At 36.7% G+C, this 57,671-nt stretch carries 54 protein-coding genes (2 of these 54 cut by a window edge); 23 read left to right on the top strand and 31 right to left on the bottom strand.

What is annotated here, in order from left to right; all coding sequences use genetic code 11:
* From spoT to Q0940_RS05255, 4 genes are all read right to left on the bottom strand, one after another.
* Positions 1–1,847, bottom strand: partial view of a bifunctional GTP diphosphokinase/guanosine-3',5'-bis pyrophosphate 3'-pyrophosphohydrolase gene (spoT, locus tag Q0940_RS05270; protein WP_299265116.1) — the 5' portion only. Its footprint begins 244 nt before the window's first position; only the first 1,847 of its 2,091 coding nucleotides appear in the window; it begins with the start codon at positions 1,845–1,847; its stop codon lies off the left edge, out of view.
* Positions 1,848–1,957: 110 nt separating this feature from the next.
* A complete protein-coding gene (gene rpoZ / locus Q0940_RS05265) occupies positions 1,958–2,230 on the bottom strand; it encodes a DNA-directed RNA polymerase subunit omega (RefSeq protein ID WP_299265114.1) in 273 nt (90 codons plus the stop codon).
* Positions 2,231–2,341: 111 nt separating this feature from the next.
* Complete coding sequence (gmk, locus tag Q0940_RS05260; protein WP_299265112.1) at positions 2,342–2,956, bottom strand: guanylate kinase; 615 nt, start codon at positions 2,954–2,956, stop codon at positions 2,342–2,344.
* Between the two features lie 82 nt (positions 2,957–3,038).
* Positions 3,039–3,380: a hypothetical protein gene (locus tag Q0940_RS05255; protein WP_299265109.1), complete on the bottom strand. Its 342-nt coding sequence runs from the start codon at positions 3,378–3,380 to the stop codon at positions 3,039–3,041.
* A 132-nt stretch (positions 3,381–3,512) separates the two neighbouring features.
* Here Q0940_RS05255 and Q0940_RS05250 point away from each other — a divergent pair, with 132 nt between their 5' ends.
* Together Q0940_RS05250 and purD are read left to right on the top strand one after the other, a co-directional pair.
* On the top strand, positions 3,513–5,021 hold the full coding sequence (locus tag Q0940_RS05250; protein WP_299265106.1) for a hypothetical protein: 1,509 nt from the start codon (positions 3,513–3,515) through the stop codon (positions 5,019–5,021).
* Positions 5,022–5,150: 129 nt separating this feature from the next.
* Positions 5,151–6,437, top strand: a complete 1,287-nt coding sequence (gene purD / locus Q0940_RS05245) for a phosphoribosylamine--glycine ligase (protein WP_299265102.1) — start codon at positions 5,151–5,153, stop codon at positions 6,435–6,437.
* 92 nt (positions 6,438–6,529) lie between these two features.
* Here the strand turns inward: purD and Q0940_RS05240 are convergent, their stop codons facing one another.
* The 3 genes from Q0940_RS05240 to Q0940_RS05230 are packed head-to-tail and all read right to left on the bottom strand — an operon-like array spanning position 6,530 to position 8,563.
* Complete coding sequence (locus Q0940_RS05240) at positions 6,530–7,387, bottom strand: carboxylate/amino acid/amine transporter (protein ID WP_299265099.1); 858 nt, start codon at positions 7,385–7,387, stop codon at positions 6,530–6,532.
* A 2-nt stretch (positions 7,388–7,389) separates the two neighbouring features.
* Complete coding sequence (locus Q0940_RS05235) at positions 7,390–8,136, bottom strand: DUF481 domain-containing protein (RefSeq protein WP_299265096.1); 747 nt, start codon at positions 8,134–8,136, stop codon at positions 7,390–7,392.
* A 19-nt stretch (positions 8,137–8,155) separates the two neighbouring features.
* Positions 8,156–8,563: an MAPEG family protein gene (locus tag Q0940_RS05230; RefSeq protein ID WP_299265094.1), complete on the bottom strand. Its 408-nt coding sequence runs from the start codon at positions 8,561–8,563 to the stop codon at positions 8,156–8,158.
* Positions 8,564–8,814: 251 nt separating this feature from the next.
* Between Q0940_RS05230 and Q0940_RS05225 the strand changes: the two genes are divergently transcribed.
* The 4 genes from Q0940_RS05225 to glnG all read left to right on the top strand — a co-directional run bounded on the left by Q0940_RS05225 (position 8,815) and on the right by glnG (position 14,123).
* Positions 8,815–9,717, top strand: a complete 903-nt coding sequence (locus tag Q0940_RS05225) for a phosphoribulokinase (protein ID WP_299265091.1) — start codon at positions 8,815–8,817, stop codon at positions 9,715–9,717.
* 263 nt (positions 9,718–9,980) lie between these two features.
* Positions 9,981–11,387 carry a glutamate--ammonia ligase gene (gene glnA, locus Q0940_RS05220; RefSeq protein WP_299265088.1) on the top strand — a complete coding sequence of 469 codons (1,407 nt, stop codon included), beginning with the start codon at positions 9,981–9,983 and terminating at the stop codon, positions 11,385–11,387.
* Positions 11,388–11,607: 220 nt separating this feature from the next.
* Positions 11,608–12,717, top strand: a complete 1,110-nt coding sequence (glnL, locus tag Q0940_RS05215; protein ID WP_299265085.1) for a nitrogen regulation protein NR(II) — start codon at positions 11,608–11,610, stop codon at positions 12,715–12,717.
* Positions 12,714–14,123: a nitrogen regulation protein NR(I) gene (gene glnG, locus Q0940_RS05210; RefSeq protein ID WP_299265082.1), complete on the top strand. Its 1,410-nt coding sequence runs from the start codon at positions 12,714–12,716 to the stop codon at positions 14,121–14,123. The genes glnL and glnG overlap by 4 nt, the downstream gene beginning before the upstream one ends.
* Before the next feature lie 90 nt (positions 14,124–14,213).
* Here the strand turns inward: glnG and Q0940_RS05205 are convergent, their stop codons facing one another.
* The 8 genes from Q0940_RS05205 to Q0940_RS05170 form a co-directional block, all read right to left on the bottom strand.
* Complete coding sequence (locus Q0940_RS05205) at positions 14,214–16,463, bottom strand: DUF5916 domain-containing protein (RefSeq protein ID WP_299265080.1); 2,250 nt, start codon at positions 16,461–16,463, stop codon at positions 14,214–14,216.
* 159 nt (positions 16,464–16,622) lie between these two features.
* Positions 16,623–17,540, bottom strand: coding sequence for an EamA family transporter (locus tag Q0940_RS05200; RefSeq protein ID WP_299265075.1), 918 nt, complete (start codon positions 17,538–17,540; stop codon positions 16,623–16,625).
* Positions 17,541–17,630: 90 nt separating this feature from the next.
* On the bottom strand, positions 17,631–18,827 hold the full coding sequence (locus Q0940_RS05195) for a glutathionylspermidine synthase family protein (RefSeq protein WP_299265072.1): 1,197 nt from the start codon (positions 18,825–18,827) through the stop codon (positions 17,631–17,633).
* A 3-nt stretch (positions 18,828–18,830) separates the two neighbouring features.
* Positions 18,831–19,448, bottom strand: a complete 618-nt coding sequence (locus tag Q0940_RS05190) for a DUF1190 domain-containing protein (RefSeq protein ID WP_299265069.1) — start codon at positions 19,446–19,448, stop codon at positions 18,831–18,833.
* A gap of 10 nt (positions 19,449–19,458) precedes the next feature.
* The gene (locus tag Q0940_RS05185; RefSeq protein ID WP_299265066.1) at positions 19,459–19,869 is read right to left on the bottom strand and encodes a DUF350 domain-containing protein; all 411 of its coding nucleotides are present in this window, start codon (positions 19,867–19,869) and stop codon (positions 19,459–19,461) included.
* 60 nt (positions 19,870–19,929) lie between these two features.
* Positions 19,930–20,580, bottom strand: coding sequence for a YjfK family protein (locus tag Q0940_RS05180; protein WP_299265063.1), 651 nt, complete (start codon positions 20,578–20,580; stop codon positions 19,930–19,932).
* 80 nt (positions 20,581–20,660) lie between these two features.
* Positions 20,661–21,353, bottom strand: coding sequence for a PspA/IM30 family protein (locus Q0940_RS05175; RefSeq protein ID WP_105051658.1), 693 nt, complete (start codon positions 21,351–21,353; stop codon positions 20,661–20,663).
* The gene (locus tag Q0940_RS05170; protein ID WP_299265056.1) at positions 21,350–21,754 is read right to left on the bottom strand and encodes a DUF2170 family protein; all 405 of its coding nucleotides are present in this window, start codon (positions 21,752–21,754) and stop codon (positions 21,350–21,352) included. Before Q0940_RS05170 ends, Q0940_RS05175 begins: the two co-directional genes overlap by 4 nt.
* Before the next feature lie 233 nt (positions 21,755–21,987).
* Here Q0940_RS05170 and Q0940_RS05165 point away from each other — a divergent pair, with 233 nt between their 5' ends.
* Both Q0940_RS05165 and Q0940_RS05160 read left to right on the top strand, forming a co-directional pair.
* Positions 21,988–22,266 carry a DUF6471 domain-containing protein gene (locus Q0940_RS05165; protein ID WP_299265052.1) on the top strand — a complete coding sequence of 93 codons (279 nt, stop codon included), beginning with the start codon at positions 21,988–21,990 and terminating at the stop codon, positions 22,264–22,266.
* Between the two features lie 4 nt (positions 22,267–22,270).
* Positions 22,271–22,879 (top strand): rhomboid family intramembrane serine protease, encoded by a 609-nt coding sequence (locus Q0940_RS05160; RefSeq protein WP_299265048.1) that lies wholly within the window; start codon positions 22,271–22,273, stop codon positions 22,877–22,879.
* Here the strand turns inward: Q0940_RS05160 and Q0940_RS05155 are convergent.
* The 3 genes from Q0940_RS05155 to Q0940_RS05145 all read right to left on the bottom strand — a co-directional run bounded on the left by Q0940_RS05155 (position 22,876) and on the right by Q0940_RS05145 (position 25,946).
* Positions 22,876–24,228 carry an MATE family efflux transporter gene (locus Q0940_RS05155; RefSeq protein WP_299265044.1) on the bottom strand — a complete coding sequence of 451 codons (1,353 nt, stop codon included), beginning with the start codon at positions 24,226–24,228 and terminating at the stop codon, positions 22,876–22,878. The genes Q0940_RS05160 and Q0940_RS05155 overlap by 4 nt on opposite strands.
* A gap of 92 nt (positions 24,229–24,320) precedes the next feature.
* Complete coding sequence (locus Q0940_RS05150) at positions 24,321–25,580, bottom strand: response regulator (protein WP_299265041.1); 1,260 nt, start codon at positions 25,578–25,580, stop codon at positions 24,321–24,323.
* Between the two features lie 12 nt (positions 25,581–25,592).
* Complete coding sequence (locus Q0940_RS05145; RefSeq protein ID WP_299265038.1) at positions 25,593–25,946, bottom strand: Hpt domain-containing protein; 354 nt, start codon at positions 25,944–25,946, stop codon at positions 25,593–25,595.
* Between the two features lie 242 nt (positions 25,947–26,188).
* Between Q0940_RS05145 and Q0940_RS05140 the strand changes: the two genes are divergently transcribed.
* Positions 26,189–28,987: an ATP-binding protein gene (locus Q0940_RS05140; RefSeq protein ID WP_299265035.1), complete on the top strand. Its 2,799-nt coding sequence runs from the start codon at positions 26,189–26,191 to the stop codon at positions 28,985–28,987.
* 529 nt (positions 28,988–29,516) lie between these two features.
* Complete coding sequence (pckA, locus tag Q0940_RS05135) at positions 29,517–31,124, top strand: phosphoenolpyruvate carboxykinase (ATP) (RefSeq protein WP_299265033.1); 1,608 nt, start codon at positions 29,517–29,519, stop codon at positions 31,122–31,124.
* Between the two features lie 89 nt (positions 31,125–31,213).
* Here the strand turns inward: pckA and Q0940_RS05130 are convergent, their stop codons facing one another.
* Both Q0940_RS05130 and Q0940_RS05125 read right to left on the bottom strand, forming a co-directional pair.
* Positions 31,214–32,515: an inosine/guanosine kinase gene (locus Q0940_RS05130; RefSeq protein WP_299265030.1), complete on the bottom strand. Its 1,302-nt coding sequence runs from the start codon at positions 32,513–32,515 to the stop codon at positions 31,214–31,216.
* Between the two features lie 196 nt (positions 32,516–32,711).
* Entirely contained in the window at positions 32,712–32,972 is a 261-nt protein-coding gene (locus Q0940_RS05125; protein ID WP_299265027.1) for a GrxA family glutaredoxin, read from the bottom strand.
* A gap of 99 nt (positions 32,973–33,071) precedes the next feature.
* On the opposite strand from Q0940_RS05125, the gene Q0940_RS05120 reads away from it, so the two are divergent.
* From Q0940_RS05120 to alr, 7 genes are all read left to right on the top strand, one after another.
* A complete protein-coding gene (locus Q0940_RS05120; RefSeq protein WP_299265024.1) occupies positions 33,072–33,278 on the top strand; it encodes a DUF1289 domain-containing protein in 207 nt (68 codons plus the stop codon).
* 329 nt (positions 33,279–33,607) lie between these two features.
* A complete protein-coding gene (locus Q0940_RS05115; protein ID WP_105051672.1) occupies positions 33,608–33,817 on the top strand; it encodes a cold-shock protein in 210 nt (69 codons plus the stop codon).
* A gap of 232 nt (positions 33,818–34,049) precedes the next feature.
* On the top strand, positions 34,050–34,640 hold the full coding sequence (locus Q0940_RS05110) for an RNA polymerase sigma factor (RefSeq protein WP_299265470.1): 591 nt from the start codon (positions 34,050–34,052) through the stop codon (positions 34,638–34,640).
* Between the two features lie 4 nt (positions 34,641–34,644).
* Positions 34,645–35,154 carry a hypothetical protein gene (locus tag Q0940_RS05105; RefSeq protein ID WP_299265020.1) on the top strand — a complete coding sequence of 170 codons (510 nt, stop codon included), beginning with the start codon at positions 34,645–34,647 and terminating at the stop codon, positions 35,152–35,154.
* 21 nt (positions 35,155–35,175) lie between these two features.
* Entirely contained in the window at positions 35,176–36,156 is a 981-nt protein-coding gene (locus Q0940_RS05100; RefSeq protein ID WP_299265017.1) for a hypothetical protein, read from the top strand.
* 176 nt (positions 36,157–36,332) lie between these two features.
* A complete protein-coding gene (gene dnaB / locus Q0940_RS05095; RefSeq protein ID WP_299265014.1) occupies positions 36,333–37,733 on the top strand; it encodes a replicative DNA helicase in 1,401 nt (466 codons plus the stop codon).
* Positions 37,734–37,759: 26 nt separating this feature from the next.
* The gene (gene alr / locus Q0940_RS05090; RefSeq protein ID WP_299265010.1) at positions 37,760–38,836 is read left to right on the top strand and encodes an alanine racemase; all 1,077 of its coding nucleotides are present in this window, start codon (positions 37,760–37,762) and stop codon (positions 38,834–38,836) included.
* Positions 38,837–38,868: 32 nt separating this feature from the next.
* Here the strand turns inward: alr and Q0940_RS05085 are convergent, their stop codons facing one another.
* The gene (locus tag Q0940_RS05085) at positions 38,869–39,321 is read right to left on the bottom strand and encodes an Lrp/AsnC family transcriptional regulator (protein ID WP_299265006.1); all 453 of its coding nucleotides are present in this window, start codon (positions 39,319–39,321) and stop codon (positions 38,869–38,871) included.
* Positions 39,322–39,437: 116 nt separating this feature from the next.
* Between Q0940_RS05085 and Q0940_RS05080 the strand changes: the two genes are divergently transcribed.
* Positions 39,438–40,064 (top strand): LysE family translocator, encoded by a 627-nt coding sequence (locus Q0940_RS05080; RefSeq protein ID WP_299265004.1) that lies wholly within the window; start codon positions 39,438–39,440, stop codon positions 40,062–40,064.
* 69 nt (positions 40,065–40,133) lie between these two features.
* Here Q0940_RS05080 and queG read toward each other — a convergent pair whose 3' ends face one another.
* Positions 40,134–41,279 carry a tRNA epoxyqueuosine(34) reductase QueG gene (gene queG / locus Q0940_RS05075; protein WP_299265001.1) on the bottom strand — a complete coding sequence of 382 codons (1,146 nt, stop codon included), beginning with the start codon at positions 41,277–41,279 and terminating at the stop codon, positions 40,134–40,136.
* A gap of 396 nt (positions 41,280–41,675) precedes the next feature.
* Between queG and Q0940_RS05070 the strand changes: the two genes are divergently transcribed.
* Genes Q0940_RS05070 through tldD form a run of 3 tightly spaced genes read left to right on the top strand, consistent with a single transcriptional unit; the run spans position 41,676 to position 47,929 of the window.
* Complete coding sequence (locus tag Q0940_RS05070) at positions 41,676–45,599, top strand: YhdP family protein (protein ID WP_299264999.1); 3,924 nt, start codon at positions 41,676–41,678, stop codon at positions 45,597–45,599.
* Positions 45,600–46,451: a carbon-nitrogen hydrolase family protein gene (locus Q0940_RS05065; protein ID WP_299264996.1), complete on the top strand. Its 852-nt coding sequence runs from the start codon at positions 45,600–45,602 to the stop codon at positions 46,449–46,451.
* A gap of 38 nt (positions 46,452–46,489) precedes the next feature.
* Positions 46,490–47,929 (top strand): metalloprotease TldD, encoded by a 1,440-nt coding sequence (tldD, locus tag Q0940_RS05060; protein WP_299264993.1) that lies wholly within the window; start codon positions 46,490–46,492, stop codon positions 47,927–47,929.
* Positions 47,930–48,044: 115 nt separating this feature from the next.
* Here tldD and yjgA read toward each other — a convergent pair whose 3' ends face one another.
* Positions 48,045–48,563 (bottom strand): ribosome biogenesis factor YjgA, encoded by a 519-nt coding sequence (gene yjgA / locus Q0940_RS05055; protein ID WP_299264989.1) that lies wholly within the window; start codon positions 48,561–48,563, stop codon positions 48,045–48,047.
* An 89-nt stretch (positions 48,564–48,652) separates the two neighbouring features.
* On the opposite strand from yjgA, the gene pmbA reads away from it, so the two are divergent.
* A complete protein-coding gene (gene pmbA, locus Q0940_RS05050; protein ID WP_299264984.1) occupies positions 48,653–49,996 on the top strand; it encodes a metalloprotease PmbA in 1,344 nt (447 codons plus the stop codon).
* Between the two features lie 81 nt (positions 49,997–50,077).
* Here pmbA and Q0940_RS05045 read toward each other — a convergent pair whose 3' ends face one another.
* Genes Q0940_RS05045 through Q0940_RS05035 form a run of 3 tightly spaced genes read right to left on the bottom strand, consistent with a single transcriptional unit; the run spans position 50,078 to position 52,488 of the window.
* Entirely contained in the window at positions 50,078–51,100 is a 1,023-nt protein-coding gene (locus Q0940_RS05045; protein WP_299264981.1) for a hypothetical protein, read from the bottom strand.
* Entirely contained in the window at positions 51,100–51,594 is a 495-nt protein-coding gene (locus Q0940_RS05040) for a hypothetical protein (RefSeq protein WP_299264977.1), read from the bottom strand. Before Q0940_RS05040 ends, Q0940_RS05045 begins: the two co-directional genes overlap by 1 nt.
* Before the next feature lie 39 nt (positions 51,595–51,633).
* Complete coding sequence (locus Q0940_RS05035; RefSeq protein WP_299265467.1) at positions 51,634–52,488, bottom strand: LytTR family DNA-binding domain-containing protein; 855 nt, start codon at positions 52,486–52,488, stop codon at positions 51,634–51,636.
* Positions 52,489–52,649: 161 nt separating this feature from the next.
* On the opposite strand from Q0940_RS05035, the gene Q0940_RS05030 reads away from it, so the two are divergent.
* On the top strand, positions 52,650–53,900 hold the full coding sequence (locus Q0940_RS05030) for an acyltransferase family protein (RefSeq protein ID WP_299264975.1): 1,251 nt from the start codon (positions 52,650–52,652) through the stop codon (positions 53,898–53,900).
* A 45-nt stretch (positions 53,901–53,945) separates the two neighbouring features.
* Here Q0940_RS05030 and Q0940_RS05025 read toward each other — a convergent pair whose 3' ends face one another.
* From Q0940_RS05025 to Q0940_RS05005, 5 genes are all read right to left on the bottom strand, one after another.
* Positions 53,946–54,803, bottom strand: coding sequence for a S1-like domain-containing RNA-binding protein (locus tag Q0940_RS05025; protein ID WP_299264972.1), 858 nt, complete (start codon positions 54,801–54,803; stop codon positions 53,946–53,948).
* Between the two features lie 129 nt (positions 54,804–54,932).
* The gene (mgtE, locus tag Q0940_RS05020; protein ID WP_299264968.1) at positions 54,933–56,288 is read right to left on the bottom strand and encodes a magnesium transporter; all 1,356 of its coding nucleotides are present in this window, start codon (positions 56,286–56,288) and stop codon (positions 54,933–54,935) included.
* A 32-nt stretch (positions 56,289–56,320) separates the two neighbouring features.
* Positions 56,321–56,593 (bottom strand): HPr family phosphocarrier protein, encoded by a 273-nt coding sequence (locus tag Q0940_RS05015; protein ID WP_299264965.1) that lies wholly within the window; start codon positions 56,591–56,593, stop codon positions 56,321–56,323.
* Between the two features lie 4 nt (positions 56,594–56,597).
* Positions 56,598–57,452 (bottom strand): RNase adapter RapZ, encoded by an 855-nt coding sequence (gene rapZ, locus Q0940_RS05010; protein ID WP_299264962.1) that lies wholly within the window; start codon positions 57,450–57,452, stop codon positions 56,598–56,600.
* Positions 57,453–57,671: the 3' end of a PTS sugar transporter subunit IIA gene (locus Q0940_RS05005; protein WP_299264959.1), read on the bottom strand. The gene runs 231 nt beyond the window's last position; only the last 219 of its 450 coding nucleotides appear in the window; the start codon falls outside the window, past its right edge — the gene reads right to left on this strand; the stop codon is at positions 57,453–57,455.

Genomic DNA, 57,671 nt, shown 5'->3' with positions numbered 1-57,671 from the left:
GTTTCATCCCATTTTACTTTAAAATATTTAGCTGTGTCTTTTTCCCAGTTTCGGCAATTAGGGCAATCTTCTCTATGAATTTTTAACCCTTTACCTTGGGAGATATGGGCTACAATCTCGTCACCTAATATTGGATAACAACATTGACTGTAAGTCACTAACATACCTTCAGCACCAACTATAGGTGTGAGATCTTGCTTGTCGTTTTCTAAACCACTGTTTAATAATTTATTACGAACCGCTATGCCCATTAAATTACCCAGACCAATTTCATGATACAAATCGTCTAAGGTTTTAGTGTTTAGTTCGGTCATTACTTTATCTAAGGCCTCTAGCGGGATGTCGTTTATGCTAGTTTCACCTAATGCAGAACTTAATAATCGCTGACCCAAGGAAACGGCTTCATTGGTACGTTGCTGTTTAAGGTAGTTTCTAATACCCAACCGCGCTTTGGCTGTGACAACAAAGTTTAACCAGTTGGCATTTGGTTTTACATTTGGTGAGGTAATTATCTCTACCGTTTGACCTGAGTCTAACGCTTTACTTAATGGATGCGGTTTTCTATCTACTTTAGCGCCTACACACGTATTACCAACGTCAGTGTGTACGGTATAAGCAAAATCGACAGGTGTTGCGCCCATAGGTAATTCATGGATTTTACCGTCTGGAGTAAATACATAAATTTCTTCAGGGAACATATCGGTTTTTACGTTTTCGATAAATTCAAAAGAAGAACCTGCGCTTTGTTGCAGTTCTAACAATGACTGCATCCATTGGCGTGCTCTTTGTCTGGCTGAATTACCCGCTTTGGTATCTGCACCTTTGTAAGCCCAATGTGCAGCAATACCACGGTCAGCTAGCTGATCCATATCATTGGTTCTTATTTGGATTTCAATTGGAATTCCGTGAGGGCCAATTAAAGAGGTATGTAACGATTGATAACCATTAGTTTTAGGTATGGCAATATAATCTTTAAAACGAGTCTCAATAGGTTTATACAAACTATGCATAACACCAATCATGCGATAACAAGTGTCGATATCGTCAACAATGACTCTAAATGCATAAATGTCCATAACCTCGTTGAACATCAATTCTTTATTAAGCATTTTTTGATAGATACTAAATAAATGTTTTTCTCTACCTTCAACGCTACCAGGAATACCAACTTCGATTAGCCGAGTTTCTATTTCCGACTGAATATTTTGAATTATTTCTTTACGATTACCACGAGCTTGTTTAACCGCATTACCTAAGGCACGTGAACGCATTGGATAAAGTGCTTCAAAACCTAAATTTTCTAATTCGTTTTTAAACTCATGCATACCAAGGCGATTGGCTATTGGTGCATATATTTCTAATGTTTCTCTGGCAATGCGACGTTTTTTATCAGGACGAAGTGCACCCAATGTGCGCATATTGTGAGTGCGGTCTGCAAGCTTAATTAAAATGACTCGTATGTCTTGAGTCATTGCCATAACCATTTTTTGAAAGTTCTCTGCCTTAAATTCTTTTTTATCTTTAAATTTAAGTTTATCTAATTTGGATACACCTTCTACTAAGTCGGCAATTGTTTCGCCAAACTCATCGGCTAAATCTTGTTTAGTAACTGGGGTATCTTCAATCACATCATGCATTAATGCAGCGGCTAAAGTTTCATGATCTAAACGCATGTTTGCCAGTAACACAGTTACCGCAACAGGATGCGTTATGTAGGGATCTCCACTTGAGCGCATTTGACCATCGTGAGCATCACGAGCAACTATATAGGCACGTTGGATTATGGCCACTTGCTCTTCTGGCAAGTAACTACAAATTTGCTGCTTTAAACCTTCAAATAAATACACAAAAACTCGAATTAGAATGAGAAGAAAATAGGGATTGAATAGACTATACGATTTTTAAAAAAAGAAAGCCAACGCAGAGCTGCGTTGGCTAGTATATTTTTCTTACTGAATTATTCGTTTGTTACGATTGCAGCAACGGCTGCCATTTCTTCAGCTTCACGAACTGTCTCAGCTTCGTTATCTTGTACGTCCATTACGTCAGTAGTAATTAAACCAGCTTCAATTTCACGTAATGCTGTTACAGTTGGCTTATCTAAACCAGCATCAACTAAAGGCTCTTTGCCTTGAGTAGCTAATTGGCGCGCACGACGAGCCGCAACTAAAATTAAATCGAAACGATTTCCTACTTTACTAACAGCGTCTTCTACAGTTACGCGAGCCATTTACTATCTCCAGTTACATAAACCACGTTAGTGGTGAAATCTTGTTATTTATTTGAAACAACAAAATTGAATAAATTAAAATTTAAGGGGCGTAATATTACACTAAGCGAATCAATTCGCCAACAGTTCGTTTATTAAGTCGGCAAATTTACTTTTTTGATTTTTTGTTTTTAAACGATGCGACAGTACAACCCGCTCTAAATCACTTAATGTTTTCTCAAAATCGTCATTGATCATAACAAAGTCATACTCTTCATGATGTGACATTTCACTTTGCGCTTGCGCCATTCTGCCAGCGATAACTTCTTTAGAATCTTGCCCGCGTTTATGCAGTCGGCTTTCTAGTTCTTGTTTTGACGGCGGTAAAATAAATAACGTAATGATATGTGGCACTAGCTCGCGCATTTGCTCCGCACCTTGCCAGTCAATGTCTAAAAATACATCTATACCTTGGTCTAACTGATTATTAATAGCAGACTTAGAGGTACCGTAATAATTGCCAAAAACTTCAGCCCATTCATAGAACTCATCTTCTTTGATCAGTCTTTTAAACGTGTCAACGTCAATAAAGTGATAATGTTCACCGTCAACTTCACCGGGTCTTGGTGCACGAGTTGTATGGGAAACGGATACTTTCATATCATCATGTTTAGCTAACAGTGCACTGATCAGACTTGACTTTCCTGCGCCACTTGGCGAGGAAACAACAAATAAATTACCTTTCATAACTCACTACTATATAAGTTTATGGTTCAAAAATAGTCGGACAGTTTAACATAAAATATCTGTGATAAGCCTGTGCTATTTATTATTGTTCTTGTAATTCTTCAAGTTTCTCTTGCAACATCTGTTTCATTTCTTCAATTTTAGCTTGAGCGTCTTCTGCGGTTAAGTTTTTATCTTCAAGTAAAGACTCAAGATCTTGCTGATCTAACATATCCTGCAGTTGCTCTAAATTTACTTTATCTAATAACTCAGACATATCACCGTTAAATAAATCTTGGCTTAAATCTTCCATGTCAAAATCATTATCACTGAACAGCTCAGTTACAGGTTCAAAATAAGGTGCGGCCATGCGATTTAAATCAACTTTAAATACATATTGCAGTAGGGCATAAGCAAGGATCAGTGAAAGTAAGATTTTTAACATATTTTTGCTCTCTGTGGTTTTAGATCAATTTAAGAAACTTTTTAAGGTTAACCATTATATAAATGTCTAATCTAGTATATAAAGGCAGTAGAGTCGAAGCACTTTTAATAAAATATTTTGTGGCGAGTGATAATGAAAATTAAATTATTAACAATTAGCATTTTGAGTTTAACCTTTACATTTTTAGCTATAGCGCAGTCATTTGCCAAAAATATAGATAATACTGAATTTGAGCAGTGGAAGAAAAAACATAATAAAGAAGTCTCAAATTTTGTTGAAAAATACGATAAAGATTTCGCCTCTTTTTTAAAAACACGTTGGGTAGAAACGGACGTAATAGCGGGTGAAAAAAGAGATAACCAGCCAAAACCGCAACAAACTCCAGAAAAACAACCCAAACCTATAATTGATAACACTCCTGTTGAAATAGTCTTACCGGATATTGAACTTCCGGATGTTGAGCCTGAAATACCAGAAGTCCTTTTACCTAAAGATAAGGTGCCGGGTACTAAAGTCAAACCGCCTTTTTATTATGTTGCTGAAGATAGCGGTAAAAGCATCGAAGTATCTTTATTAGGTCAAACTTTATTTATGCCAAAAGTGACCTTACCTAAGTTGAGCATAAATAAACTGAGTAGCTCGGGTATTGCGGAGTTATGGCTAGCAATGGCAGGTTCAGATTACAAACCTGCAGTAACCGCTATTGAACAAGCAAGCCATGACTTAAAACTAGACGATTGGGGTAATGCGTTATTAACTCACAAATATTTAATATCTTTGGCTGGGTTAACTCAAAACGAACGCCAGTTACTCATGTGGTTTTATTTAGTAAAACAAGGTTTTGATGCGCGAGTGGCATTTGATAAAAATGAAATATATTTATTACTCAATACTGCACAAACTTTGTTTGCACAAAAGTTTTTTACCTTTGATGAGCAAAAGTATTACTTTGTTGATTTTGCTAAAACACGTCCAATAAATATAGGCAGTGTTTACACTTATGAACAACAATATTCGTCGGCCAAAAAAGCGGTGAAAATTGATATGAGAGTTGCGCCTTTACAAGGTAAAAGCGATAAAACTCGTGTGTTAACGACTAAGGTAGGTAAACAATCAGTGTCGGTGACTGCACCTTATAATTCTAGTTATATTGATTTTTTAAACTTTTATCCGCAAGTTTCAATGCAATACTATTTCCAAGCCGAGTTACCAGAGCAAACAAAGGTGAGTTTGTTAAGTCAGCTTAAACAAGACATTGCTGGTTTATCGGAGCTGGAAGCGGCTAACTTCTTATTACATTTTGTGCAAACGAGTTTGCAATATCAGACAGACCAACAGCAATTTAATTACGAAAACTACTTATTTGCTGGGGAAACTTTGCATTATCCTTATGCTGATTGCGAAGACAGATCGGTTCTTTACGCCTATTTGGTAACTCATTTAATGGGTAATAAAGTGGTTGGCCTTCAGTATGATGGTCATGTAGCCACTGCAGTTGCATTAAAATCAAAATCAACCGGTAGCTCATTTTTGATCAATGACGTTAGATATACCATTGCCGACCCAACATTTATAAACGCTAATGTGGGAGAAGTAATGACGGGTTTTGAAGGTGTTGAGCCAGAGCTTGTAATTTATTAATCAGAAAAATCTATAGCGAATATTAACCATTGTTATTTAGTCATTGCTGTTTAAATGTTGGTGTTTGCTGTGGTAATATCGCCGCCAAATTTATCCCATCCTTTATTTAATTAATACGTGAGATCAAACATGAAAGTACTTGTTATTGGTGGCGGCGGTCGTGAACATGCATTGGCATGGAAAGCAGCGCAAAGCGCTAATGTTGAAACTGTTTTTGTAGCTCCTGGAAATGCAGGCACAGCCCATGAAGCAAAATTACAAAATGTAGATATTGCGGCAGAAGATATTGATGGTTTAGCAAAATTTGCTCAAGCGAATGACATAGGTTTAACCATTGTTGGCCCAGAAATGCCTTTGGTTGAAGGGGTGGTTGATACATTTGAATCTCTTGGTTTAACTATTTTTGGCCCAAGCAAAGGGGCTGCACAACTTGAAGGTTCAAAGTCATTTACTAAAGACTTTTTAGCTCGTCATAAAATTCCAACAGGTTCTTACCAAACATTTACTGAAATTGATAAAGCGATTGCTTATGTTGAAAGAATGGGCGCGCCAATTGTAGTAAAGGCTGATGGTTTAGCTGCTGGCAAAGGCGTTATTGTTGCAATGACAAATCAAGAAGCGATTGACGCTATTGAAGATATGTTAGCGGGCAATGCTTTTGGTGAAGCTGGATCTCGTGTGGTTATTGAAGAGTTTTTAACTGGTGAAGAAGCTAGTTTCATTGTAATGGTTGATGGTAAAAATGTATTAGCCATGGCAACAAGCCAAGATCATAAACGTGCTTACAATAATGATGAAGGTCCAAATACTGGCGGCATGGGCGCGTATTCTCCAGCTGCGGTAGTTACTCCAGAAATTCATCAACGTATTATGGATGAAGTTATTTACCCAACGGTAAATGGCATGGCCGCTGAAGGAAATTCTTATAAAGGGTTTTTATACGCAGGTTTGATGATAGATACCGATGGCACGCCTAAAGTTATTGAATATAACTGTCGCTTTGGCGACCCTGAAACACAGCCTATTATGTTGCGTTTACAGTCTGATATTGTGCAGTTATGTTTAGAAGCTTGTGCTGGAAAACTAGATACTTCTACTATTAGTTTTGACTCAAGACCTGCGGTTGGTGTTGTATTAGCCGCTGGTGGATATCCGGCAAGTTACAATAAAGGCGATATCATCACAGGTATTCCTGCGGCGACTGAATCGTCTAAAACTTTCCATGCTGGCACTAAGTTAGTAGATGGAAATGTTGTTACAGCTGGTGGACGTGTTTTATGCGCAACAGCGATGGGCGATACTGTAACAGAAGCACAGAAAACCGCTTATGAAGCTGTTAATCAAATAAAATGGACGGGTGTTGAGTTCCGTACTGATATTGCTTACCGTGCAATTGAACGTGAACAAAAAAGTTAAGAGTAGACTTTCAACGTTAGTCTCACGAGACTTAAATAAAAAAGGATGAACTGAGTTCATCCTTTTTTTATTTCTGTCGGTTTGATCCTCAGTTAAGTGTTACTGCTATACCTAAACCTATTATTGAACAGTAATGCTAAAAGAATGATCCCACCACCTAACATTAAACGCAGTAAATCTGCATCTTTATTCCAAATAAGTACATTCACCAGAATACCGGTTGGAACTAACAAATTGTTCATGACCGCTAATGAACCAACATCCACTAACGTAGCCCCTTTATTCCAAATAAAATAACCAATACCAGAGGCAATAAAGCCAAGATAAATTAAAACTGACCATTGAGTTGTTGTCGTTGGGAGTTTTTCAGGATCGCCAAATAAAGCATAAGTTAATGTTGCCACAATGGCGGCTCCGACAAAAAACCAGCCGAATATTTCATGTTGCTTTACGTCGACCATTTTATGTATTAATCGTTTGTAAGTTACTTGTCCAATAGCAAAACATAAGTTTGCGCCTTGGACTAACAGTAAGCCGATTATAAAATCTGATGTTATATTTTCAAAGCGAATAGCAAGTGCGCCGGCAACGGCTATTAACGCGGAGATTAAAAATTTACCGTTGAAACTACGGTCGAGTAAGTCATTTAATAAGGTGATATAAACAGGTGTTAAAATGGTAAACAATAAGACTTCAGGTACAGTTAAATAAAGAAACGAGTGGTAATAAAACACATACATTAATCCTAGCTGCACAGCGCCAATGGCCATTAACTTTAGACGTAGAGGATTGCTTATATTGTTAAATCGCATAAACGGCAAAAATACTAGAGTGGCCAATATGATACGAATAAAAACGGAAAACCAAGGGTCCACTTGCCCGGCTAAATAAACTCCAATTAAACTAAATGAAAATGCCCATAATACAGTAATAGCTAGTAAATAAGGCATAGTTAAAAGTCTATCTCAAAGCCAGCTTCATAGCTGACGTCTGTTGCTTCAACATTAAGTACGGGTTGACTGTCGTGCTCAACAAGTAAGCTAAAACTCATCGATATGTGCTTAGTTAATCTTGAGCTGATTGAGAATTTATTAAATGCACGCCAGTCACTAAACTCTGCAATATTAGGTTGGTAATATAAGGTGTTGGTAAAAGTTGCATGGGGACTTAATTTTTGAGCATGCACCCAATATAAATTAATACGTTCTTGGTTAAAGATGAGATGTTCATCCTCAACTAAATAATTTTCATGTTCATTGAATACCCCAATACCATAAGCTGAATGACGGGTGACTTCGTAACGGTAACCTAGTCCAAATAATTCTCGCGATTCTAACGAGCGAAAATCATCAACATTAGTTTGCGCATACACTTCTACTGAATTTTTGGGCGCGAAATAATAGTTATACCTTACATGCAGAAAAGCATTGTCGGCACTTTTTTGTCCATTACTGTTTGAATACTCTCTGGTGGCCATTACATAACCGAAGTGTTTATCAAATCGCTGTGAGTGATACACGCCTAAAGCTATATTCTCAGTTTCTGAATTCCCTTTTTTACCTGATAAATCAATGGCTATATTGGTAAAGTTAGGCTTGTCTTGAGATCGCTGTCTAATAGATTCAGTTTCATCTATCGCAATAACATTAAAAGAAATGGTGAGTAAAACTAAAAGACAAAAAATAGATGTTTTAAACATATGAATGTTATTTTCCTTATTATAAACAATGGATCATCATGGCTATATTCGAAATTATTCCAATGAACCATACAGTACTGCGTAACTTATCCCAATTAATCCAATAAAAAACTAAATAGGCGATACGACAGACGATAAATAATATAGACAATATAACGCTAAAGCTATCAACGTGCCCGGTAGCTATAACTAATAGTACCGAGATTGAAAATAAGATAAGTGCTTCGAATGAATTCTCATGTGCTGCTAGGCAACGTGCGCCAAATCCTGTTAGCTTCTTTTGCTGCTCTCGGGGTAATTCATTATCGTAACCTGATAGCTTACCTTCACCTTGTTGCTTCATTGCGCTGGCTAAAGGCATTTTTGCAATATAAGGTAATAAAGCAGCAATTATTAAGCAGTATATTAACCAATTAAGTTCAGTCATTGTCGATCCTGTATTTTAGGCGTAAAGTAAATTATGGAATAGCCAATAATTATATACAAGTTTGTAAATATAGCGCTATGTTGTTTAGTTAACGGATTTGAATTCAAGTATTTAGTGTTTATTTAATTGAAAATTAGCGATACTAGTTATAACAACACGCTTTATTAGTCCGATTAGATTAATGAATAAGGTTTTATCACCTTTTCACTATTGGCTTTAAAACAATGTCATTAAAAATAAGAAACTAAGTTATGTCAGTTAAACACCCCATTATTGCAGTTACTGGTTCATCTGGAGCCGGAACTACCACCACAACTAGCGCTATTACACATATATTCCGTAATTTGAATGTTGACTCTGCAATATTAGAAGGTGATAGTTTTCACAGATATGCACGTGCTGAAATGGATATGGAAATACGTAAAGCTCAAGAGCAGGGTAAACATATCTCTTATTTTGGCTCTAGAGCAAATGACTTTGGTGCGCTGGAATCCCTGTTTAAAAGCTATTCAGAAAATGGTTCAGGTAACGTACGTAAATACCTTCACTCTTTTGATGAGGCTGTACCATATAATCAAATGCCAGGTACATTTACTCCTTGGCAAGAACTAAGACCCAATACTGATTGTCTGTTTTATGAAGGTTTACATGGCGGTGCGGTAACGGATGAACATAACGTAGCTCAATATGTAGACTTACTGATTGGCATGGTACCAATTGTTAACTTGGAGTGGATTCAAAAAATCATCCGAGATACCAATCAACGTGGTCATAGCCGTGAAGCCGTTATGAGCAGCATAGTGCGTAGTATGGATGATTATATTACTCATATAACACCTCAATTTTCTCGTACACATATAAACTTTCAACGAGTTCCAACGGTTGATACGTCTAACCCTTTTAGTGCAAAAGATATTCCTTCATTGGATGAAAGTTTTGTTGTTATTCGTTTTCGTGACATTCCCAATGTCGATTTTCCGTATTTATTACAAATGATTGATGGCTCTTTTATGTCCAGAATTAATACATTTGTTGTTCCTGGTGGAAAAATGGCTTTGGCGCTAGAGCTTATTCTTACTCCCCTGATAGAGAATTTGATCGTTAAACGTAGAAAACTAATTGGACAATTAGATTGGATAGATAATAAAGAATAAGATAAGGTTATTAAGGATTTATAGGGTTTTACTTTATTGTAAAATCTAGCACCAATCAACCTTGTTCTATCGTGGTGCGCCCTTAAGTTTATTTTGGTGCAAATAGCGGTATGTATACTATAAATATAAAGGTAACCCTTTGTATTGAAACACTATTTAATGTTGGCATATATTTAGCTCACATGTTTAGCTAATAAATAATATTAAAAAGAAGCCATTTCAAAAAATGGCAAAAAACTAAAAATCAATTTCTGGAGAAAACAATGTCTCAAACAGTTTTAGACCTGATCAAGGAAAGCGAAGTTAAATTTATCGACTTACGTTTTACTGATACAAAAGGTAAAGAGCAGCACGTTACAATTCCATCACACCAAGTAGACGAAGACTTCTTCGAAGACGGAAAAATGTTTGATGGTTCATCAATTGCTGGCTGGAAAGGAATTAACGAATCTGACATGGTATTAATGCCTGATTCTGAATCTGTTATATTGGACCCGTTCTCAGAAGAAACAACGCTAAACGTTCGTTGTGACGTATTAGAACCTGGCACTATGCAAGGTTACGAACGTGATCCACGTTCTGTTGCAAAACGCGCTGAAGCATACATGCGTGCTGAAGGTTTTGCTGATGAAGTATTAATTGGTCCAGAGCCAGAGTTCTTCTTGTTTGATGATGTGAAATACAAATCAGACATGAGCGGTTCTATGTACTCTGTAGATTCTGTTGAAGCTGCTTGGAACTCTGATAAAGAGTATGAAGGCGGAAATATGGGTCACCGTCCTGGCGTTAAAGGCGGTTACTTCCCAGTTTCTCCAGTAGATTCTTCAAATGACTGGCGCTCAGCTACTTGTTTAGTAATGGAAGAAATGGGCCTAGTTGTTGAAGCTCATCACCATGAAGTTGCTACAGCTGGTCAAAACGAAATCGCTTGTCGTTTTAACACGCTTGTTAATAAAGCAGATGAAACTCAAATATATAAATATGTTGTTCACAACATGGCTCACTTATATGGCAAAACAGCGACATTCATGCCTAAGCCTTTAGTTGGTGATAATGGTTCTGGTATGCACGTTCACCAATCTCTAGTTAAGAATGGCGAAAACATATTCTCTGGTGATAAATACGGCGGTCTTTCTGAAACTGCACTTTATTACATAGGTGGTATTATCAAACATGCTAAAGCGATTAACGCTTTCGCAAATGCTTCTACTAACTCGTACAAACGTTTAGTACCTGGTTTTGAAGCACCAGTAATGCTTGCTTACTCTGCACGTAACCGTTCAGCGTCTATCCGTATTCCAGTAGTACCGTCGCCAAAAGCACGTCGTATTGAAGTACGTTTCCCTGACCCAAGTGGTAACCCATACCTAGCTTACACAGCTATGTTAATGGCTGGCCTAGACGGGATCAAAAACAAAATTCACCCTGGTGATGCAATGGATAAAGATTTATACGACCTTCCTGCGGAAGAAGCTGCATTAATTCCTCAAGTTGCATCTTCTCTAGAAGAAGCATTAGCGGCATTAAGTGATGACCGTGAATTCTTGAAAGCTGGTGGTGTATTTAACGATGATACTATCGATGCATATATTGCTCTTAAAGCTCAAGACGTAGAGAAATTGAACATGACAACTCACCCAGTTGAGTTCGAAATGTACTACAGTGTTTAACTTTTATAGTTAATTAAAAAAACCTGCAAAATTGCAGGTTTTTTTTTGCTTGTTTATCAAGATTTGGGCAAGCAAATTGCAATAATAGTTATTATTAATAAACACTAATTAAATACATATATTTACCCCAATTTAGTGCGAAACATTGGGTGTTTTAACCAATTAGGTTTAAACTAAATTTTATTGCACTATTTTAGTGCCTGTATGGTACGGAAAGAATATGACAAAAACACCACCGGTTTCAAAAAGCTTCCAAATCCTGGAACAATTGAGTTTAGCTGTAATTGTTATTGGTCAAGATGGATATATCCGCTTTTGTAATCAACAAGCATCTATGATGTTTGGTCAAAGTAAAAAGAAGTTGGCGACCGTTAAATTATGGGATTTATTTATACGCCATACTTTTCCTGAACGTTTGTTGGATGAGTTATGGGAGTGTAATCGTAGTTTTTTTGATAACGACGTTGAGTTTATGTTTGCCGACGGTCGTAGCATAACTACAGAAGTAACTGCGGACTCTATGCATTTAGATGGTGAGATTGGTTGTCTGCTACAAATAAGACAAAATGATAATTTACGTAAAATAAATCAAGAAAATGCACAAAAACATCATATAAGTGCATCCAGACATTTAATTCGCGGCTTAGCTCATGAGATTAAAAATCCACTTGGTGGAATTCGTGGAGCGGCGCAATTATTAAGTCGTAGTTTAGATTCGGATGAATTAAAAGAATATACCCAATTGATCATGGAGCAGTCGGATAGGCTTCGTGACTTGGTGGATCGATTATTAGGGCCAAATGCGTTACCAAAACGTTCGGCGACAAATATCCATGTCGTATTAGAACGAATATTTAGTTTGGTCATGCTAGATAAGCCAGCGAATGTTTCATTTCAAAGAGATTACGATCCAAGTTTACCAACAACGGTTTTAGACCCAAATCAAATAGAGCAGGCTGTGTTAAATATTGTGCGCAACGGCATGCAAGCGTTAGCGGAACATTTTGATAAAACCACAAGCGATGAAACTCCAACGTTAATTATGCAAACACGCTTTGCAGGTAACGTTGTTATGCAGGACAAGCGTTTTAAGCAAACTATTAAAATATCTATTATCGATAATGGTGCTGGTATTAGTGAAAAATTAATAGGCACAATTTTTTATCCATTGGTTTCTACAAAATCCGATGGCAATGGTTTGGGACTTTCTATAACCCAAACATTAATAGATCAACATCGTGGCAAAATAGAAGTAGAGAGTATGCCTGGTAAAACAGCATTTAATATTTATTTACCCATTATTCAAGATAATGAAGGAAGTGACTTATGAGTCGAGTGTGGATAGTCGATGACGACAATTCAATTCGTTGGGTTTTAGAAAAAGCCTTATCGCAAGAAGGCTTTGAAGTAGAGTCATTTGCATCAGCCAATATGATGTTACAACGTTTAGATTACGATGAACCAGATACCATTATCTCAGACATAAAAATGCCTGAAATGGATGGTATTGAGTTATTAGATAAATTACAGGTAAGTCATCCAAACCTTCCTGTGATCATAATGACAGCCCATTCTGACTTGGACAGCGCAGTTAATGCTTACCAGCAAGGCGCGTTTGAATATTTACCTAAGCCTTTTGATATCGATGAAGCGATCGCATTAGCAAAACGAGCAGTAGAACACTCTAAGAAACGCAGCTCAAAAAAGAAGAACTCTGTGCAAGGTCCAGTCTCAGAGATAATTGGCGAAGCTCCAGCAATGCAGGAAGTTTTTAGGGCAATTGGACGATTATCTCGCTCTAGTGTGAGTGTATTAATCAATGGTCAATCTGGAACGGGGAAAGAATTAGTTGCTCATGCATTGCATAGACACAGCCCGCGTAAAGAAAATACCTTTGTTGCGTTAAACATGGCAGCAATACCTAAAGAACTCATTGAGTCTGAGTTATTTGGTCATGAAAAAGGCGCGTTTACAGGGGCTGCGTCAACCCGTAAAGGTCGATTTGAACAAGCGAATAATGGCACATTATTTTTAGATGAAATTGGTGATATGCCACTTGATATACAAACACGTTTGTTACGAGTATTGGCAGATGGTCAGTTTTATCGAGTTGGTGGTCATGAGCCGGTTTCGGTTGATGTAAGAATTGTTGCAGCAACCCATCAAAATCTTGAGAGTTTGGTTGAGCAGGGTAAATTTAGAGAAGATTTATTTCATCGTTTGAATGTTATTCGTATTCATATTCCAGCGCTGAAAGATCGTAAAGAAGATATCCCCCAGTTATGTGAACACTTTTTAATTCAAGCGGCAAAAGAACTAAGTGTGGAATCAAAGCAGCTATCAAAAACAGCAGCTGATTTTCTATCCCATTACGCTTGGCCTGGTAACGTTAGGCAGTTAGAAAATACCTGTCGCTGGTTAACGGTTATGGCCAGTGGTAAAGATATTCTGATTGATGATTTACCTCCTGAGATCTTAGATAAACCTATTTACCAAAAGTCGAGTCAAATGCAAGAAGCAAATGGCAACTGGGTAAGTTCGTTTGAAGTTTGGTTGGATGATCAGCTTTCTCAAGGAAAGTCAGATGTAATTAAAGAAGCTCAAGCTAATTTTGAGCGAGCATTAATTGAAATATCATTACGTCACACCAAAGGTCACAAACAAGAAGCGGCTAAACGCATTGGTTGGGGACGAAATACTATCACTCGTAAGATGCAAGAATTGGATATGAACTGATAATTACGTTTATATAACCTTAAATAAAAATGCCAAATATATAATTTGGCATTTCATTTTTGTTATTTAAGATACTATTTATAATGAAAATTATAGCTGAAAAGCGTAACTCATCTTCATGAATACAGTTCGACTATCTTTTTCTATTTTGCTTAAGTTGTCATCCTGATATCCGCCATCGGCGTAACCTAAGTAAAACAAAGTTTGTGGATTTATTTTATAAGCGTAAAGCAGCTGGGTATTCATATACTTACTGTTGCTGTCGACTTCGTCGTCTAAATACAAATCAGCGTCTCTGTCGATATCAGTATATTGAACAATTAAACGTAGATAACTTTTTAAACTGAACTGATAATTTACCCGTATATCAAATTGATTGGCGGTAAATAACGTACCATTTGCAACATCTAGAGATTGGTATGTATAGTTAATGTCGCTTGACAAATGTTTACCTAATTTAATGTTGGCAAAAGACTCTAGTAACCAAATATCACCAAGTTGACTATTGGCATAATCGATAGCATCACCCAATCTATAATAAGCACCTAGAGTTATATTGGATAGCGGATTAAACTCAAAGTATTGAGAGAAGTTTGTTTCTTTATAATACTGGCCATCCCAGTATTTGTTACGTTGTAGTACACCAAAATTAGAATAAAATTGTTTTGGTCCTTTTAAGTATCCGTACAATTCTATTTCTTCTTCCAACATTATCCCATCTAGAGAATACGCTTTATCCCAGTCACCATACACTCCATATTGTGTCCATTGACTGCCTTTCTCGCCATACCAAACATAATCACCATAAATAACGGCCTGTTCATAATCAACTCGGCTGGTAAAACCTAAGTCAGATCTAAAATCAGTACCATAATTGGAATAACTTGCTCCAATATTAAAATCACGATGTTTGTGGTTGTACTGCAAACTAATTGCATTATCGGTTTGTGCTCTATCAACACCAAAGTCATCTTGTACTGACAGTGGATTTTTACTGTCTGATTGAGCCAATTGATATGAAAAGCTATCCGCTTTATTAAATTGGTAGCGTCCATCAACAGAAGCAACGGTGTTGCGATAACCTTCCCCTGAACGGTTAGTTAACAAGACACCAACATTATTACGATGGCCAACATCCATGCGATAACGAGCAATGATCACTTCAGATTCCATCTCTAATTCTGCGATGTCAGAGCCTGAATGCTCGGGCATTAAAAAATTGGTGGTTTTGTCGTTACTGGTTAATAGGCCATAAGTATTGCCGCCATTTTTACCCGTGAGTTTTAAACCATATTCAGGAGATGAGATATTACGTGTATGTACTAAGTTCATACGCTGGGTATCAAAGTAATCTTTACCATCTAAGAAGAATGGGCGTTTTTCGTCAAAATATAAGGAGTAGGTATTGTTTACATCGAGCTGAGCTGCATCCGCTTCCACTTGTGAAAAGTCAGGATTAACCGTGGCATTTAAATATAATTCTTGGTTGATCCCCCAACGTAAATCAACTCCAGCATCTGTTTTTTGGTCGCCATTTTGCCAAGGTCCTGGCACATTATCTTTAGAACCTGAGCGAGAAGACGTTAACGTAGGTGTTAATTGGAAGTTGTTACCTTGCTTAATGTCTTTAAGACCACTTATCTTACTGATTTGGCACAAGTGACAATCCATTGAACGGTCAGACTTATTACTGGCTAATACCATTCGGGTGTCACGTGGATATATTCGTAAGGCGTCAATTCCCCATGTCATTTCGTCTTTGTCACTTGGAAAGCGTAAGGCATTAAATGGGATCTCCATTTCAACGATATAGCCAGTGTCGGTTATTACGCCAGCACTGTTCCAGATTGCATCCCAGTTACTGTCTTCACTTCCACCTTGAGTATCATCTTTGATAAGGTCGCCCTGTACGCCGTAAGCATTTACAAAAAACTCATAAGCACGGCGTTCGTCGTTAAATGTGTCGATAACAATACCAACAAAATCATCTTGGAACATGGTATCGCGGTCACGAAAGTATGAACGTATTTTAGATGGATCTGGGTCATGGGCGATAAAAGCGACAAATAAGCTTTTGCCATTTTCGTATAACATTATCTCTGTTTTTACTGGGGCTGGCGAATTATCACCTGGGTTTATATTGTAATCTAAAGTGAATTTGGTGGCTTTACTCCAAATTTTTTCTGACAGCTCGCCATCAATTTTAACTTTTGATTTATCATGGTGAAATACATGTTCAATTCTATCGGCGGCCAAAAGACCAAGTGACATAAGTGAAAAAATTATTGCGGTTAAGGTATTTTTTATCATAGTTAATTCATCTTTGATTTGATTACCCATTATAGTCGCAACAAAGTTTCAAATAGTTTAAATGTGAATGTAATTAAATACTTTTTTAGAACGAGAATGAATAAAAGCCTTTTGCTTAAAGGCTTACTTGCAGATGGAACAGTTTAAAATAAATGTGATTTTATATAACAAAAGTGAATTTTAGATAAGTTAGCCGCGAATTCTGGTTTTAGAAATACGTAAAGCTAATCCAATTTGTTGCCACTTATTCATGGCTATTAAGTTACCCAATACAATTAATCCTAACCCCAAAAAGCTTTGCCAGGACCATAAGTAATCCTCATATAATGAAGATAGAATAAGAGCGATAGCTGGATAAACTAATACTGCATAACCCGCTTTGTCGGCACCTATATTGCCAACTAACGTTAAGTAAGCCCAGAATGCGATTACAGAGCCAAAAATGGCTAAATATAACAAAGACGATATGTATTCAAAGGTATAACTAAAACTAAAATGTATATCTGAAACTGCAATGATCAAAGCTAAGAAAATGGTCGCATAGCTCATGCTTAATGCATTTGCATGAGTAACGGCAATTCCAGATTGTTGTGTATAAGCAGAGGTTATATTGCCTAAAGACGCTAAGATACTGCCAACAAAAACCAAACCTAAACCCCAATAAGCAAGTTGGCTCATTTCACTTTTTGTTAGTTCAGGCAAAAATAGTAAAATGATCCCAAGTACGCCAATTATTGCACCGCCTAAGACTTCCTTAGCAACAGGTTTACCCAATAAAATCCAACCAAATAAAATATTAAGGTAAATAATAGACGTGCTCATTACCGCTGCTAAAGCGCTGGTAATATAATGCTCACCTTGATAAACAGCCCAGTGGTTAATGCCAAATAAACATATACCTTGCAAGGCTAGAAGTATGTGGGATTTTGCATTCAATGGTTTAAATAAATTTTTCCATTTGGCATAAATCAACAGGATAACGGCCGCGATAGCAAAACGATAAAATACAGAAACCAGTGGATGAACATCACCAAGTTGGAAAGTAATAACTAGCCAAGTTGAGCCCCATATTAGGACGGCAAGCATAAATAAAATTATATTTTTCATTAAGGAAATTATCTGTATGGTTTGAAGGCGTTAAGCCCAATAAGATGAAAGCTTATTCTAACGGTAAAGTGGTTGGTTCTTAAAGTTAATTTATAAAATAATATGAGGCATAAAACGGCTCATATCTTGGGTGATAGGCCCAGAGTCTTCCCGCATTGAAATGCCAGCGGCTTGATCGTCAACCAACCAGCTACCAATAAGAGTATGATTTTTCCCATATTGCGGCAGCATGTAGGCAGCTTGGTAGATGTAACCTTCTTTGCCGTAAGGTCCGTCAGATAGATTTGCATCGGACAATTGTTCTTCAGGAACAAATACACCATCTTTATTAGTCAGAAAAGAGATGTTTGCGCCTTCTCTTGAAAAAATAGGTTTTTTTACTAAGCGATTAATATCTTTGGCTTTATGTAATTCATCTTCAAAAAAAGCGGGTAATAAATTTGGGTGGTTTGGGAACATTTTCCATAACATTGGTAATAACGCTTTATTAGATAAAATGCTTTTCCAAGGTGGTTCTATCCAGCGAATATTGTTGGTGCCCAACAATTCACCAAATTCTTCCTGCATCATAAATTCCCAAGGATATAACTTGAACATCCATGAGATCACTTGGTTATCTAAATCAGTAAAGTTACCGTCTTTATCTCGGCCAATATCTTCAATATACACAAACTTAGTGCTGATACCGGCAGCGTTAGCACAATCTTCTAAGTATTGAACTGTGCCTCGGTCTTCTTCTGTGTCTTTACAGCAGGAAAAATGCAATTGTCGGTCAGGCGTTAGAAATTGTAGGTCTGAAAAGCGATTAACCAGTTTTTCTTGCAGGCTATTAAATTGGTCGGCACGTTTATTTAATGTGTGATTATCAACGTTGTCTTGTAACCATAACCATTGCCAAAATCCGGTTTCGTAAACACTGGTTGGGGTGTCTGCATTGTTTTCATAAAGTTTGGCTGGGCCATCGCCTGAATAAGCAAAATCTAATCTTGAATATAAACTCGGATCACCATTTAGCCAAGACTGACGAATAAAATTCCAATGCTGCTTTGGCAAACAGAATCTAGTCATTAACTCGTCGTCATTGATCACTTTGTCGACAACGGCCAAACACATTTTGTGTATTTCTTCAGTTGGTGCTTCTAAGTCTTGTTCAATTTGCTCTAAAGTAAATTGATAGTATGCGCTTTCGTCCCAATATTGTTCGCCGTACATGGTATGAAACTTAAAGCCGAACTCTTCGGCTTTAGCTTGCCAACCATCACGTTCTTTTATGGGTAAGCGCAACATAAACTATCCGCCCCAGCCTCTAGATTTGCTACCACCGCCCCAATTGGACTTAGCAGATGCAACTGAACCAAAACCACCACGGGAAACTGTTCTAGTAACCATAGGTTTTTGTTTGGTTGCAGATTTACTGACGTTATATGAGCTTTTACCGTATTTACCAATTGAAGTTCCATCGGCCAACATCATTGAATTATGATGTGAAGAGTAAGGTCGATTGTAACGGTAAACTGGGTTGTAATAACCGCCATAGGAATTACGATTTCGGTTGAACAATAACTCATTGATCATGAAACCAGCCATTAATGGCATAAAGATACTTTGATTTTGACTTTGTACACACTGATCAGGACCAAACTCAGACACACAAGCATTCATTGTCTTATATTTAGGACTGGTTTTTTCTGACTCAGCTAATGCGCTTTTGTAAGCTATTTCGCATTCTTCTAAATCGAGCGAGGTATTGCTGACACAATCGTCAACTGAACTCACTACCTTTACTTCTTGGTTATTGCCACATGCCGATAATAAAGCTGCGGTAATACCAAGCGCGATAGGGCGCAAAAGAAACTTAGGTTTAACTTTGCGCATCAAGTCTAAATTAATAAATTGAGAACGTTTCACAGAATTCTCCTTAGTAGCTCATGCATGCAGCGTTTAAAACACCTATAGAAACATTAATAACACCTAACATAACACCAGCACTTATTTCATTGTCTTCAATGCGTTGTACTATGCGTGGCATAAAGCCAAAACGGATAATGGCAAAAGCAAGACATTGAGCAACTAAAGCGATTAATCCCCAAGTGGCAAAATCAACAACCGATACAGAGTTAGTTGCAGCGCCTGCTAAGGCAAGTGAAAAACCTAAAATAGCACCACCAAAACCAATCGCGGCAGAGGTACTTTTTTCTTCTTTAATTAACTTCCATTCGTCATGTGGCGTGATGAAAGTGTAAGCGAATTTGAATACAACCAAAAATACGATTGATAAACCAAAATATAAACCGAAGTTAGCGACGGCTGTTAATAAGTTATGTTCCATGGAATGTCCTTGTTAAACAAATGTTAATGTCAGTGATTGGTTAATCTCTTAATTACCAGATTAACCGTGAATTGTTATTTGCGCTGCTGATAATGTAATACCAGTACTTATTACTAAACAGCGACTTAAATACCCAGCTTCTTCTAATTTTTCTTCGGCTGAGATAAATAATGATTCGGTATTATTACCCGATATAGGTCTTTCAAACAACATAGTAAATTGATCTGTTTCAGAACTTTCGCCAGTTTCATCAAACGTTTTTTCTGCCATATGCACTGGATTGTGATACTCACTGGCCGAAGTCCAAACGCGTTCAAATGTTTGCGACTCTAAATCATACGTCGGCGTACCAATTTTTTTGCTGAGAATTTCATCCCATATCGCTTTGTCTGCGATCTCGAGGGTATCATAGAAATGAAACAATTTTACATCAACAACGTGTTCATCATTTTGCCCGCCCTCAGCGATAACCTGTAAAAAAGCCTCGTCATCGGTGTAAAAACGATATACCCAAGTGCCGTCTAAATCGACAATACCAGCAGCTTGGATTATTTGCGTTGGTGAGCAGCCACTAACGATAAGTTCACTTTCTGTTAAACGTAACAATAGCGGATCAACATCGAAGCTTCCGCCAATTCTTAATCCCATAATACTTGGTGTATTTTCTAATGGATTAACTTCTTCTTTTTTACCGAAAATTTTACTGAACATAATGACAACTCAAATATTAATAAGCACAAAACGAAAAAAACAGTGCGGTTGGGAGCACTGTTTTTTTATCACTTAAGGTTTTACCCTTTTTTCTTTGCTAGAAGTTGGGCTAGTTTGTCACTACCTTTAACTTCGCCACCTGGTTGAATGCCAGCTTGCTTTAACTTAGCGTCTAAGCTGCTGCCAGATTCTTCATTAGCAAGCTCTTCAGCGGCTTCAAGTTCAGCACTACGTTGTTGCTGTTTTTGCTTGATGCGTTCTAAGCTATCTAGCGCTGTTTTCACTTTAGTGTTTGCACCCATGTGACGAGATGAAACAGCAACTTGTGCTTTTTGAACTGACTCAGTTGCTTTAACTTGGTCAATTTGTTGTTCCATTCTACGTACATTGGTTTTTGCTTTAGCTATGTTGGCTTTTAACGTTTTTTCAGACGTTGTGAAACCAGTTAGAATGCTTTGTTCTACTTCTAAATTAGTTTCTAATTCTGAAACGCGTTCAGCACATTCAATTGCTAATGCTTCATCACCTTTTTCACTGGCTGCGATAGCGTGATTAGTATAAGTCTCAACTTCACTCGTTAACGACTTAGTTTTAGCTTCCGTTAATTTACGTTTAGCCATTATTTTTGTTAGGTTTTCATCACAAGCCTGCAATTCTTTTTTTGCATCTCGTAATTCTTGATCTAGTATTCGAATCGATTGGCTATCGGCAACAGCTTCAAGACTTTCGTTCGTCGCGCCGCGTAATGCAGTCCATAATTTTTTTAAGCTCATGCTGTTTTCTCCTGAGTTAGAAATTGGTTATATAAATCTAAAAATTCGCTGGTGTTAACAAATAAGGTTTCAATTTCTTCTACAACCACTGAATCTTTACTAGCAACAGATAAGGCACCAAATGCGACGTAATAATCTTGGTCGCCAATTTTATTGATGCAAATTGCTGTTAACGGTAATAAGTGATGTGAATGTAAAATCAAATCATTTAATGCTGCTTTATCGGTAACATCTGATGCTGGAAATAAGGCAGTTTCAACAATAATTTGTTGCGAGCCAACATAAACAAACGCATCGATACCTTCATCGTTTGAAATAGAAAGGCAGTCGCCTTCCGCTTCAACTACCCAATCCGGTTGAGATTCGGCTAGCGTTTTTAAAGAAGTGTTACTCCAAGTCATGGGTGGTTCCTTTTTTATATTTGTGTAACATAGGTCACGAATATAGCACTATGTTTTATTATGTCAACATCAAGACACAAAAATTGCGTATTAATTATTTTTTATGCTATAAATGCAACATACCAAATGATTAATAACCCAACTTTAGGTTTGAAACTTTTATCAAGTTTGCGAATCGTTATTAACTATTATTGGTATAAATTAATAATCAGGCAAAACTGAGAGCTAATGTAATGGATCAAAATCAAAGCGTCAAAAACCGTAAAGCAATGACACCTTACAAACAGACAATAGCACGTTACATTCGTTCCGCTATGATGTTAAAAGGATTAAAATACAATGACCTTGCGGATAAGTTAGCAGAGTATGGTTTGGTTATGACCCCAGAGAATTTGCGCAGTAAAGTAAGTAAAGGTATGTTCTCTGCCGATTTGTTTGTAGCCATTATCGAAGTGCTAAACGTAGAGCAAGACGCTTTGGTCGATATTATTAAATTACTAAAAGAAGAATAGCCCGATGCCAAATACTTCAACGCCAAAGACATCCGTGTTAAATAACCCAACAGTTAATAAGTTTTTACCAAAAGACATTTTGTTACTTTTAACGATTATGTGGATTGTGTTTTTAATCGATTTCTTTATTCCCTTTGCCACCTTTAATAGTTTTGGTATTCGCCCTCGTTCGTTATCTGGTTTAATGGGAATTATATTTTCACCATTTTTACATGGTGGTTTTGGTCATATTATTTCCAATAGTATCTCTTTATTAGGTACTGGAATTTTAGTTAGGCTTGCGGTTGGCAGTAAACAGCTTAGGTATGTTTTATTGTTAGGTATATTAGGCTCAGGTATTGGCACTTGGTTATTTGGTAGTGGAGGGCTTGTTGTTGGTGCATCTGGTCTTGTCTATGCGCTGATTGGCTTTTTATTCACTCAAGCATTTTTCAATCCGAGTTTACGTAGTTGGTTTAGTGCGATTTTGGCATTTGTTCTATTTGGTGGCGCTTTGTTATCACTATTTAATATGTTGCCTTATATCTCTTGGGCGGCACACTTCTGGGGATTTGTTTCAGGTATTGGTATCGCTTATTTGTTTAAAGCTCGTAATAACGAGAAGGCTGTTTAATTCTTGTCAGCTAAGTTATTCATCCAGCGTTTATTTTTGACTCTTATGCCAAACATAAACGCTTTGATAAAGTCTTCAGAATAAGAAAAAAGCAGTACGTACACAAAGGCAAATTGCCAATAAAAAGCCGCCAAAAATGTTAATGGTAATGCCACACACCACATAGCAGTTGTATCCGTTATTAGGCAAAATCTATTATCTCCGCCAGCTCGTAATACACCCATTGCCAACGTCATGTTAATCACTTTCATCCAAGACAATAAAGTGATCACCACAAATGCTTGATTAGCCAAAGCTAAAGACTCAGCAGATGCACCCTGATAAGGTAATAAAATATATTCTTGAGCCAACAATAAAAGTATCCCAACAAAGATAGCAATAAAAGGGGATAGTAGTGCAAATGTTTTTGCCGTATTCCATGCCTCAACCTTACGATTTGCGCCAAGGTGCTGACCGACCATAATCGAGCAGGCAGAAGCAATACCAAAAAACAAGGATACAATTAATGCCTCAATCGGTAATAACATACTGATCACAGTTAGCTCATTAATACCCATTCGGCTGTATATAAGTTGATAACAGAATGTGCCTAATGCCCAAACACCAGAGCTAAGCATAATAGGCACTATTAGCTTTAACAGTTTAGTCCAATCGGCCTTATTGCCTAATAAAGCAAAGTCAGATCTTTTCACTGAAAGTTCATGTTTAATATATTTTAAAATGGCTAACAGAATGAGCATTTGAAACAATCTAGATAGCGTAGTGGCTAATGCGGCGCCAGAGACTCCCATAGCATCAACACCTAAACCGCCATTGATTAACCAGTAATTTAAAATAACGTTAAGAATGATAGATACAACACTAAAAATTAACGGTAATTTAACTTGGTTGATACTGCGTAGGGCGTTTTCAATAACTTGAGTGACAGCAACAAAAATAACACTTGGCATAGTTATCCATAGATAACTTTGTCCCAAAGAGATAACTTCTTGATTGTCTGTGCCTAAAGCAAGAATGGAATCAGCGTAAAAGATGTTTAAAACAATAATAGGTATTAACGCAATAATGCCGTAAATGCTGCCGATAAGAATATTTAAGCGGATTCTTTTTGTTTGTCCTGCGCCATAATATTGCGCTGCTAAGATCCCAACGCCCCAGCTAAGACCCAATATAATAACCATAACAACAAACATGACGCGGTTACCTAAACCAACGGCACCAATGGCGGCATCACCTAAATGGCTCACCATAACAACGTCAATCATACTCAATAATGTGACCAAAATATTCTGTAACGAGATTGGCCAACCGAGAATTAACGTTTGTTTAATTTGTTGTTTGTTAAGCATTTTTTCCCAATAGAAAATATCTAAATAAGTCACAGAAGAGATATAATGCAAGTTTAATGTAATTAGCTAAAACATACGAATGAAGTTTTATTTTATAACAAATTACATTTTTTTAAGGCTTGTTGCAGAGTTGCTTGTCTAAGAGGTTTTATTAAATACACTTTAGCGCCCACTTGTCCTGCACGCTTAACTGATAATTTACTATGGCTGCCCGTTAAAACAACAATTGGTGTTGTAAGATTTAGGGAGCTGTTATTGGTTAATTGGGAAACAATTGAAAGTCCGTCTGAGTCTGGCAAATTTATATCCATAAAAACAATATCGTATTTATTCTCGCCTAGTTTTTTTAATGCCTGACGACCATTAACGGCATAGTCAAAGTCGTATCGTTTACTTCTAAATAATTTAGCACTTAAATTTAGTGAAATTTCATCATCTTCGACTAGAAGAACTTTAATACTACTGCTTACTTCTTCGTCGTGCAGGCGATCTTCAAATACGATGTCTTCAACGTGTTTTTTACTTGCTTGGCTTTTAAGTGAGCCAGATGATTGCGACGTATTATGTCCTGTTGATGTTTGCTCTCTTGCATTTTCTGAGGGCGGAGTATCCATTTTAGAGACTATGTTACTTGTACTTTTTACAAATCGATTTAATAAAGACAGGGCTTTATTTTGCAGATCTAATAACTCAGGTCTAATTTCATTTGATTTTATTTGAGCTAATAAATCTTTGACTTCATCTAAATTCAGCTCCGCTTTTTTATTATTATTAAGCTTCTCTTGTGCATTAGTAATTGCCGAATCTAACTTAACAATACTTTTTTCAAAGTCTTCTTTTATCACTTTTTTTCTTTCAAGTGTGTTTTCTATAAGCGCAGTTAATTCAGTTTTTAATTGCAGTTTTGTTGCTTGGTATTCGACTTTACCATTAGCTGAAATATTCACGCCTAATACTTTTAACAATTGATTGGCCAGTAATATAGGTCGCGTGACTTCATAGAGAGGTCGGCTTATTAAATATTCATCTACTATGTCAGTGTTGTATGCGGCAAATGCAATGTCTTCATCTTTTTTATTACAAAAGGTGACAAACTTATGTTCACAAAGCTCTGACTCATCGACACTGGCAAGTAATGCGTAATATTGCTGAAAACTTGTTTCTAAATGTTCGTTTGAAAAGAAAATAACTTTGGGCGTTGGTTCTAACATTAGAGGCTTTAATTCTCTAATATTGTGGATCACTAATGCATTGTTGAAATAACCAACAATTTTATTTACTGCCAGCTGATCAAGATCATTATCTTCACGTACGATGACGATATGATGAATTTTATTACCGTTTTTATCCATTTGAGCAGTCCTTTACTTCAGTTGTTCAATTGTCTCTTGTATTTCACTCATGGTGGAATCAAATGTATTTTTGAATGTGGCCCAATTAGAAGAAAAGTTGTCATCTTTAAAAGAGGTGGTTAATTCTAATTGATATGAATTTTGGTTTAGTTGTGTGGCACCTAAGTAGCTGCAGTTAGACTTTAAGGAATGGGCATTTAATTTAAACGTACTAATGTCATTTTGCTCTACACAATTAGTTAATACACTTAACTTGAGAATAAAATCTGCTTGTAGGCTTTCAACTGTTTCACAAGTTTCGCTATTATCCATTTCTCCAAATATGTCTTCCAATTCAGAAATATCGATAAATTTTGTAGATTTCAACCTTCACTCCAACTGTGACTAATAACTCTATGAATGCCCACTTACTAAACTTAATTAAGTGTAGACCATAAAATTAAAATGTTGGTTGGGTAGGATAATTTTTAAACATTAAATATACGGCGATAAGCTCATCAGTTGTAATAACTTAGTTGTCAACTAGTCTAAATCTAACAATGTTTCATCTAAATCAATTAACCATGCGGTTGGTGTTGGTGCAATTAACGTTATAACTGGGGAAATACGTGACAAGCTTAAATAACATAAAGGATCTGTTATCTTTTACAAAATCACCTGCAATTATATGTGATCTAGCGGGGGACGTTTTACACGTTAGCCTGCAATTCGATGTTTTGTTTGGTGACATGTTTAGTGGATTATTTAAGCTGGAACCGGGTAAGCCAATTAGTAAGGAGTTATTGAATGGGTATCATAACTTTTTAGAATTTAAAAAAGAAACGCTTAACAGTCCATTGGTGTATTTTATTTTGCAAGCTCATGCACATGAAATAAAAAAAGTAGATATATATGCAAAGCAAATGGAGTTGGAAAGTGACTCACCCGTTATATTATTTAGCGTCAGTGAAGATATAGCGGCTCGTAGAAATAGTAATAAAGACTCCATTGGTTTAGATAAAATTGTAAAAGCAACATCTAGTGCTGGAATAGGAACATGGGAATATATACCAGAAGTCGAGGTAGCATTTTTTTCAGCAAAAATGAAAGAGCTATTAGGTGTAAAACCAGAGGTGTTTTTTGACTGGAACCGATTTAAATCTCTTATCGTCGAAATAGATAGAATCGTGTTTGATGAGTTTTTTAGTAATCATTTAGAGTTTGGTATTCCACTTAATTTTGAATTTAGAGCCCACGTTGCAGGAGAAATAAGATGGTTCTCGTTAAAAGGTGATTTATTCAAAAATGCAAATTTAGGCTCCGCAATTGTTGGCTCTATTGAAGATTGTACTCAGCAGAAAGAAGTTTTGACGCAGCTGACTAACGCTAATTATGCTAAGGAATTGGCATTGCAAGCGGGAGATATTGGCACTTGGGAAGGTGGCGAAAATTCCGAAGGACGCTGGATCTGGAACTGGGATACGATGACAAATCAGATCTTCCAATTCGAAGATACTGATGACTCTACCAGAATGGTGAAATGGAAGGAACGAGTTCACCCAGACGATTTAGGTTTTATTTTTAGCACGTTAAACAAGGCTATTGAAACGGACAGTTCATTTGAAGTGGACTTTAGAGTTTGTATTCCCAATAAAGACGATAAATATATTCACGCTCAAGCCATAGTGGTTAAAAGTATTAATGGCGATATTCGAAAAATCTATGGCGTGTGTATTGATCAGACTCAAATAGTAAAATATAGGAACGAACTCAAAAAACTAAATGTAGATTTAGAGAATAGAGTTGCACAAAGAACGGGGCAATTGGAGTTAGCGTCAGAAAGAGCAGAGCAGGCAAATAGGGCTAAAAGTAATTTCCTAGCGATGATGAGTCACGAACTAAGAACGCCCATGAACGCGATTATAGGTAATTTAGAATTAGCTTCACACGATCGACTAAAACAAGAAACACGTTCCTTAATTGAAACGTCAAAAGTAGCCGCGGATAGTTTAGTTTCAATACTCAACGATATTTTAGATTTGAATAAAATTGAATCTGGTAAGTTAGAATTAGAAGAAAGGCCGTTCTCAATATCAGATATCATCGATAATATTACCAATATATTCTTACCAGTAGCCACCAAAAAAAATCTTATTATTGATGTTAGAGAAGCGACGAATATACCTAAAGTTGTATTGGGAGATGAAGTGAGAGTTCGTCAAATCCTATTTAACTTATTAGGTAACGCGATAAAATTTACCAATAGCCGCGACGAAAGAGTTGGTAAGATTGTAGTTTCTGTCTTTGTTAAAAATGATCAACTGTCGTTGCAAAATATTGTTTTTTCAGTGAAAGACAATGGAATAGGCATCGATAAAAATGTACAAAATTCACTCTTTTCTCCATTTGTACAAGCCGAAAAATCCACAACTCGAAAATATGGTGGTACAGGATTAGGTTTAGCTATTTGTGGTAATTTAGCCGACATGATGGGCGGCGCAATTATTATGGAAAGTGAGCTTGGAGTAGGCTCTACATTTTCGCTAGATTTACCTGTTTGGCAAGCAAAAGAGCAAGACTTCCCGCAGCCAAAACTGGCAAATAAAACCATTATTATTTTTAATATAAATGTCTACCTGGAAAAAGTATCCAAAAGGTATATCTCCTATTTGGAAAATGAAGGGGCGTCGGTGCAATTTTATGATCAGCCGATATTGAAAGACATAGAAGATATTATAAAAGATAAATCTTTTGATTTAGTGTTGGTGATGGTCGGTGAATTAGAGCTAGCCATGAAATTTATAGAGCTGACTAGAGGAGCTTCATGGAATAGTAAGGTTGTCGTTGCAATCGACCGAGCTCAAAAGGATGCGCTAACGGCAAGTTACCCGCAAGTAAATAGTTTGCCAATAAAACCACTCACCAGAAATCAGCTGATAGAAACGTTAAGTTTACTTTCAAGTTCTTATCAAATAACGGATGACACCTCAGATCGGAAAAAGGAACAAATTTTAGAGACTGAAAATAAAGATGAAGACGATCATGCGGACATTCTTATTGTTGAAGATAATATATTTAATCAGGATTTGATCAAAAAGCAGATGTTACGTTTAGGCTATAAAGCTGATCTTGCTGGTGATGGAAAAGAAGCCATTCATAAGTGGGAGGCGCATCAATATTCACTTATTTTAAGTGATTGCCATATGCCAGAAATGGATGGGTATGAAATGACTCAATCAATTAGACGGTTGGAGCGAGAACGTGGTTATTCAAGAATACCAATTGTTGCAATAACCGGAGCTGCAATGGCTGGGGACAAAGAACATTGTTTCTCTGTCGGTATGGATGATTTCTTAAGTAAGCCGATAAAACTAAATGGTTTGAAGCTGATATTAGATAAGTGGTTAAAGTTCCCAGTAGATAAATAATATTGTTTATTTAAGATTGCACAGCAATGGTATGCCACAGGTGATATTTTTGGGTCTATATTCCCCCCTGATGCTTCATGGTCATATCCCTCATTTGTTATATCTATTTATGTATTTCAATTTTGTCTGAATAGACAAAAGAACTTTTTAGCAGTTAGCTATTTATGCTAATTAAAGTAGCTGTAGTTAATGATCACAGATCAAAAAAATGTAATATTTATTGATAATACTAATAAAAACATATGAAATTGTTATGTTAAAACAGCTTTTGACTTAGTTAAGTTATTGTTTTAAATTGTTAAATTTGCATTCTTGTAATTCATTTGTAAAACTTTCAGTTTGAACTACAAAAATAAGAGTAATTACGTTAGAATGCGATTTAAGGGCTTTGAAAAATAACAAAAGTTAACCCATATCAAGAATGTTTTAACTTGGGTTTGAGTCTTTATAGATAAGTTGGTATTTAATAAATTCGATTTATCTATACAGATCCCTTTTTTTTAATTTAACTATGATTCGGTGAACTTAAATGGCTAAAAATATTGATTTATCACAGTACGGCATAACAGATGTTAACGAAGTTATTTATAATCCGTCATATGATGTTTTGTATGAAGAAGAGATTAACCCTGCTCTTGAAGGTTATGAGAAAGGTGTCGTTACGGAATTAGGCGCGGTTAATGTTAGTACTGGGATATTTACTGGTCGTTCGCCAAAAGATAAATTTATAGTAGAAGATGCCATCACAAAAGATACAGTGTGGTGGAATTCAAAAACGGCCCCAAATGATAACAAACCTATTTCAGAAGAAATTTGGCAAGATCTTAAAAACCTAGTTAGCAAACAACTTTCAAGTAAAAAATTATTTGTTGTTGATACTTTTTGTGGGGCTAATGAAACAGTACGACTTAAAGTACGGTTTATCACGGAAGTCGCATGGCAAGCGCATTTTGTTAAAAATATGTTTATGCGCCCAACAGATGAAGAGTTAGAAAATTACGGTGAACCTGACTTTGTTGTAATGAATGGCTCTAAAACTACAAATCCTAATTGGAAAGAGCAAGGTCTTAATTCAGAAGTATTTACTGTTTTTAATTTAACAGAAAAAATGCAGATCATCGGCGGTACTTGGTACGGCGGTGAAATGAAAAAAGGCTTGTTCGCAATGATGAATTATTACCTACCATTACAAGGTATGGCATCAATGCATTGTTCTGCTAATGTTGGAAAAAAAGGTGATGTAGCTATCTTTTTTGGTTTGTCAGGTACGGGTAAAACAACATTATCTACCGACCCAAAACGTGCGCTTATAGGTGACGATGAACATGGGTGGGATAAAGACGGTGTATTTAACTTTGAAGGTGGTTGTTACGCAAAAACTATCGACTTAGATAAAGAAAGCGAACCTGATATCTACAATGCAATACGTCGTGATGCATTGTTGGAAAACGTAACTGTGGATGAAAATGGTAAAATAGATTTTACTGACGGTTCAGTTACACAAAATACTCGTGTTTCTTACCCAATTAATCACATTGATAATATTGTTAAACCTATATCAAAAGCAGGACATGCTCAAAAAGTTATCTTTTTAACCGCGGATGCATTTGGTGTATTACCTCCTGTTTCTAAATTAACAGATGCCCAAACTAAATATCATTTCTTGTCTGGTTTTACCGCTAAATTAGCTGGAACTGAACGTGGAATTACTGAGCCTGTACCAACATTTTCATCGTGTTTTGGTAAAGCATTTTTAACATTACACCCAACTAAATATGCTGAAGTATTAGTTGAACGTATGAATGCATCTGGTGCAGAAGCTTATTTGGTTAATACTGGTTGGAATGGTAGTGGCAAGCGTATCTCAATTAAAGATACTCGTGCGATTATTGATTCAATTCTTGATGGTTCAATAGAAAGCGCACCAACTAAAATCATTCCAATATTTAATTTGGAAGTGCCAACTGAATTAGCTAACTGTGACGCTAAGATTTTAGATCCTCGTGACACTTATCAATATGTTGCACAGTGGCAGTCAAAAGCAGAAAATCTAGCAAACTTGTTTATCGATAACTTTGTTCAGTTTACTGATAATGAAGAAGGTAAAGGATTAGTTGCTGCTGGACCACAGCTGTAAACAAGGCCTAGTAATCATAAAAAAGCCTTTGCATTATAAATGCAAAGGCTTTTTTGTTTCTGAATTTAAATGTAAAAAATTGGATGCTACTAATGCCAATAAGCTTGCTCTAAGCTATCTTCACGCTCAGGTAAGCCTTTTGATAAGCGAGGTGAGCTTTGTGATAATACTTCAAAGCTAACTCGGTTCGCGTATTTACACATCTGTGACAATGAAGAATAGGTTATTGCCGGTACTGTATGTTTGCTTGACTCAGGCACGTTGGTAGAGTGATAAGCATTGGATGCAATATCATGCAAAACAGCAGCTAACGCACCATCTCCTGCACCATTAGTATTCTTAATTTTGTCCGGTCCACCCATGTAAGGTGCAATATGAGAATAAATCTTTATTGGGTTACTACAGAGTGATTTTAATAAAGGTCTAGAATATTCGTAGCGATTAAACTCAGGAATGCTACCTGGTAATAATGGATAGCGAGTATCACGCTTGAATGTCTCATCAGTGAAACCTGCCATATATAATCCTAGCGGGCCTGCGGTACATAAAACTAAATCAGCTAAGTCCAAAGCAGCTTCCGCGGCTAATAAAGGGTCTGAATGACCAACAAGTGCTTCAGCTTCTTCTTCATTCATCGCTAAGACTTGTACGTGTTGTTTAATAAAATCACGCCACCATTGAGGCTTTTCATCAATCATAAAACGAGTACCTAAGGTTAATACCACAGGCACTTTATGTTTGTTAGCGTATTCGATAGCTTTTAATGCAGCTTTGTCTAAGGTGTCTTCGCCACTACAGCGTGTAAAATAAGCGCTGATAACAAAGGCACAAGAATTTTTAATTAACTCTTCATCAATAAAATCTGGAGTAAGGCGGTTCATTTTTCCAGAGTCGATGGCAAAAGTGCGTTCGCCATCTTCTGTGATCAAAGTGAAGGCCCTGCCAATAGCACCGTCCACAGGTTGTAGATGTTGTAAGTCTACTTTCGATGAGGTGTTGCATAAATATTGGTAAGCGTAATTGCCAACTTTAATGTTTTGACTCATAACACCATAAAGGACAGATCTGTCATCGGCCAATACGGAATAATTGTGCATTGTGTTGCCAATTGTGCCGCCGGCATGTTGGTCGACAATAAGGTTGTTATCATCAATATATTGATATAGAGCTTCTGCAATCTCACTTGGTACTAATTGTGACAAGCCTTTAGTTAGCTTAAATTCTGCTAATAAGCTTTCTGGGACATGCGCTTCAATATCTACAATAGTTTGATCCATCCCCACTACATATGGATGTTTGAGTTCCACATCCGTGGTTAACTTTTTAGTTAATGGATCTTTTTTATCAACAGGGAAGTAATGTTTGTGTTTTCGACGGCCTGGAAATCGCATGTATTGATTGCACTGTAGAAGAATTAATGGCGCGCATTATAAATGGTCTGAGGAGTAATAAACATAACAAATCGAGAAAAAATTAGATTGGAGGTGTTTAAGTAAGAATGTCAGAGAAAATTAAAAGAGATTTCAAAGACTAACAAGGAATAGTTCACCAGCTCATTAAGTTAATAATGAGCGGATGAAAGGCATTTTAATATAGGTCTAAGTTTGCTTTAGCATAAGCTTCAAACTCGTCACATCCACCAATATGTTCTTGATCTATAAATATCTGTGGAACAGTCTGAACTGGTTTTCCAACCGTTTTTTCAAGATCTGCTTGGCTAATACCTTCAGCATGTATATCAACATAACGAAAGTTAAAGTCATCACGCTTTTCTTTAAGTTGCTCAGCAATTTCTTTTGCTCTTACACAGTACGGACAAGCTGGGCGACCAAAAATAACAGTAAACATAAAATTCTCCTCTAAAGTAATTGATGCAATAATACGTAAAAATTTAGTTAGAATAAATGGATTAAAATCGATGATGTTAACAGTAAAAGTAGATTCTTTATGATTAAATCGCCATGCATTAGAGAATGTTGCCTAGATGATAGCGATATATGTGTAGGTTGTTTCCGTCATATTAATGAGATTACAGGTTGGCAGAAATTATCTGAGCAAGAGCAAAGTGCAATCGTAAGTCGTTGTGATAATAAAAGAAAAGATCAATTATTAGATACTGGATCTGAAACCACTCCAGAAATAGATCAAGCATAGAGTAACGAGCTCTAACGATAAAAATGTCATGTTACAGATGAACACCGTTGTTTTTTCATACTCGCATGATAAATAACGAAAATAATTTAAAGATATATGGACATTTAATGAGCTTTATTAAAAATATGTGCTATCATACGTTTTGTCTTTACAGAGACATATTTAAGATTGTTATTTGCTTCATGTGTTAATAAACCTCTAGACTCAATTTTTTGGTCGATATTGAGACGTTATCCTTCCATAAGTTACATCGCAATTTAATATTTCCCTATGAAGATAATGTCGGCACGTATTGTGTCTTAAAATATTAAATTTAAATCGAGGTTTATATGTCTAAATCGACTGGTACAGTTAAATGGTTCAACGAAGAGAAAGGTTACGGATTTCTTACTCAAGATAATGGCGGCAAGGACGTATTCGTTCATTTCCGTGCAATTTCTGGTGACGGATTCAAAACATTAAAAGAAGGCCAAGCGGTTTCTTTTGAAGTTGAAGACGGTCAGAAAGGTTTGCAAGCTGCAAACGTTGAATTAGCTTAATTAGCTAACTCTCAAAAAAAGTGACTTTTTAGTCACTTTTTTTATGTCTTTTTTTTATTAAAGCCCCTATAAACTAAAATACTTAATCCTTTATTATCAATGGTTAATGAAATTGGTTTGATAAAATACAAAAATAAATATATTTCCTTTTAAACCTTTCCTTATTCATATCATACTAACCATTCAATAACTCGAATCGGTAAAGAGAAACTTACTTGTGTCATCAAACGTGATTGCCCCAGAACAATTTAAAGGGCAAACCAATAAAGTAGAGCAAGACGACTTGATCGTTGCCCAATTAAAGCGGGGTGAACAGTCGGCGTTGAGAAAACTCTATAATATTCATGGCAAACGTGTTTATGCATTAAGCTTACGTTTATCAGGTGATCGTGAAATTGCTGAAGATATTACCCAAGAAGTTTTTGTACAAATTTGGCAAAAAATTCATAACTTTAGAGGTGATAGTAAGTTTTCTACTTGGCTACATTCAGTGGCAAGTAATGTGGCGATAAGCCATATGCGTAAACAAAAAGCTTGGTGGCGTTCATGGTTTGGTTCGGATGAACAAAATGAAACTGAACTAGCGAATATAAAAACCGATGACGATTTAACAAATCATGACTTAAGTCGTAGTGGGTTAGATAAGCATATAGCTAAACTGCCAGAGCAAGCCAGAATTGTGTTTGTGTTGTTTGCCATAGAAGGCTGGCGTCATGAAGAGATAAGCAAAGAATTAAATATCGCAGTAGGCTCTAGTAAATCGCAATACCATAGAGCTAAGCAGTTATTACAAATTACAATTAATTCAGAGTTAGATAGGTAACGTTATGAGCATAAACAATATCGAAGAAAAAGATGTGTTAACTCAAGCGCAAGAGTTGCCAAAAGAGTTAACCCCAAAAAGAGATTTATGGGCTGGCATTGAGCAAGCAATTGCTAAAACACCACAACAAAGTGGTTACGAAACTAATATTAGTTGGCAGCAGTTTGGCAAAATAGCTGCGGCGTTTGCTCCAATTGCATTGGTGTTAGGAATTTGGCTTAGCACAAGTAATGAAGCATCTGTTAATAGTAATTGGACTAATCCATTGATAGCCAGCTACGAGATTCAAAAAAAGCAGCTATTACAGAATGTAAATTTAGAACATCCAATTGTTAATAATTGGCAGAGTTCAATGAAAGAATTAGAGTTGGCTGAAAAAGCGCTTATTAAGGCGTTAAAAAATCAGCCAGAAGATCCAGCATTAATGAAAATGTTAAATCAGGTTTATCAGAGTCAAATTAGCTTGATTCAAAAAGCGTATAAGCCTCAATTACAAACGTATCATCAAATTTAGAGTCAGTGGCGGGTAAATAAAATGAAAAATGTAATTTATAAAAATTGGAAAGTAAGCTTGGTTAGCAGTTTATGCATCTTGTCTATGAGTGTTTTTGCGGGCGAAAAAATAAATAAGTCTTTGACTACCAAAGCCGAAGGACGAGTGTTGATTGACGTCATGTCAGGTACGGTAAAAATTAAGACTTGGGATAAAAACCAAATTCAAATTATTGGAGAATTATCCGATGCCGCAGAAGGTTATCAGTTTGAAGTGGATGATGACGGTGAAGCTTATTTTAAAGTGAAGATGCCAAATAATCGTTGGGGTGGCTGGGGCAATGGTAACAGCCATGATGACGGTTCAAAGTTAGAATTTTTTATTCCTATCAATAATAACTTACGTTTTGAAGGGGTTAATGTTGATGTCGACGCCTCTGATATTCAAGGCGGAACTCAAATTAATACAGTGAATGGAGATGTTAAAGCAAACAATCTAACCAATCGTATTAAACTTGAAACCGTTAATGGCAGTATTAAATCTAGCGATCTGCAAGGTAAAATAAATCTTAATACCGTAAACGGTGAAATTGTAGATAAGAATAGCCAAGGTGAGTTGGAAATTGAAGCTGTTAATGGCGATATTGAAACTGACACTGCAGCGATCCAGATTGGTATTAGTAATGTAAATGGCGAAATGAAAATCAATGCCAAACTCATTAAAGAAATGGAAATCGGAACGGTAAACGGCGATATTGACGTTAGTTTAAGTTTGGCTAAAGACGGTCGTTTCGTTTATTCAAGTGTTGGTGGTGATGCTGATATTTACTTTGTTGGGGACGTATCTGCTAACTTTAATATTGAAACCCATGCCGGCGGTGACATTAAAAATCGTCTAACTAAAGACCGTGTCAAAGAAGCTAAATACGGACCTGGTGAATCAATACGATTTAAGATGGGAACTGGCTCGGCTGATGTGCAAATAGACACGGTAAGTGGTGATGTCACCATCAGTAAAAAATAAACCAAGATAGACTTATACCAATTGTATTAATTATAAACCCCAGCTTTGTGATATCTGCTGGGTTTTTTCTATTTGTAACTAAATCTATTAATCACTGAGTTGAGTTATTGATAACTTCAGTTATTCCGATAGAATGTTCAGTCTGATCTCACTCCTAAGTTGTATGAAACGAATCCATGGCAAAGTCGTCTTTTAAGTCTGCAAAAGAACAAGATGCTCAAATAGCGTCTCTCAAAGTTCCACCACATTCCGTTGAAGCTGAACAATCGGTTTTAGGCGGACTTATGTTAGATAATAACGCATGGGATCGTGTGGCCGAAAAAGTAGTAAAAGATGACTTTTACTTACGTCAGCACAAGCAAATCTTTACCGCTATGGCGCAGTTGATGGTTAAAAATCACCCTATTGACTTGATCACAGTGTCAGAAGCATTAGAAAAAGAGAAAGTATTAGAAGATGTTGGTGGTTTTGCTTACTTAGGTGAAATTGCGAAAAATACGCCAAGTGCCGCGAATATTGTTGCCTACGCAGAAATTGTTCGAGAACGAGCCGTTGTTAGAGAGTTGATTGGGACGGCAAATGAAGTCGCCGATGCTTGTTATAACCCAGAAGGGAAAAGCAGTGCGGAATTATTAGATTTTGCCGAGTCACGAGTTTTTAAAATTGCAGAGCAGCGAGAAAATAAAAACGAAGGGCCAAAAGACTTAAATTCAGTATTATCTTCCACGGTTGATAAAATTGAAGAACTAATGCGTACGGATAATAACGGCGTAACCGGACTTACTAGTGGCTTTAATGATTTAGATAAAATGACAAATGGTTTCCAACCATCAGATCTTATTATTGTTGCAGCTCGTCCATCTATGGGTAAAACCACGTTTGCCATGAACTTGGTAGAAACTGCAGCATTAACTTCAGATAAACCAGCACTGGTATTTAGTTTGGAGATGCCGGCGGATTCCTTGATGATGAGAATGCTGGCGTCATTAGGTCGAATTGATCAAACTAAAGTTCGTACTGGTAATTTAGATGATGATGATTGGGCTCGTCTTGCTAGCACAATGGGATTAATGCAGGAAAAAGGTAAACTTTATATTGATGATTCATCCGGCTTAACACCAACAGAATTACGTTCCAGAGCTAGACGAGTTGCTCGTGAACACGGTGGTTTGTCTATGATCATGGTCGATTACCTGCAATTGATGCGCTCGCCAGAATTTAAAGATAATCGTACGTTAGAAATAGCCGATATATCAGGCTCTTTAAAAGCACTTGCCAAAGAATTAGAAATACCAGTTATTGCGCTTGCCCAGTTAAATCGTGGCTTGGAGCAGCGTGCAGATAAACGACCAATAAACTCAGATTTAAGGGAGTCAGGCTCAATCGAGCAAGATGCCGATTTGATCATGTTTATTTATCGTGACGAGGTTTATCACGAAGATTCAGCTGACAAAGGCACCGCTGAAATCATAATTGGCAAACATCGTAATGGGCCAATTGGTCGTGTTCGCTTAACTACTCAACTACATTACTCTCGTTTTGATAACTATTCGGGTAATGCTTTCTTTGACGAGTAATCAATGAAGATAGCTAATAGAAACTTATGAAAATTGCCGTTGCTGAAATCAACCTAACCGCTTTATTGCATAATATTGAAGTTGTCCGTAAGTTAGCGCCCACTTCTAAAATATTAGCTATGTTAAAGGCGAATGCTTATGGTCATGGTTATTTAGAGATTGCAGAGGCTCTCACTAATGTTGATGCGTTTGGTGTAGCTCGGTTAGAAGAAGCAATTAAATTGAGAACCGCTGGAATTCAAAAATCTATTCTTTTATTGGAAGGTTTTTTTGATAAAACTGAGTTGTTCACTATTGCAGAACAACAACTCGAAACGGTATTACATACCAAACAACAAGTCATTGATTTCATTAATGCTGACTTGCCTCGTCCGGTAAAAGTCTGGCTAAAATTAGACACAGGTATGCACCGTATTGGTTTACCGCCATCTGATTTTGAATTTTGTTATAAAGCATTATTCCAACATAAAAATGTATTGGGTTTAATCACGTTAATGACACATATGGCGTGTGCTGATGAACAAGACAATCCATTAAATCAAAAACAATTATCCTTATTTAATCAACTTGCTGGGGATTTCCCTTGTGAGCATTCAATAGCAAATTCTGCGACTATTATGTCGATACCTGCTGCACATAAAGATTGGGTCCGTCCAGGAATTATGATGTATGGCGCTTCTGGTATGGCAAACTCTGATGCTGCAGAACATGACTTAAAACCAGTTATGACATTAAAAACCAGTGTTATTGCTGTGCGAGATGTGAAAAAAGGCGACTCTGTAGGTTACGGTGCAACTTGGACCGCAGCAGAAGAAACTAAAGTCGCTGTGGTTGCTATGGGATATGGTGATGGTTATCCACGTAATGCCGAAAATGGTACTCCAGTTTTAATCAACGGCATCGAATATCCTCTAGTTGGCCGTGTTTCTATGGATATGATCACGGTTAACGTTGGAGCTCATTCACCTGTAGAAATAGGTGACGAAGTTATCCTGTGGGGCGATGGACTTGCGATAGAACGTGTTGCTCGTCATGCCAATAGTATTTCATATGAATTATTATGTGGTTTAACAGGCCGCGTTAAAAAGCAGTTTAGTTATTAGGGAGACTCACTTTTATTAATACTGCTCTAATATTATTTATTTTGATCTTTTGCTGACTCCATAATCACATGAGTACTAATGGTCGCAACTTGTGGTAAGTCACCTAATACGTCGGTGTGAAAGACTTTATATGCTAATAAGTCAGCCGTTTCCACTCTTAATATATATTCAAATGAACCTGTGACGTTATGACATTCGAGCACTTCGTCTGAATTGGTTATCGCTTGCTCAAAAGCTCGTTGTGAATCTTTAGTATGAATAGATAAACCAACGGTAACAAATGCACTAAATCCTATACCTAATTTATGATTGTCGAGAATTGCTCGATAACCTCGAATAACGCCCTGTTTTTCTAATTCTTGAACTCGACGTAAACAAGCTGAAGGTGATAATCCTACTTTGTCGGCTAAGTCGATATTACTAATTCGACCGTCTTTTTTTAATTCACGCAATATATGTTCAGAAAATTTATCTATTTTAATCATTTGTTGTCCTTAGGTTATGAATGACACAATAAAGACAATTTAATTTCGTGGGAAGTTGTTTATAGTATTTATCTTAATTCAATTGGTATAAACACGCTTTCTACATCAAGGTGTGGATGCATAAATCGTTAGATAAAGGAAAAATAGTGACCTTAGATATAATCATGGCTTTAATGCTTTTTGCTTTCGCATCCTCAATATCACCAGGGCCAAATAATCTAATGCTGATGAGTTCAGGTGCTAACTTTGGGTTTCGTAAGACCTTGCCTCATATGTTTGGGGTTGGTTTTGGTTTTACTTTGATGGTTGCTTTAGTGGGCATTGGTATTATGCAAGTCTTTGACTTGTACCCGGCAAGTTATTTAATACTTAAATGGTGTAGTGTTATTTATCTGGGCTATCTTTCTTATAAGGTAGCAACCGCAGCTCAGCCAGAAAATAGTAATAGTAATAACGTTAAGCCATTTTCATTTATTCAAGCTGTATTATTTCAGTGGGTAAATCCAAAAGCATGGACCATGGCATTAACTGCAATTGGTATATATGCGCCAGAGAGAGATATCACTTCAGTCATGATTGTGGCATTAGTGTTTGGCGCGGTAAATTTACCTTCAATTAGTGTATGGGTTGTATTGGGATTAAAAATTCAGAAAATGTTATCAAGTGTTAAACGGTTACGAATGTTTAATGCTGTGATGGCAACATTATTACTCGCTTCACTTTATCCTGTACTAGTGGGTTGATGTTTGAAATAAGTGGCGTTTGTGTATTTTGAACTTAGTATCATTACATTTAGTCGTTTTTTTGTTGCATTAAGCGTCTCTTGGTAAACCGATTTTAATGGCTTTGATAAGGCGTTTTAGTTTCCTTGAATCTACCCCTTTATCATTCGCTTTTTGTTGTTGCTGTTCTAATGCCCACTGAATATGCTCATCTACCATATCGGAAATAAGCGTTAACTTGCTGTTAAGTTGCTCTACGACTTTTAAACTAAATGGTGCATTGCCTAGTGCAATTGCGATATTACGCATCCAGCATTCAAAGCCTATTCGTCTTATTGGACTGCCTTCGGTCATTTTTAAAAAATGAGGTTCTTGCCACTGCCACAGCTCTAATAAACTAATTGAGTTCAGTTGTGAACGAGGCGCAAAGTCAGGTTCAGTAGATAATTGAGCAAAACGATTCCAAGGGCATATAAGCTGGCAATCATCACAGCCATAAATACGATTACCCATTGGTTTTCGATATTGTTCTGGAATACTGCCTTTTAGCTCAATGGTTAAATATGAAATACATTTACGACCATCAACTACATAAGGTTCAACAATAGCTTGAGTTGGACACGTTGTAATACAAGCAACACAAGCACCACATTCATTTTCTACAGCTTGGTCTTGTTCCAAAGCAATAGGTAAAAATAACTCACCTAAAAAGAACCAGCTACCAGCTTGGTTATTTAAAAGAAGTGAGTGTTTACCCGTCCAACCTAACCCTGCTTTTTCTGCAATTGGTCTTTCCAATACAGGAGCTGAGTCAACAAAAGGACGAAAGGCTAGGTTATCTACCCCAATTTCTTTTTCTATCATCTGTCCGAGTTTTTTTAGCTTATTACGGATCACCTTGTGATAATCACGGCCAAGTGCATAGCGGCTGATAAAGGCTTGATTTGGTTGCTCTAACGTTGAGGCAAACTTCGCATCTTCTGGCAGGTAATCCAAGCGAACGGAAACAATAGACACTGTACCGGGCAATAATTCAGCAGGTCGGCTACGTTTAGTTCCATGGGTTTCCATGTAATGCATTTCACCGTGAAAGCCTTTTTCTAACCAATCTAACATTTTGGGTTCTTGTGCAGATAAGTCTATATCTGAAATACCAACATGCTGAAAGCCAAGTTCTTGGCCCCAAAGCTTGATTTTTTCAGTTAATAAACTGTTGTGTGGATCTGCGTTATTCATTCAGTAAAAGACTAATATTAGGGTTGTAATAAGAGGTCTACTTTAACATGGATTACGAACTAGGCGCAGTAGATAAACCAGACTTGGTGAATAATAGTAATTGCCAATTAATTAAAATAGCCCCCATAAGTAATAGGTAACTTTAGTGTGCTGTAAGTAAATAATTGATAAGGTTTAATCATAAAGTTAAGTATTTTTCATATTAGCTTACAAAATAAAGTATATTTTACTGTTTATACCTATCATTAACGCTAGATTTTACTGCAAAAAATGATGAAAAAGGTATTATGAACATAGCTATTATTGAACAACAATTTCCATTTATAGTAAGTAGAATAATTTGAAAAAGTTAGAAGTTAATAAATTGAGTATTTATTGCTTATTAAGAGAGATATCTTGTTAAAGAAAACGACGCTACGCATTGTAAAAACAATGTGGGTATTTTTTGCATCTCTTGTTATTTTATTCGCGGTTGCTATCAGCCTGCTCAAGTTTGCCTTACCGTATGCCGATGATTATAAAACGGACGTTGAAGAATACCTGTTAACAAACTTTAATGCTCAAATTTCCATAGGGGGCATTAGCGCGACTTGGCAGTCGTCTGGTCCTGTTATTATTCTACATGAATTAAAAGTATCACCTACCGCTAGCACACCGCTGGACATTGCAATTAAAAAAACTGAAATAGAAATAAATTTTTGGCAATCATTATTAGAACAACGATTTGCCAGTGGTACATTTCTATTGGATGGGCTTGATGCCAAAATTAATAGTGATGTATTTTATAAAGTCAGACCAAAATCGAATGGTGGTCAACTATTTGAAAACTTAAGTCACTTATTTTTGTCACAACTACACTCTTTTAAAGTTATAAATAGTTTAGTTGAAGTGCGACATAAACAAGGGCGAACACAAAATTATCAAATTGATTCATTACGTTGGATCAACGATGGAAATCGTCACCAAGCTAGTGGCGAATTATCGGTTGATGGATTTGCCAGCAATTCTGCGACATTAATTGTCGATTTATACGGTCAACGCCGCCAAAACATTTTTGGCCAAATTTATTTAGAGGCTGCAAAATTAGATATTTCTCCTTGGTTAACTCAATTTATAAGTGAGCATGTAAATCTAGAGTCGAGTGAAGCTAATTTAAAAGTTTGGGGGAATGTAAAAGATGGTCTTGTTAATGACATTGTTGCTGATATCTCAGACTCCGGTATTCATTGGCAAAAAGCAGAACAACAGCAGTATTTAGGTATTAAATCTACCAAATTACAATGGTCAAAATCTAACACTGGCTGGTCCATGTTTAGTAATGATATCGCATTAAATAATGGTGAAGATGAATATGATGGTTTTCATTTATCAGCTTTCTCTGATGGTAGTAATGCTCAGCTCAATGTTATCGAAGGAGATATTCAGCCAATATCTCGGCTTTTTTCTTTATTCTCTGTTACTAAAGGTTTAGGTATTTTAGCTGAGTCAGAAATTAGCGGTGAACTAGACTTCTTTAAATTACAGCTTGATCAAAATAACCAAATAAAAGCAGCCACTCATATTTCTAATTTAAGTTTGGCACCGACTACATCAGAAAATACCGCTTATTTAGGAATTGACGGATTAAATCTTAATGGTTATTGGTCGGATAAGGAGGGGTGGTTTGAGTTAACGGGTCAAGATAATAAATTTCATACGCAAGATACTTTTAGTCAAGACTTTAACTACTCTGAATTTAGTGTAATGACACATGTAAAACATACTGATAATGGTATTACTGTGAACTTGCCAAAAATCACAGTGAAAAACCAAGATGTAAATATTAATGTAGCGGCGCAGTACACTCACTTTGATACACCCAACTTTACCCTTTATGGCGAAGTGGAAGGCCCTAAGTTAGGCTCTATTCGTCAGTATTTACCCAAGTATCTAATACCTACAGAGACTTATGATTATTTGATGTCGGCCATTGAAAAAGGGCGAGGTGAATTGACTCAAGTTGCCATCAGTGGTGATCCGACAAAGATGCCATATAGTGATGTATCGAATAGTTCAAACTATGGCACTTTTGTTCTTAAAGCTTTGATAAAGGAAGGGCAGTTTAAGTTTGACCCTACTTGGCCAGCTATCGAAAATATGGACGCTCAACTGCTAATTAAAGACAGTTTAATGACGATTAAAGTAGACGCAGGTCAATTTTCTAGTTTGAAGATAGACCATGATACTGAAGCTGATATTGCATTAGATGCCCAGCAATTGAAGTTAAAACTGTCGTTAACCCCAAAAAACTTAATGCTAGAAGATTTTCATAGCCTGATAGAGACAACGCCATTAAAAGATATTTTGGGAGATGTGTTTGAGTTTGTAAAATTAAAGGGTGAATCTACAGCAGCTGTCAATATATCAATTCCCTTGTCTGATGAGCCCAATAGTGATGGTGAAGTTCCAGAAGTATTAGCGTGGGGACGTGTTAAAACTAATAATGCAGATCTCAGTTTACCTGAGATTAACTTGAACTTTGAAGATGTAAATTCAATCGTTACTTTTGAAAATTCAACATTTAAAGTTGAGAGCAAGGATAGTAGATTATTTAAACTGCCAATTAGTTTAGAGGTTAATGGATATGAAAAAGATGATAGTTATTTCATTGATGCCAACCTATTAGCCGAATCTGAGCGTGATACGATAGCGTCTAAACATCCTCTAAAGTTAATGAGTTACTTTGATGGGGAACAGACATCATTGGTTAATGTTAGTGTGAATATTGAATCCGATGGTTTTCAGTATTTTGTCGATGGTAGTTCGGACTTAACAAATACCTCTTATGACGTAACTAAGTCAATTGTGAAAGAGTTTGGCGTACCTGCAAGTTTAAGCTATTCCATGTTAGGCGATCAAAATGGTGGCCAATTAAATGTGGAATTAGACAATAAGCTGTTTTTTGAAGGTAAGGTCATGGCCGAATCAGGCCGAATGGAACAAGCCCATTTAAGTATTGGCGAAAGTGCCATTCAACTACCTGAGTCTGGTTTTGATATTTCAATAGAAGAAAAATCACTAGAATTTGAACCTGTTTTAGCTTTTGTTTTAGATCTAATTGGTGATTTACCTGACAGCGACCCTACTCAAGTTGGATTTATAGATCAGCCAAATCATATATTTGGCAGTATTCAGCATTTGTCTATTTTAGGACAGGATTTACAAAATGTAAGTTTGGATGCAAAACCACAAAAAGATTCATGGTTGTTTTCTTTAGGGGCAAAACAAACATTAACAGACATAACTATACATAATGATATTAAAAAAGACGGTATAGAGATTAACTCTTCTTTTTTACGTTTGGGCTCGGAATTAGTGACGGTTCCTGTCAATCCTGAAACGGTTAGGCCAGTTGAAATCGTAAATAATGTTAAACCGAGTATGGAAAACTCAGATGACTTAATTCGTAGTTTACCACCAATTAAATTTGACTGTGCAAGTTGTTTTTATAATGGAATGCCACTAGGTAAAATTAGCTTATCTGCCTATTCAGTAGGACCTGAGTTAATAATAGATAAAGCCAAACTAAATTATGAACGAAACGCTATTGATTTAACCGGTCGTTGGATTGGTAACTCAGGCTCAGGCCGAACGTATGTAAAAGGTAATGTTAAATCAAGATATTTTGGTAAATGGCTAGAAAAATACAATTTATCAACGGGGATAGAGGAAAGTGACGCATCAATTAATATAGATGTGGAATGGAAAAGCGCTCCACAGTGGTTAGACTTTGCAACATTAAACGGCCACGCTGACTTTAAGTTGGGCGAAGGTTATTTGAGTGAAATAAATGATCAAGGAGCTCGTTGGGTTTCTCTATTCAGTTTTGATTCTTTATATAGAAAGTTAAAGTTAGATTTCAAAGATGTGTTTTCAAAAGGGCTGTTTTATAACGACCTCAAAGGAAGTGTTACATTAATTGATGGTGTTGGATATTCCGATAATATTCGTATGGATGCTATTGCGGGTGATATGTCCTTAGTTGGAAATACTGATTTGAATATGAGAACGCTAGATTACGATGTAACATTTAAGCCTAAAGTCACCTCTAATTATCCTCTTATTGTCTGGTTGGCAGCAGTAAATCCAGCTACTTTTTTAGGTGTGATGGCTCTGGATAAAGTGATAGAGAGTGCCGAACTTTTTGAATTCTTATTTAAAGTTAATGGGGATTTAGATAAACCTACAGTTAAAGAAGTGAAGCAATTTAGTAAACGAGAAAAAATACCAAAAATTGTAGCTAAGCGAGAACAGCAAACCCTTACAACTGAGGATAAATAGATGAAAGTTTATACTTTGCAAATGTGCTCTAGCCCAAACGTGGATGAGAACTTATTATTTATTGAACAAGAGTTAACAAAAACAACGGCAGATTTAACCAATGCTATTGTTGTGTTACCTGAATGCTTTGCTGCTTTTGGTGTTGGCGATAGAGCTAACTCTGATATTGCCGAGCCGCTAAATAATGGGGTAATTCAATCTCGCTTAGCGTCTTTAGCAAAACAATATTCTATCTATTTAGTCGCCGGCACTATGCCTATCTTAGACAATGGAAATAGTAAATTAAGCAAAGTAAAACCAGTCACTTTAGTTTATTCACCAGTTGGAGAACTAATAGCGCATTATCAAAAAATTCATTTATTTGATGTCGATGTCGAAGATGGTGTTGGTAGTTACCGAGAGTCTGATAGTTGGTCTGCCGGGGATCAAGTTGTTTGCTTTGATACTGAATTTGGCAAAATCGGTCTCGCGATTTGTTATGACTTACGCTTTCCTGGATTATTTCAAGCATTAAGAGATGAAGGCGTTGATGCTATTGTATTACCAAGTGCATTTACTGAAAAAACCGGCGCTGCTCATTGGCAAATATTATTACAAGCCAGAGCAATTGAAAATCAGGTATACATGATAGGCTGTGATCAAGCTGGCACTCATAAAAATGGTAGACAAACTTTTGGTCACAGTATGATAGTTGATCCTTGGGGTACTGTATTATTTAACGCCGAGAAAAAATTAGGCTTGTTTGGTGCTGAGTTAAATAAAGATGGTTTAACCAAAGTACGCAAGTCAATGCCGATAAAGCAGCATAATAAGTTTGTTAGTCGTTATGTAAAAAACAGCTCGCAAGACTAACAATTGAATATAATATATTTATACAAATAGGAATTACTTTGAACTCAGTAGAGCAGAGATTATTAACCGCAAACAACTTGACTCAACAAGACGTGCTAGATGGTTTAGCAATCATGTTAGAGCACAAACTTGATTACGCCGATCTATACTTTCAAGCCAGTGCTCATGAATCTTGGGTAATGGAAGATGGCATTATCAAAGATGGTTCATACAATATTGAACAAGGCGTTGGCGTGAGAGCGGTAAGTGGTGAAAAGACTGGTTTATCTTACTCTGATCAACTAAACGCTCCTGCAATAATGGAAGCGGCTGGTACAGCAAGAAGCATTACTGCAGCGGGAGCTGATGCAAAACAAAAGTTAATTAACAAAACCATAGCCAAAGAAATTTATACGCCTTGTCAGCCGTTAGAAGCGATGAGTAACGACGATAAAGTTGCCTTGTTAAAAAGTGTTGATAGTTATATTCGCAAACAAGCACCAGAAGCTAGTAACATTGTCGTGAGCTTAACGGGTGTGTTTGAACAAATTTTAGTGGCTGCGACAGACGGCACTTGGGCAACGGACACTCGTCCATTAATTCGTTTAAATTGCTCAGTTGTATTAGAAAAAGGTGAGAGAAAAGAGCGCGGCGGAGCTGGTATTGGCGGCCGTACTGATTACGGTTACTTTTTAGAGATTGAAAATGGCCGTTTACGTTACGAACAAGCTGCAGATGATGCAATTCATATGGCTAAAATCAACCTAGAAGCAATTGAAGCTCCGGCTGGAACTATGCCAGTTGTGTTAGGTTCTGGCTGGCCTGGAGTGTTATTGCATGAAGCTGTAGGTCATGGACTTGAAGGTGACTTTAATCGTAAAGGTTCAAGTAATTACAGTGGCAAAATGGGTGAGAAGGTAGCCTCTGATCTTTGTACCATTGTTGATGATGGCACTATGTTGAATCGCCGTGGTTCTTTGAATATTGATGATGAAGGTGTACCTGCTCAGTATAACGTTTTAATTGAAAATGGTATTTTGAAATCGTATATGCAAGATAAATTAAATGCTCGTTTAATGGGTGTTGAACCTACAGGTAACGGACGTCGTGAATCTTATGCGCATTTACCTATGCCGCGTATGACGAATACTTACATGTTGCCGGGCGAAAGTACGCCAGAAGATATTATTGCCAGTGTTGAAAATGGCATTTACGCTACTAACTTTGCCGGTGGTCAAGTGGATATCACATCGGGTAAATTTGTATTCTCAGCGTCGGAAGCTTACTTAATTGAAAACGGTAAAGTAACTAAACCTGTTAAAGGTGCAACACTTATTGGTAATGGCCCAGACGCTATGTCTATGGTTTCTATGGTCGGTAATGACCTAGCGCTTGATAAAGGTGTTGGTGTTTGTGGTAAAGACGGTCAGAGTCTTCCTGTTGGCGTTGGTCAACCAACATTGAAACTAGATGAGATCACCGTTGGTGGAACTCAGTAATTAGTAAAGGCGTTTAACCATAAAAAAGCCCAGTTACTTATAAAGTAACTGGGCTTTTTTGTATTTATTGTTCAGGCTTAAATTTAATAATTCGGCAGTAGTAACAACTAGCAAACTACGAACTAGCGGTTTCTGTTTTAAGGTATTGAAATAGTTCTTTGTAGTTTTTGCCTGGTTGTTCTTTCTCAACTTCTTTTTTAGCTTGGCGCACTAATTGACGCATCTTTTGACGCTCAATAGTTGGGTGTAATGCGACTATTTCGTTTATCGCTTCGTCACCATTTTTTAGTAACTTTTCTCTTAGCTTTTCAAGTTTCTTCATTGCTTTATCAGAAACTAAATTAGGCGACATAATACGGTCGTATTCAGCGCGTAACTTATCTAAGTCTTCGTCTTTAAGTTGCTTAGTAATGAATTGCATATGACGACGAAGCGCATCTGGTTTTTTAGATATTTTATCCGCTAACAAAAAAGCAGCCTGTAATTCGTCACTGGCTGATAATTGTTTTTTTTGTGATTTGCCTAAATTAACAAGTTGCTCTGCAAAAGCTTGTAACTCTTTTTCTTCTTTTTTTAATTCGGCTTTGCTGACGTAATTTTCGTCATCTGGTAATAAATAATAGGACTTAGTCATAGGTAAATAATCAATCGAATTTAATAACTTGAAATATATGATTTATGGTATGCTGCCAAGCGCAAATTAACCAGTATTTTTGAGTATTTATGACAACTAAAACCGATATTTTTAACGATATAGATCAAGTTAAGACCGCAATCGCCGATTTATTATCACTTAGTAAAAAATATGGCGCTGATTCGGCCGAAGCTGTCATTAGCAAATCAAAAGGTATTACGGTGTCAAGTCGGTGCCAAGAACTGGAAAATATTGAGTTCAATCAAGAGGGCGCTTTAGGTATTTCTATTTATGTTGGCAAACATAAAGGCTCAGCTTCAACGGCAGATTTGAGCCATGCCGCATTAGAGCAAACGGTAAAAGCGGCTGTTGATATTGCAAAATATACGTCAGCCGATGAATTCTCTGGTTTGGTTGAACAACACGAATTAGCGACTAACATACAAGATTTAGACTTATTTCATCCACATCAAATTTCCCCAGAGCAAGGGCTCGAATATTGTATTGAGTCTGAAAAAGCCGCATTTGAATTTGATAAACGTATTACTAATTCAGACGGCGCTTCATTGTCGAGTTATCAAGGTTTTAAAGTCTACGGTAATAGCCTAGGTTTTATTGAAGGTTATCCAAGCACTCGCCATAGTTTGAGTTGCTCTGTTATTTCGCAAGACGGTGACGAGATGCAACGAGATTATGCGTATACCGTTGACCGTGAATTTAATAAATTAGATGGCGCAATCTTAGTTGGTCAAAAAGCAGCAGAAGCGGCTGTGTCTATGCTAAACGCAAGAAAGTTAGATACTTGTCAGCTACCTGTAATTTTCCATGCTGAAATTGCTTCATCTTTATTTGGTCATTTAGTTTCTGCCATAAGTGGTGGGAGTTTATATCGTAAGTCTTCCTTTTTAATGGATAGCTTAGGTAAGTCTATTTTCCCTGACATTATTAATGTAAGTGAACGTCCACATACATTAAAAGGCCTAGCAAGTAGCCCTTTTGATTCTGAAGGTGTCGCGACACATGATAGAGAAATCATTGAAAGCGGCGTATTAACTACATATTTACTAACGGGTTATTCAGCTCGAAAAATGGGTATGAAAAGCACAGGTCATGCTGGTGGTATTCATAACTGGTTAGTGCAAGCAACAGACTCGGATTTAACAGCTCTGCTTAAAAAAATGGATAAAGGTTTATTAGTAACCGAATTAATGGGCCAAGGTGTAAACACAGTAACGGGCGATTATAGTCGTGGAGCCGCTGGTTTTTGGGTAGAAAATGGAGAAATTCAATATCCAGTTTCTGAAATTACCATAGCAGGTAATTTAGCCGATATGTTTAAGCAGATAGTCGGAATTGGTGGGGACGTAGAAAAACGTGGCGCAGTACAAACAGGTTCTATTTTAATTGAAAATATGCAAATAGCGGGTAATTAGTATTTATATTAACTTTAAGTGAACGGAACAAAAGTTTGCCTATGGAAAACTTTTGTTCCGCTAAATCCACACAAAGTAGGTTTATTTAGTTTCAGCAAGTTCTTTCATAATCAATCTTTTGCATGTTGTTTGAGTTAACAGACTGCTGGCTGGTAAGGCTAATTCTAGCAGGCCTTTAATATGTTTATCTCTACCATATTGAATGATTGCTAATCGCTCTTCAAACAACTTTTTCACAAACAAGTTAGGTTCTTCGAACTGAATGGATTGCTCTTCTCTAGCTTTATTAATGTCACCGATTAAGTTTTGAAAATTGTCCAAAAACTCTTGTCGGTTTTCATTGATTATTCTTTGTGGATCTAAGATATCTTGGTAAATTTCATTTCTTGTAATATTACCTAGGTAAGCAATTAGGCCACTGTCAGTATAATGTTGTAGACCTAGCATCACATAAGTAATTGCATTTATCATGTGATGATTACTTTTATCAATTTTCTCAAGTCTGGCATTTGACTTCGCAGCAGCTAGTTCATTAATGGTTAGGAATTCAATCGAGTGGTATAGAGCCCCTGATATCAATAGTTTATTAGCTATTTGCTTCATTTTATCTCTTTGCTTAAAGCTACCACTTTGAACAAATGTAATCATGGCCCACTTGTCACCAGAATAAGCTAGTTGTTCAAGTTCTCTAGGTGATAATTCTTGGTAAGGCGCGACATACTGATTATTGTCATGATGCTCATCGCCAAGGTGTACAGCATTACCGCGTTTGGTAAATGCTTTTCCTAGATAAACTTGCCAATCTTCATTTGCTTTTTCTACAAGGTCAAAGTCGGATGGTGTAAGATCTTTTTTCGCGTCACACCAGTTACCATCTAAAGGCACCTTCTTAAGCTTTTCAGATGTAACACCTGTTGTTTTAAGCGAGGTTGTTGTTTTCTCTGATTCTAAATGAGCTTTATCTTTGGATGTAACAGGTGTTTTGAGGTTATTTTTAGGGGAAGGGTCATCGCAATCTAATTCGCAGATATGATTAGACCTTGGGAACATTGTTACCAGCGCTCCTAGTAATATTATAGTTGGTATTGCGATGATTTTTTTCATTAACAAGCCTTAATTCTAACAGCTTTAACTACAGCACAAGAATCATAACCATTATCTCTATATGCTTCTTGTAAATCTTTACATTGGTTATATGCATCTAGTGTCACTGAACCAGAAATTAAACCGTTTGAGCCAATAGTAAATTGACCACCACTAAGACATTGTGATTTTAAAGCTGAAGCGTAATTAGCGCTTGTATACGCTCTACAAGTTGAGTGAGCAACCTCCACATTTTCTTTAAACTCTTTTTCTGTATCTTTTTCTGTATCTTTTTCATTTTGAGTGTTACTGCCACCTGACCTTGGTGGGCTTGAACTACCACCATAAAAAAAGCCTCCACCAGGCAATAGTTCATCTTCTAGTTTATTACCGATAACTTCAATGGTTTCATCGATTGGTTCGTCATCGTCTTCATATTGAGCAGCCAAAAGTTGATTTGCTAATGTGAGTAGAAGTAATGATGAGATTAGCTTTAATAGATTTGATTTTTTCATAAGTCCCTTTAAATTAATAATTTAATGTCAATAACATAATTAAACATTATCAATTTTGAGCTTAAATTCCTCTTTATAACGGCGAGATAGAGTTAATGTCTTGCCGTTATTTAGCTTTATTTCACTATCTCCACTGCTTAATGGGGTAATGGAAGTGACGGCATCTAAGTTAATGCCATAACAACGATGTATTCTACAGAAACCTTCATTTTGTATTTGCTGTATCAAGTTGTTCATGGTCGTGCGCATAGGATAAATACGTCCTTGAATATGCAAATTTACATAGTTCCCAGAAGACTCAAACCACTCAATATCCTCAACTTTAATAATAAACTCTTTGCCTAACTTTTTTACCAGTAAACGATCGATATTGTTGGTAACTGGTTTATCTTCACCTTGGTTAATGGCATTGGCTTCACCCTGTAGTCGACTGAATATAAATCGGTAACTTAAAATAGCCATGACAAAAAATATAAATGACCAAAGATCTTTTCGGTATTCATATACAAGTTCAAATAATAAATCGCCAAAATCATAAGTTAAGTTTTGCGTCCAATAAACTAACTTTCTCAGCCACACCATGATAGTTATATGGCAAAGTGAAAAAACAATAGACGCGAATAAATAGATGATAAAAGTACGTTTAAAATTTTCTGACAAAATAGGCCGTTTATTCAATAACCAGCCTATTGCAGGGAGAAGTAATACGGAGCCAATAGCACTGGAATATTCAAACAAAAAAGGCTGCCAAATTAAGAAGGGCAATGTATCAGAATTTCGGCTTTCCTCCATGATCATAGAAGTAGCGTTAATTGTATTATTGAGCAAGATATAAACTGAAACAATGATGGTTTCATACCAAGCTTGATACTTTTGAAAGTGTTGATGTTTTATCATGTGGGTATTGTTCAACGAAGTGGGATTTTTTGCAATAATTTCATCCCAACTAACCACCACTTATCCCTACAGGGTGTATGTTGAGCACTATTAGGTTTTAAATCATTCATCATCTGTCACCCTAAGCTTCAGTATTCATACTCAATTAAGGCGCTAAAGTGACAATAATACAATTTATGGAATTGTTTATACCTAAGCAAAATGACATGCCAAAAAGACGTTACGATTTAGATTGGTTACGAGTTATTGTGTTTGGTTTACTGATCATCTACCACTCAGGCATGTTATATGTGGCTGACTGGGGCTTTCATATTAAAAGTCAGTATCAGTCCGAAAGTTTGGCAAATTTGATGCTGTTATTGTCACCCTGGCGCATGGCCATCTTATGGATTATATCCGGTATTGGAATTCGTTTTATCTTAGCTAAGGTGTCTTTGTGGAGATTTATTAGCTTACGTTCAATACGTTTGTTACTACCTCTGTTATTTGCCATTTTAGTGATCATCCCACCTCAGTTGTATTATGAAATGACATTTAATGGCGATCTTAACCTGAGTTATTGGGAATTTTACAAAGCATTTTTTGACAGTAACAGTGAATTGTTTGTTAATTATCAGCCCGGGATTTGGCCTCATATTGATGTAAACCATTTATGGTATTTACGTGAATTATGGCAGTATTCATTGTTTATAATTCCATTGTTACCATTATTAAATAGTGCGTTTATAGAAAAATTAACAGACAAGTTATTCAATACGAATGCAGTGGTTGCCATATTTCTGGCGGCGACACCTATTTTTATTATTCAGATGAGTTTAGATTCAAGCAGGAATGCACTTGGGTTTACTTTTCTATTATATGGTTACTTAATTGGTTGGCATCCTGTTTTTTGGCAACGTATAAAAGATAACTGTAAAACTTTTTGTATAACGGCACTAGTGTCATATTTATCTTTGATTGCGTTCTATAACTTAGTTTGGCTAGAAGCGGATACTCATACCAGTGAATTCTTATTAATGGCAGGTCAGTTAATTCATGGTTTAAATCGAATGCTGTGTGCATTAGCAGTAATGGGATTAGCTAGCCGTTACTTAAATAAAAACTCAAAACAGCTCAGTTATTTATCTGATGCAGTTTATCCATATTATATTGTTCATCAAACTATTATTATTGCAGCTGGTTTTGAGCTTTCGAAATACTCGTTGGGCATGAGCTTAGAAGCAACTTTAGTTATTCTAATTACAATTGCAGGCTGTATCGCTAGTTTTGAATTGATAAGACGTGTTGAATTATTAAGAGTGGTTTTTGGTGTTAGGTTGAAGAATCACTACGCGCCGAATATCCAAAAGGTGGGGTATATAACTGCGGCTCTTGTTATTATACCGTTTGCTTTAGAAATTCTTTTTTAAAAATAAATATGAGCGTTTTAACTTTAAAACGCTCATTTAATAAGGTTATTTATCTTCTGCTTGGTCTGTTTCTTCGTTTAAACGAATACCAGATTTTGAAATAGAAATAGTACCGTCTTTGTATAAACCACCAATAGCGCGTTTGAATGCGGCTTTACTCATACCGAATAATTGTGAGATTAATGCAGGATCAGACTTGTCGTGAACGGCAGCAAATCCGTTTTCTTTTTCTAAAAATTCAACGATGATCTTGGCAAACTTGTCTCGAGTTTTTTGACCGCCATTTAAGGTTAAATCAATTTTCCCATCGTGACGAATACGTTTGATAAAGCCTTTTTTATCTTGGCCAAAACTTAATCTTTGGTGCACTTCGTCGGTAAACAAAACGCCCCAATGAGTGTGATTAATTATGGCTTTAAAGCCTAAGTCAGTTGTATTGGCAATAATTAATTCTACGGGTTGGTTTGGTTCAAACTGCCCGGTACCATCTTCTATTACAAATCGGTCAACTTTAGTTGAGCCAGTTATGCGATGATCAATATCGTCAATGTAAACACGGACAAGGTAAAAGTAACCTTCTTCAAGCGGTTTATGCTGTTCACCGTAAGGTACTAATAAATCTTTGTCTAAACCCCAGTCCATAAAGGCACCAAAACGACCCACTTCTTTCACTTTTAAATAAGCAAATTGACCAACTTTAGCTTTTGGTCTTTGCGTTGTCGCAATAGGGCGATCGTCTGAGTCGAGATATAAAAATACATTTACATCATCACCAGGTTTTAAGTCAGGGCGAGCGTATTTGCGAGGTAATAATATTTCACCTAATTCACCACCATCTAGATAGAAACCAAAATCGACGGCTTTGACGACATCTAAGTTACAAGATTGACCAATTTGAGGCATTTATATATCCCGATTAAAGAAGGTGTAAAAGGACGCGCATTATAACCATTAATTTTTGAATACCAAGTGATTAACGATTCAATACAGATTAATTCATAAAACGATTTTATGTAGGCTAAATATAGCAGATTAAATCAATAACCAAGTTGCAGTACCTAAGAATGCAAAAATACCAACAATATCAGTAACTGTGGTTAAAATTACACTACCTGCTAATGCTGGATCTATCTTCATTCTTTTTAGCATTAATGGAATAAGTACACCGGCTAAACCCGCTGCAATTAAATTCATCATCATGGCAAAAGCAATAACCGCTCCTAACATGATGTCTTGTTTCCATATCGCAACAACACCTGCGATTAACACAGACCAAATAAGGCCGTTAAAAAAGCCAATGGCGAGTTCTTTGCCTAATAACCAACGTGAATTTGCTTGGGTAACGTGTCCTACTGCCATACCACGAATAACAAGTGTTAACGTTTGACTACCGGCTACACCGCCCATACTTGGTACTATGGTGTTTAATATAGCTAATACAGCTAATTGATCTAAGGTTGACTCAAATAAGCTAGAAACAAATGCTGCGAGTAATGCGGTAAATAAATTAACACCTAACCAAACTGAACGTTTTTTGGTACTTTTTATGGCAGGTGCAAAAGTATCTTCTTCGTCATCTAGACCGGCCATGCTCATCATAGAGTGTTCGGCATCTTCACGGATCACGTCAACCACGTCATCAATGGTGATACGACCTAAAAGTATGCCGTTTTCATCAATTACAGGCGCTGAGATCCAGTTATAACGTTCAAATAAAGATGCGACTTCTGAGTCATGCATAGTGGCAGGAATAACTTCAAAATCCGTTTCCATTACTTCTGAAATAAGTTTACTGGTTGTCGATGTTAACAATGCAGCTAATGAGACCTCACCAATAAAAGTATCGTTTTTATCAACTACATATAGATAATCGGTCGCTTCAGGCAATGACTCCTTTAAACGTAAATAACGTAATATTACGTCAACGCTTACGTTAGGTCTTACCGTGATGGTATCGGTATTCATTAACGCGCCAGCGGTTTCTTCCGCATAAGACATAACGCGTTTAGCACGGACTTGATCTTGCTTGTCCATGCTCTTTAATACTTTTTTAAATACTGCATCTGGCATGCCACGTAATACGTCGGCAAAGTCATCATCGTCCAAATTGGCAGCTGCTTCTGCAACTTTTTCTGGACTCATATTTTGTAAGATTGGGTTTCGAACTTCGTCTGAAAGTTCTTCTATAACTTCACTTTGAATATTAGAATCGATAAGTTGCCAGATAACGGTTCTGGCTTTTGGTGGTGAGGAGTGAAGTAATAGTGCGATATCCGATGCCGCCATAGACTCAAGCATATTCCTAACGTGAACAAACATACCGCTGTTAAGGGCGGTATTTAGTTCGTCAATTGGGATGTTATATTCTTGTTCTAGTAGTTCTGGCATTGGTCCGTCTGAATATGCTTGCGTGAGTCTAGTTATTCTTCTTCGTCAAATTTGTTACTAATAAGTTGGCAAATTTCATCTACAGCTTGTTTTGCATCATTACCTTTGGCTGATATTGTAACTTCTTTGCCTTGATTACTGGCTAACATTAACAGGGCCATTACGCTGTCAGCATTGGCTGTTTTATCAGCTTGGGTTAAGGTTATAGAAGCATCAAAATTTTGAGCTAATTGAGCCAATTTGGTTGCAGCCCTGGCATGCAAACCTAATTTATTTTCTATTTTTACTGTTCGGCTACTTTCCATTTTTCTAACTCTCGTAACGGGACATTTCACGATGGCGAACGCGAATGTTTTTGTCTCGGGATTTAAACTGTCTTGCTAACGTTTCTGCTATATAAACAGAGCGATGTTTTCCGCCGGTGCAACCGATTGCGATTGTTAAGTAGCTACGGTTATTACGCTCTAGATGTGGCAACCAAGTTGAAATGAAATTATTGATTTGAAATGTAAATTTATTTACTAATGGCTCACCACTTAAGTATTCTCTAACGGGTAAGTCTAAGCCTGTGAGTGGCCGTAACTCAGGCTCCCAATGCGGGTTTGGTAAAAATCTAGCGTCAAATACAAAGTCGATATCATTTGGTACGCCGTATTTAAAACCAAAAGACTCAAAGGTTAATACTAATTCTTTGGATGACTTTCCAAGTATTTTCTCTCTAACCATTTCAGTTAGTTGATGTACATTGAGTTGGGATGTATCTATATATAAGTCGGCTCTATTGGCCAGCTCGTCTAATAATTTACTTTCTTGTGCTATCGCCTCTGGTAAAGATGATTCGCCTTTAGATAGTGGGTGTAAACGTCGAGTTTCGCTATAACGTCTAATTAATACATCATCACTGGCGTCAATATATAACACAGTAACATTGACGTTTTTAGGAAGAAAATCTAGATTATCTAATAGCTCTTGCTCAGAGGTTGGTAAATTTCTTACGTCTATACTAACGGCTACTTGATCATAATTTTTTTCAAGGGAATGAGATAATGCAGGTAGTAAATTAACAGGTAGATTATCCACACAGTAATACCCAAGGTCTTCTAAAACCCTAAGAACTACTGTTTTTCCAGATCCTGATCTGCCACTTACTATAAATATATGCATTTATGCCGCTTCAAGTATGTTGTAAAGGTCGAGATCACTCTCGGCACGTCGTATTTTTTTAACTGTTTCTTTATTATCTAATAATTTAGCAATTGAGGCGAGTGTAGACAAGTGTGTATCACATTGATCGGCAGGAACTAACAAGGCACAAAAGATATCAACTGGACGTTTATCAATGGCATCATAACTTATAGCGTCTGCGCTAACCAAAAAAACGGC

Source organism: uncultured Psychrosphaera sp., from assembly GCF_947500655.1.
Classification (GTDB): Bacteria; Pseudomonadota; Gammaproteobacteria; order Enterobacterales; family Alteromonadaceae; genus Psychrosphaera.
Note: the sequence above shows the minus strand (reverse complement) of the source record. Positions and strands in the feature narration are given on the sequence as shown.

Bases quoted from the DNA above. Each gene is read 5' to 3' on its own strand.
- rpoZ (WP_299265114.1), bottom strand. From the start codon at position 2,230: ATGGCTCGCGTAACTGTAGAAGACGCTGTTAGTAAAGTAGGAAATCGT.
- gmk (WP_299265112.1), bottom strand. From the start codon at position 2,956: ATGAAAGGTAATTTATTTGTTGTTTCCTCGCCAAGTGGCGCAGGAAAG.
- Q0940_RS05255 (WP_299265109.1), bottom strand. From the start codon at position 3,380: ATGTTAAAAATCTTACTTTCACTGATCCTTGCTTATGCCCTACTGCAA.
- Q0940_RS05250 (WP_299265106.1), top strand. From the start codon at position 3,513: ATGAAAATTAAATTATTAACAATTAGCATTTTGAGTTTAACCTTTACA.
- purD (WP_299265102.1), top strand. From the start codon at position 5,151: ATGAAAGTACTTGTTATTGGTGGCGGCGGTCGTGAACATGCATTGGCA.
- Q0940_RS05240 (WP_299265099.1), bottom strand. From the start codon at position 7,387: ATGCCTTATTTACTAGCTATTACTGTATTATGGGCATTTTCATTTAGT.
- Q0940_RS05235 (WP_299265096.1), bottom strand. From the start codon at position 8,136: ATGTTTAAAACATCTATTTTTTGTCTTTTAGTTTTACTCACCATTTCT.
- Q0940_RS05230 (WP_299265094.1), bottom strand. From the start codon at position 8,563: ATGACTGAACTTAATTGGTTAATATACTGCTTAATAATTGCTGCTTTA.
- Q0940_RS05225 (WP_299265091.1), top strand. From the start codon at position 8,815: ATGTCAGTTAAACACCCCATTATTGCAGTTACTGGTTCATCTGGAGCC.
- glnA (WP_299265088.1), top strand. From the start codon at position 9,981: ATGTCTCAAACAGTTTTAGACCTGATCAAGGAAAGCGAAGTTAAATTT.
- glnL (WP_299265085.1), top strand. From the start codon at position 11,608: ATGACAAAAACACCACCGGTTTCAAAAAGCTTCCAAATCCTGGAACAA.
- glnG (WP_299265082.1), top strand. From the start codon at position 12,714: ATGAGTCGAGTGTGGATAGTCGATGACGACAATTCAATTCGTTGGGTT.
- Q0940_RS05205 (WP_299265080.1), bottom strand. From the start codon at position 16,463: ATGGGTAATCAAATCAAAGATGAATTAACTATGATAAAAAATACCTTA.
- Q0940_RS05200 (WP_299265075.1), bottom strand. From the start codon at position 17,540: ATGAAAAATATAATTTTATTTATGCTTGCCGTCCTAATATGGGGCTCA.
- Q0940_RS05195 (WP_299265072.1), bottom strand. From the start codon at position 18,827: ATGTTGCGCTTACCCATAAAAGAACGTGATGGTTGGCAAGCTAAAGCC.
- Q0940_RS05185 (WP_299265066.1), bottom strand. From the start codon at position 19,869: ATGGAACATAACTTATTAACAGCCGTCGCTAACTTCGGTTTATATTTT.
- Q0940_RS05180 (WP_299265063.1), bottom strand. From the start codon at position 20,580: ATGTTCAGTAAAATTTTCGGTAAAAAAGAAGAAGTTAATCCATTAGAA.
- Q0940_RS05175 (WP_105051658.1), bottom strand. From the start codon at position 21,353: ATGAGCTTAAAAAAATTATGGACTGCATTACGCGGCGCGACGAACGAA.
- Q0940_RS05170 (WP_299265056.1), bottom strand. From the start codon at position 21,754: ATGACTTGGAGTAACACTTCTTTAAAAACGCTAGCCGAATCTCAACCG.
- Q0940_RS05165 (WP_299265052.1), top strand. From the start codon at position 21,988: ATGGATCAAAATCAAAGCGTCAAAAACCGTAAAGCAATGACACCTTAC.
- Q0940_RS05160 (WP_299265048.1), top strand. From the start codon at position 22,271: ATGCCAAATACTTCAACGCCAAAGACATCCGTGTTAAATAACCCAACA.
- Q0940_RS05155 (WP_299265044.1), bottom strand. From the start codon at position 24,228: ATGCTTAACAAACAACAAATTAAACAAACGTTAATTCTCGGTTGGCCA.
- Q0940_RS05150 (WP_299265041.1), bottom strand. From the start codon at position 25,580: ATGGATAAAAACGGTAATAAAATTCATCATATCGTCATCGTACGTGAA.
- pckA (WP_299265033.1), top strand. From the start codon at position 29,517: ATGGCTAAAAATATTGATTTATCACAGTACGGCATAACAGATGTTAAC.
- Q0940_RS05130 (WP_299265030.1), bottom strand. From the start codon at position 32,515: ATGCGATTTCCAGGCCGTCGAAAACACAAACATTACTTCCCTGTTGAT.
- Q0940_RS05125 (WP_299265027.1), bottom strand. From the start codon at position 32,972: ATGTTTACTGTTATTTTTGGTCGCCCAGCTTGTCCGTACTGTGTAAGA.
- Q0940_RS05120 (WP_299265024.1), top strand. From the start codon at position 33,072: ATGATTAAATCGCCATGCATTAGAGAATGTTGCCTAGATGATAGCGAT.
- Q0940_RS05115 (WP_105051672.1), top strand. From the start codon at position 33,608: ATGTCTAAATCGACTGGTACAGTTAAATGGTTCAACGAAGAGAAAGGT.
- Q0940_RS05105 (WP_299265020.1), top strand. From the start codon at position 34,645: ATGAGCATAAACAATATCGAAGAAAAAGATGTGTTAACTCAAGCGCAA.
- Q0940_RS05100 (WP_299265017.1), top strand. From the start codon at position 35,176: ATGAAAAATGTAATTTATAAAAATTGGAAAGTAAGCTTGGTTAGCAGT.
- dnaB (WP_299265014.1), top strand. From the start codon at position 36,333: ATGGCAAAGTCGTCTTTTAAGTCTGCAAAAGAACAAGATGCTCAAATA.
- alr (WP_299265010.1), top strand. From the start codon at position 37,760: ATGAAAATTGCCGTTGCTGAAATCAACCTAACCGCTTTATTGCATAAT.
- Q0940_RS05085 (WP_299265006.1), bottom strand. From the start codon at position 39,321: ATGATTAAAATAGATAAATTTTCTGAACATATATTGCGTGAATTAAAA.
- Q0940_RS05080 (WP_299265004.1), top strand. From the start codon at position 39,438: ATGCATAAATCGTTAGATAAAGGAAAAATAGTGACCTTAGATATAATC.
- queG (WP_299265001.1), bottom strand. From the start codon at position 41,279: ATGAATAACGCAGATCCACACAACAGTTTATTAACTGAAAAAATCAAG.
- Q0940_RS05065 (WP_299264996.1), top strand. From the start codon at position 45,600: ATGAAAGTTTATACTTTGCAAATGTGCTCTAGCCCAAACGTGGATGAG.
- yjgA (WP_299264989.1), bottom strand. From the start codon at position 48,563: ATGACTAAGTCCTATTATTTATTACCAGATGACGAAAATTACGTCAGC.
- pmbA (WP_299264984.1), top strand. From the start codon at position 48,653: ATGACAACTAAAACCGATATTTTTAACGATATAGATCAAGTTAAGACC.
- Q0940_RS05045 (WP_299264981.1), bottom strand. From the start codon at position 51,100: ATGAAAAAAATCATCGCAATACCAACTATAATATTACTAGGAGCGCTG.
- Q0940_RS05040 (WP_299264977.1), bottom strand. From the start codon at position 51,594: ATGAAAAAATCAAATCTATTAAAGCTAATCTCATCATTACTTCTACTC.
- Q0940_RS05025 (WP_299264972.1), bottom strand. From the start codon at position 54,803: ATGCCTCAAATTGGTCAATCTTGTAACTTAGATGTCGTCAAAGCCGTC.
- mgtE (WP_299264968.1), bottom strand. From the start codon at position 56,288: ATGCCAGAACTACTAGAACAAGAATATAACATCCCAATTGACGAACTA.
- Q0940_RS05015 (WP_299264965.1), bottom strand. From the start codon at position 56,593: ATGGAAAGTAGCCGAACAGTAAAAATAGAAAATAAATTAGGTTTGCAT.
- rapZ (WP_299264962.1), bottom strand. From the start codon at position 57,452: ATGCATATATTTATAGTAAGTGGCAGATCAGGATCTGGAAAAACAGTA.